The sequence below is a fragment of the Mesorhizobium sp. WSM2561 genome, from assembly GCF_000513915.1.
Taxonomy (GTDB): Bacteria; Pseudomonadota; Alphaproteobacteria; order Rhizobiales; family Rhizobiaceae; genus Mesorhizobium; species Mesorhizobium muleiense.
On sequence record NZ_AZUX01000013.1, the window covers coordinates 111294 to 168964 of the forward strand.

49 protein-coding genes and 1 riboswitch (2 of these 50 cut by a window edge) are annotated in these 57671 nt (G+C 63.3%); of the genes, 32 read left to right on the forward strand and 17 right to left on the reverse strand.

The genetic code is table 11. The features are described 5' to 3' along the window. Positions 1-417 carry the beginning of a cellulase family glycosylhydrolase gene (locus M727_RS0112095; RefSeq protein ID WP_027152905.1) on the reverse strand. Its footprint begins 834 nt before the window's first position, so 417 of the gene's 1251 nt are visible here — the first part of the coding sequence; the start codon lies at positions 415-417; its stop codon lies off the left edge, out of view. A gap of 132 nt (positions 418-549) precedes the next feature. Between M727_RS0112095 and ybgC the strand changes: the two genes are divergently transcribed. From ybgC to ftsH, 9 genes are all read left to right on the forward strand, one after another. After that, entirely contained in the window at positions 550-1023 is a 474-nt protein-coding gene (ybgC, locus tag M727_RS0112100; RefSeq protein WP_027152906.1) for a tol-pal system-associated acyl-CoA thioesterase, read from the forward strand. A 291-nt stretch (positions 1024-1314) separates the two neighbouring features. Further along, entirely contained in the window at positions 1315-2025 is a 711-nt protein-coding gene (tolQ, locus tag M727_RS0112105; RefSeq protein ID WP_027152907.1) for a protein TolQ, read from the forward strand. Between the two features lie 9 nt (positions 2026-2034). Further along, positions 2035-2493, forward strand: a complete 459-nt coding sequence (tolR, locus tag M727_RS0112110; protein ID WP_027152908.1) for a protein TolR — start codon at positions 2035-2037, stop codon at positions 2491-2493. Between the two features lie 7 nt (positions 2494-2500). Then, positions 2501-3658, forward strand: coding sequence for a TonB family protein (locus M727_RS0112115; RefSeq protein WP_027152909.1), 1158 nt, complete (start codon positions 2501-2503; stop codon positions 3656-3658). Between the two features lie 68 nt (positions 3659-3726). Beyond that, positions 3727-5010, forward strand: coding sequence for a Tol-Pal system beta propeller repeat protein TolB (tolB, locus tag M727_RS0112120; protein ID WP_245268562.1), 1284 nt, complete (start codon positions 3727-3729; stop codon positions 5008-5010). A gap of 268 nt (positions 5011-5278) precedes the next feature. After that, positions 5279-5785: a peptidoglycan-associated lipoprotein Pal gene (pal, locus tag M727_RS0112125; protein ID WP_027152911.1), complete on the forward strand. Its 507-nt coding sequence runs from the start codon at positions 5279-5281 to the stop codon at positions 5783-5785. A gap of 202 nt (positions 5786-5987) precedes the next feature. After that, positions 5988-7055 carry a tol-pal system protein YbgF gene (gene ybgF / locus M727_RS0112130; RefSeq protein ID WP_027152912.1) on the forward strand — a complete coding sequence of 356 codons (1068 nt, stop codon included), beginning with the start codon at positions 5988-5990 and terminating at the stop codon, positions 7053-7055. A 70-nt stretch (positions 7056-7125) separates the two neighbouring features. Next, positions 7126-8505 carry a tRNA lysidine(34) synthetase TilS gene (tilS, locus tag M727_RS0112135; protein WP_027152913.1) on the forward strand — a complete coding sequence of 460 codons (1380 nt, stop codon included), beginning with the start codon at positions 7126-7128 and terminating at the stop codon, positions 8503-8505. A 123-nt stretch (positions 8506-8628) separates the two neighbouring features. Next, positions 8629-10557 (forward strand): ATP-dependent zinc metalloprotease FtsH, encoded by a 1929-nt coding sequence (gene ftsH, locus M727_RS0112140; RefSeq protein ID WP_023799979.1) that lies wholly within the window; start codon positions 8629-8631, stop codon positions 10555-10557. A 347-nt stretch (positions 10558-10904) separates the two neighbouring features. Here the strand turns inward: ftsH and M727_RS0112145 are convergent, their stop codons facing one another. Then, the gene (locus tag M727_RS0112145) at positions 10905-11567 is read right to left on the reverse strand and encodes a hypothetical protein (RefSeq protein ID WP_027152914.1); all 663 of its coding nucleotides are present in this window, start codon (positions 11565-11567) and stop codon (positions 10905-10907) included. A gap of 515 nt (positions 11568-12082) precedes the next feature. Between M727_RS0112145 and glmM the strand changes: the two genes are divergently transcribed. The 5 genes from glmM to serA all read left to right on the forward strand — a co-directional run bounded on the left by glmM (position 12083) and on the right by serA (position 18587). Next, the gene (gene glmM, locus M727_RS0112150) at positions 12083-13435 is read left to right on the forward strand and encodes a phosphoglucosamine mutase (RefSeq protein WP_027152915.1); all 1353 of its coding nucleotides are present in this window, start codon (positions 12083-12085) and stop codon (positions 13433-13435) included. Between the two features lie 228 nt (positions 13436-13663). Further along, complete coding sequence (locus M727_RS0112155) at positions 13664-14503, forward strand: outer membrane protein (protein ID WP_027152916.1); 840 nt, start codon at positions 13664-13666, stop codon at positions 14501-14503. A 191-nt stretch (positions 14504-14694) separates the two neighbouring features. Beyond that, entirely contained in the window at positions 14695-15444 is a 750-nt protein-coding gene (locus tag M727_RS0112160; protein WP_027152917.1) for an outer membrane protein, read from the forward strand. Positions 15445-15632: 188 nt separating this feature from the next. Then, entirely contained in the window at positions 15633-16808 is a 1176-nt protein-coding gene (locus tag M727_RS0112165) for a phosphoserine transaminase (protein WP_027152918.1), read from the forward strand. A gap of 180 nt (positions 16809-16988) precedes the next feature. After that, complete coding sequence (gene serA / locus M727_RS0112170) at positions 16989-18587, forward strand: phosphoglycerate dehydrogenase (protein ID WP_027152919.1); 1599 nt, start codon at positions 16989-16991, stop codon at positions 18585-18587. Between the two features lie 105 nt (positions 18588-18692). On the opposite strand, the gene M727_RS0112175 is transcribed toward serA, so the two are convergent. After that, positions 18693-19583: a DMT family transporter gene (locus tag M727_RS0112175; protein WP_027152920.1), complete on the reverse strand. Its 891-nt coding sequence runs from the start codon at positions 19581-19583 to the stop codon at positions 18693-18695. Positions 19584-19896: 313 nt separating this feature from the next. Here M727_RS0112175 and M727_RS0112180 point away from each other — a divergent pair, with 313 nt between their 5' ends. Continuing rightward, the gene (locus tag M727_RS0112180; protein WP_027152921.1) at positions 19897-21195 is read left to right on the forward strand and encodes an adenylosuccinate synthase; all 1299 of its coding nucleotides are present in this window, start codon (positions 19897-19899) and stop codon (positions 21193-21195) included. A 74-nt stretch (positions 21196-21269) separates the two neighbouring features. Beyond that, positions 21270-22907, forward strand: coding sequence for a hypothetical protein (locus M727_RS0112185; protein ID WP_027152922.1), 1638 nt, complete (start codon positions 21270-21272; stop codon positions 22905-22907). Positions 22908-22933: 26 nt separating this feature from the next. Here the strand turns inward: M727_RS0112185 and M727_RS0112190 are convergent, their stop codons facing one another. From M727_RS0112190 to M727_RS0112205, 4 genes are all read right to left on the reverse strand, one after another. After that, entirely contained in the window at positions 22934-23233 is a 300-nt protein-coding gene (locus M727_RS0112190) for a CcdB family protein (RefSeq protein ID WP_023803907.1), read from the reverse strand. Next, positions 23233-23475: a type II toxin-antitoxin system CcdA family antitoxin gene (locus M727_RS0112195; RefSeq protein ID WP_036262191.1), complete on the reverse strand. Its 243-nt coding sequence runs from the start codon at positions 23473-23475 to the stop codon at positions 23233-23235. The genes M727_RS0112190 and M727_RS0112195 overlap by 1 nt, the downstream gene beginning before the upstream one ends. A gap of 63 nt (positions 23476-23538) precedes the next feature. Beyond that, a complete protein-coding gene (locus M727_RS0112200) occupies positions 23539-25359 on the reverse strand; it encodes an ABC-F family ATP-binding cassette domain-containing protein (RefSeq protein WP_027152924.1) in 1821 nt (606 codons plus the stop codon). A gap of 1 nt (position 25360) precedes the next feature. Continuing rightward, complete coding sequence (locus tag M727_RS0112205) at positions 25361-26005, reverse strand: thiamine diphosphokinase (protein WP_027152925.1); 645 nt, start codon at positions 26003-26005, stop codon at positions 25361-25363. A gap of 102 nt (positions 26006-26107) precedes the next feature. Then, a riboswitch (TPP riboswitch) is annotated at positions 26108-26221 on the forward strand. A gap of 43 nt (positions 26222-26264) precedes the next feature. Here M727_RS0112205 and thiB point away from each other — a divergent pair. The 4 genes from thiB to M727_RS0112235 all read left to right on the forward strand — a co-directional run bounded on the left by thiB (position 26265) and on the right by M727_RS0112235 (position 31477). Further along, a complete protein-coding gene (thiB, locus tag M727_RS0112215) occupies positions 26265-27278 on the forward strand; it encodes a thiamine ABC transporter substrate binding subunit (RefSeq protein ID WP_027152926.1) in 1014 nt (337 codons plus the stop codon). A gap of 93 nt (positions 27279-27371) precedes the next feature. Then, a complete protein-coding gene (gene thiP, locus M727_RS0112220) occupies positions 27372-28991 on the forward strand; it encodes a thiamine/thiamine pyrophosphate ABC transporter permease (RefSeq protein WP_027152927.1) in 1620 nt (539 codons plus the stop codon). Continuing rightward, complete coding sequence (thiQ, locus tag M727_RS0112225; RefSeq protein WP_084646709.1) at positions 28988-29758, forward strand: thiamine ABC transporter ATP-binding protein; 771 nt, start codon at positions 28988-28990, stop codon at positions 29756-29758. Before thiP ends, thiQ begins: the two co-directional genes overlap by 4 nt. 291 nt (positions 29759-30049) lie before the next feature. Further along, positions 30050-31477, forward strand: coding sequence for a M48 family metalloprotease (locus M727_RS0112235; RefSeq protein ID WP_051505606.1), 1428 nt, complete (start codon positions 30050-30052; stop codon positions 31475-31477). A 231-nt stretch (positions 31478-31708) separates the two neighbouring features. On the opposite strand, the gene M727_RS0112240 is transcribed toward M727_RS0112235, so the two are convergent. Next, on the reverse strand, positions 31709-32572 hold the full coding sequence (locus tag M727_RS0112240) for an RNA polymerase factor sigma-32 (RefSeq protein WP_027152930.1): 864 nt from the start codon (positions 32570-32572) through the stop codon (positions 31709-31711). Between the two features lie 346 nt (positions 32573-32918). Between M727_RS0112240 and M727_RS0112245 the strand changes: the two genes are divergently transcribed. The 3 genes from M727_RS0112245 to M727_RS0112255 all read left to right on the forward strand — a co-directional run bounded on the left by M727_RS0112245 (position 32919) and on the right by M727_RS0112255 (position 35304). Then, on the forward strand, positions 32919-33692 hold the full coding sequence (locus M727_RS0112245; protein ID WP_027152931.1) for an amino acid ABC transporter substrate-binding protein: 774 nt from the start codon (positions 32919-32921) through the stop codon (positions 33690-33692). Between the two features lie 161 nt (positions 33693-33853). Continuing rightward, a complete protein-coding gene (locus tag M727_RS0112250; RefSeq protein WP_027152932.1) occupies positions 33854-34534 on the forward strand; it encodes an amino acid ABC transporter permease in 681 nt (226 codons plus the stop codon). Continuing rightward, a complete protein-coding gene (locus M727_RS0112255) occupies positions 34531-35304 on the forward strand; it encodes an amino acid ABC transporter ATP-binding protein (RefSeq protein WP_027152933.1) in 774 nt (257 codons plus the stop codon). The genes M727_RS0112250 and M727_RS0112255 overlap by 4 nt, the downstream gene beginning before the upstream one ends. Positions 35305-35408: 104 nt before the next feature. Here the strand turns inward: M727_RS0112255 and M727_RS0112260 are convergent, their stop codons facing one another. The 5 genes from M727_RS0112260 to M727_RS0112280 all read right to left on the reverse strand — a co-directional run bounded on the left by M727_RS0112260 (position 35409) and on the right by M727_RS0112280 (position 42284). Then, positions 35409-35990, reverse strand: a complete 582-nt coding sequence (locus tag M727_RS0112260; protein WP_027152934.1) for a CarD family transcriptional regulator — start codon at positions 35988-35990, stop codon at positions 35409-35411. A 467-nt stretch (positions 35991-36457) separates the two neighbouring features. Further along, positions 36458-36796 (reverse strand): ferredoxin FdxA, encoded by a 339-nt coding sequence (gene fdxA / locus M727_RS0112265; RefSeq protein WP_023803892.1) that lies wholly within the window; start codon positions 36794-36796, stop codon positions 36458-36460. Positions 36797-37048: 252 nt separating this feature from the next. Continuing rightward, positions 37049-37435, reverse strand: a complete 387-nt coding sequence (locus tag M727_RS0112270; protein ID WP_027152935.1) for an RNA-binding S4 domain-containing protein — start codon at positions 37433-37435, stop codon at positions 37049-37051. Between the two features lie 14 nt (positions 37436-37449). Beyond that, positions 37450-40836 carry a helicase-related protein gene (locus tag M727_RS0112275; RefSeq protein WP_027152936.1) on the reverse strand — a complete coding sequence of 1129 codons (3387 nt, stop codon included), beginning with the start codon at positions 40834-40836 and terminating at the stop codon, positions 37450-37452. Between the two features lie 689 nt (positions 40837-41525). Next, positions 41526-42284 (reverse strand): TetR family transcriptional regulator, encoded by a 759-nt coding sequence (locus tag M727_RS0112280; protein WP_245268530.1) that lies wholly within the window; start codon positions 42282-42284, stop codon positions 41526-41528. On the opposite strand from M727_RS0112280, the gene M727_RS36305 reads away from it, so the two are divergent. Continuing rightward, positions 42243-43442 carry an NAD(P)/FAD-dependent oxidoreductase gene (locus M727_RS36305; protein ID WP_245268531.1) on the forward strand — a complete coding sequence of 400 codons (1200 nt, stop codon included), beginning with the start codon at positions 42243-42245 and terminating at the stop codon, positions 43440-43442. The genes M727_RS0112280 and M727_RS36305 overlap by 42 nt on opposite strands. A gap of 108 nt (positions 43443-43550) precedes the next feature. Here M727_RS36305 and phbB read toward each other — a convergent pair whose 3' ends face one another. Beyond that, positions 43551-44276, reverse strand: a complete 726-nt coding sequence (gene phbB, locus M727_RS0112290; RefSeq protein ID WP_027152938.1) for an acetoacetyl-CoA reductase — start codon at positions 44274-44276, stop codon at positions 43551-43553. A 121-nt stretch (positions 44277-44397) separates the two neighbouring features. After that, positions 44398-45576 carry an acetyl-CoA C-acetyltransferase gene (locus tag M727_RS0112295; protein ID WP_027152939.1) on the reverse strand — a complete coding sequence of 393 codons (1179 nt, stop codon included), beginning with the start codon at positions 45574-45576 and terminating at the stop codon, positions 44398-44400. Between the two features lie 312 nt (positions 45577-45888). Between M727_RS0112295 and phaR the strand changes: the two genes are divergently transcribed. Continuing rightward, on the forward strand, positions 45889-46500 hold the full coding sequence (gene phaR / locus M727_RS0112305) for a polyhydroxyalkanoate synthesis repressor PhaR (protein ID WP_027152940.1): 612 nt from the start codon (positions 45889-45891) through the stop codon (positions 46498-46500). Between the two features lie 93 nt (positions 46501-46593). Here phaR and M727_RS0112310 read toward each other — a convergent pair whose 3' ends face one another. Beyond that, positions 46594-47040, reverse strand: coding sequence for a hypothetical protein (locus M727_RS0112310; protein WP_051505607.1), 447 nt, complete (start codon positions 47038-47040; stop codon positions 46594-46596). Between the two features lie 100 nt (positions 47041-47140). On the opposite strand from M727_RS0112310, the gene M727_RS36310 reads away from it, so the two are divergent. The 3 genes from M727_RS36310 (at position 47141) to M727_RS0112325 (ending at position 49963) form a co-directional block, all read left to right on the forward strand. After that, the gene (locus M727_RS36310; RefSeq protein ID WP_051505596.1) at positions 47141-47830 is read left to right on the forward strand and encodes a TetR/AcrR family transcriptional regulator; all 690 of its coding nucleotides are present in this window, start codon (positions 47141-47143) and stop codon (positions 47828-47830) included. Positions 47831-47997: 167 nt separating this feature from the next. Then, positions 47998-48795 (forward strand): 3-hydroxybutyrate dehydrogenase, encoded by a 798-nt coding sequence (locus M727_RS0112320; protein WP_027152942.1) that lies wholly within the window; start codon positions 47998-48000, stop codon positions 48793-48795. A 37-nt stretch (positions 48796-48832) separates the two neighbouring features. Continuing rightward, entirely contained in the window at positions 48833-49963 is a 1131-nt protein-coding gene (locus tag M727_RS0112325; protein ID WP_027152943.1) for a patatin-like phospholipase family protein, read from the forward strand. A 12-nt stretch (positions 49964-49975) separates the two neighbouring features. On the opposite strand, the gene M727_RS0112330 is transcribed toward M727_RS0112325, so the two are convergent. Continuing rightward, on the reverse strand, positions 49976-50572 hold the full coding sequence (locus M727_RS0112330; RefSeq protein ID WP_027152944.1) for a TetR/AcrR family transcriptional regulator: 597 nt from the start codon (positions 50570-50572) through the stop codon (positions 49976-49978). 121 nt (positions 50573-50693) lie between these two features. Between M727_RS0112330 and M727_RS0112335 the strand changes: the two genes are divergently transcribed. The 4 genes from M727_RS0112335 to M727_RS0112350 all read left to right on the forward strand — a co-directional run. After that, entirely contained in the window at positions 50694-51155 is a 462-nt protein-coding gene (locus M727_RS0112335; protein ID WP_027152945.1) for a (2Fe-2S)-binding protein, read from the forward strand. 2 nt (positions 51156-51157) lie between these two features. After that, entirely contained in the window at positions 51158-53431 is a 2274-nt protein-coding gene (locus M727_RS0112340; protein ID WP_027152946.1) for a molybdopterin cofactor-binding domain-containing protein, read from the forward strand. A 394-nt stretch (positions 53432-53825) separates the two neighbouring features. Then, on the forward strand, positions 53826-55007 hold the full coding sequence (locus tag M727_RS0112345) for an efflux RND transporter periplasmic adaptor subunit (protein WP_027152947.1): 1182 nt from the start codon (positions 53826-53828) through the stop codon (positions 55005-55007). A gap of 2 nt (positions 55008-55009) precedes the next feature. Next, positions 55010-57671: the 5' portion of an efflux RND transporter permease subunit gene (locus M727_RS0112350; protein ID WP_027152948.1), read on the forward strand. It continues 515 nt past the right edge of the window; only the first 2662 of its 3177 coding nucleotides appear in the window; the start codon lies at positions 55010-55012; its stop codon lies beyond the right edge, outside the window.

Consider the following 57671-nt stretch of genomic DNA (forward strand, 5'->3'; position numbering starts at 1 on the left):
GCCCATGCCGATCTTGCGGCTGCTGCCGCTGGGGATCAGATGCATGTCGACGATCACCTTCAAGCCGGCGCGATTGATCATGCGCACCGAGGCCAGAACGCTGGCATAGAGCTCGTCGCGCAGCGCCAGCGTCTCGCCGGACAGAAACGGCGACGGATCGACCGGCATGCGCAGGAAATCGAAGCCGGCGCCCTTCAGCGCCTTGAGATCGTCGTCGTCGAGGAATTTGCGCCATTCCGGATAGGGCAGGATTGCCCGCCGGTCGCCCCATTTGTCCTCGCCCGGCCATGTCGTCCATTGGTCGAGATTGAGGCCGCGCTTCATCATAAAGCTCGCCGCCTGGCCCGGCGGCACCAGCGCGGCCAGCACAAGCAGCGCCGCCATCAAGGTCTTGATCATCGCCGTCAACAGTGCCATCGGGTTCATGCGCCAAGTTAATGCGTGTCGCCCAAAACTGTGTAGCGGCTTTGGGACAACGACGCGCCCGGAAACACCACCTGAAGCGCGTCGCGCTTTAGGTGCCCGGTCAGGCCAAAAAAGGAAAGCGCGATGGACGATCATGGTGAATCGGCGGCGCTCTGCGCCGGGCTTTCCGGCGCGCTGACCGAATTCGGCCACCGGCTGATGGCGCGGGTCTATTATGCCGACACCGATTTCTCCGGTGTCGTCTATCACGCGCGCTATCTCGAATTCTTCGAGCGCGGCCGTTCCGATTATCTCAGGCTTGCCGGCGTCCACCACACCGAGCTTGCCGACGGCAAGCATGGCGAAAGAATAGTCTGGGTGGTGCGGCGCATGGAGATCGACTTTCGCGGCTCCGCCCGCATGGACGATGTCTTGACCATCGAGACGCGCACCGAGGACATTTCGGGCGCCCGCATCTTCATGGCGCAGCAGCTGAAGCGCGGCAGCGAGGTGCTGGTCGAGGCGCGCGTCGAGGCGGCGATCATTGGCGAGAACGGCCGGCCACGGCGCTTTCCGAAGGAATGGATCGCAATCTTCATGCCCAAGACAAACCTGTAGTTCAAATCGGTAACTTACCGATCCCAATGATCAGCTGACGATGCCACACAACTCGCAAGGCGCGGCAATGCGCCGCGCTGTGCGTCCTAACCCATCCTTAACCATAACGGTTCATGAAGAGAGTGGTGAAGATTGGAGGAATCCAGCGCCTTCCTTTCACCAAGATTTGCCCTGAAAAGGCCGCCTACGGTGCATTTTGGGGTTATTCCGCAAGCTTTGCGCGAACGGATTACAAGGGATGCCTATGGGCCAGCCGCCAACCGTGCCCGGAAAATTCTTAAGGACGTAACCATGGAAAATATCGCACTCGCCGAACCGGGCGCGCATTTGTCGATTTGGGCGCTGTTCACGCAGGCCGGCTGGGTGGTCAAGCTGGTCATGATCGGGCTGCTCGGCGCCTCGATCTGGACCTGGGCGATCATCGTCGACAAACTCGTCGCCTATGGCCGCATGCGGCTCGCGCTCAATCGCTTCGAACAGGTGTTCTGGTCGGGGCAGTCGCTGGAAGAGCTCTACCGCACGCTCGCCGACCGCAAGACGTCAGGCATGGGCGCGATCTTTGTCGCCGCCATGCGCGAATGGAAGAAGAGCTTCGAGAAGGGGGCGAAATCGCCGCTTGGCCTGCAGACCCGCATCGACAAGGCGATGGACTTGGCGCTGACCCGCGAAATGGAAAAACTGGAAGGGCGGCTTGGCTTTCTCGCCACCACTGGCTCGGCAGCGCCGTTCATCGGCCTGTTCGGCACGGTGATCGGCATCATGACCTCGTTCCAGGCGATCGCCGCATCCAAGAATACCAGCCTGTCGGTGGTCGCACCCGGCATTGCCGAGGCGCTGCTGGCCACGGCAATAGGTCTGCTGGCGGCTATTCCCGCCGTCATCGCCTACAACAAGCTGTCGTCGGACGCGAGCAAGATCGCCGTGCGCATGGAAGGGTTCGCGGACGAGTTCTCCGCCATACTCTCGCGCCAAATCGATGAAAAAGTCGCGCAGAAGGCCTGAGGAACAATCATGGGAATGTCTGTAGGCGCGGGTGGCGGGGGACGCGGTGGTCGCGGCCACAGGCGGCGCGGCCGCCATCACGCCATGATATCGGAAATCAACGTCACGCCGATGGTCGACGTGATGCTGGTGCTGTTGATCATCTTCATGGTCGCCGCGCCCTTGCTGACCGTCGGCGTGCCGATCGACCTGCCGGACACGCAGGCCAAGGCGATGAATGTCGACACGCAGCCGATCACCGTCTCCATCAACTCCGCCGGCCAGATCTACCTCCAGGAGACTGAAATCCCGGCTGAGGAACTGGTCGCCAAGCTGCAGGCGATTTCGAAGACTGGCTATGACGAGCGCATCTTCATCCGCGGCGACAAGTCCACCGACTATGGCACGGCAATGAAGGTGATGGCCCGTATCTCGGCCGCCGGATACAAGAATATCGGCCTCGTTTCACTGCAGGAACAGGATCAATAGACGCAAGATGAGGACCGGCCTCACCACATCGGTGATCTTGCATGCGGTCGCGATCGGCTTCGGCCTGTTCACGCTGTCGGCGCCGGCGGCGTTGCCGGCGTCCGATGCCGAGTCTCTGGCAGTCGAGATCGTGCCGATGGAAGCGATCGCGCAGATACAGAAAGGCGACAAGAAGGCTGCGGTGAGTGAAAAGCCGGCGCCATTGCCGACCCAGCGCCCGGACATCGTGGCCGACGCGAAGACGGTCGGCGACAACAGCGTCGATACCGACAAGCCGCCGACGCCGGAACCCAAGCCCCAGCCAGTCGATAAGGCTGAGGCGCCGCCGCCCGCGCCGACGCCGAAAGAAAAGCCGAAGCCCGAGGACGTGCCGAAACCGAAGGAGCAGCCGAAGCCCGTCCCGGCGACTGAGGTCGCACCGGTGCCGCAGCCGAAGGAAGAGGTCAAGCCCGAGCCGGTCAAGCAGGCGGAGCCAAAACCGACACCGGCCAAGGAACCGGCGCCGACGCCGCCGCAGGACAAGACCGCCGCCATAGACCCGAAGCCTGAGGTCAAGCCGGACGCCGTCGCGGAAGCGATTGCCAAGGAACCACCAACCGAGGAGACGCAGCTTCCGGACTCGGCGCCCGCCCCGCAGGCGCGGCCGAAGCCACAGCCGGCCCAGGCCGAAAGCGCCAAGGCGCCCGAGCGCAAGGATGCCGACAAGCCGGTCAAGGAAGCCTCGTCCAAGCCGAAATCGGAAGACAAGCAGTTCAACGCCGACGAGATTTCGGCGCTGCTCGACAAGCGCAAGCCGTCGGGCGGCGGCGCCAAGCGCTCGACCCAGCAAGCGTCGCTCGGCGGGGACAAGGATCAGGGCCAGAAGCTTTCGAGATCGGAACAGGGGGCGTTGGAGGCCCAGCTTGGTGGCTGCTGGACCCTGCCGGTAGGGCTCGAAGGCTCCGAGAACTTTGTCGTCGTAATCCGGTTCAACCTCGACGCCTCCGGCAAGCTGGACGGACGGCCATCCGTCGAAAAGTCGAGCGGCAACCGCCCGTTCGACGAAAGTGCCGTGCGCGCGGTTCAGAAATGCGATGTGGCCGGGCTGCAGGTTCCCGCCGGCAAACAAGACATCTGGGCCGACGTCCGGGTCACGTTCGATCCGAGGGAGATGCTGGGCCTGTAGGCTTGGCGCCCCGTAGAATCATTGAAGAGAAGCGAGAAGACATGAAATCCATCCTCAAGCCGCTCCTGATGATCGTAGCGATGGCGCTGGGCATGACTGCCGCCGCCACCTTGCCGGCGCGGGCGCTCGTTGAGCTCAACGTCAACAAAGGCAATGTCGAGCCGCTGCCGATCGCCATCACCGATTTCCAGGGCGGCGATGCGTTGGGCGCGGAGATTTCCGGCATCGTCAGCGCAGACCTGAAACGCTCCGGCCTGTTCGCGCCGATCGACAAGAGCGCCTTCATCGAAAAGATCTCGAACCCGGATGCCACGCCTCGCTTCGAGGACTGGAAGGTGATCAATGCCCAGGCGCTGGTCACCGGCAGCGTCAGCAAGGAGGCCGATGGCCGCGTCCGCGCCCAGTACCGGCTGTGGGACACCTTTGCCGGCCAGCAGATGTCGGGCGAGCAGTTCTTCGCCAACGACGCCAACACGAGGCGCGTCGCCCACATCATCGCCGACGCCATCTATGAGCGGCTGACCGGCGAGAAGGGCTATTTCGACACGCGCGTCGTCTTCATCGACGAATCGGGTGCAAAGAACGCGCGCAAGAAGCGCCTCGCCATCATGGACCAGGACGGCGCCAATATCCGCTACCTGTCGGACGGCAGGTCGATCGTGCTGACCCCGCGTTTCTCGCCAAACCGGCAGGAAATCACTTACATGTCCTATGAAAGCGGCCAGCCGAAGGTCTATCTGCTGCAGATCGAGACCGGGCAGCGCGAACTGGTCGGCGATTTTCCCGGCATGACCTTTGCGCCGCGCTTCTCGCCCGACGGCCAGAAGGTGATCATGAGCCTGCTGCGCGACGACGGTAATTCCAATATCTTCGCCATGGATTTGAGAAGCCGCTCGACGACCAGGCTCACCAATTCGACGGCCATCGACACCTCGCCGTCCTATTCGCCGGATGGCAGCAAGGTGGTGTTCACCTCCGACCGCGGCGGCCGCGCGCAGATCTATGTGATGGGCGCCGACGGTTCTGGCCAGACCCGCATCTCCTTCGGCGACGGCGTCTATTCGACGCCGGTATGGTCGCCGCGCGGCGACCTCATCGCCTTCACCAAGCAGACCGCCGGCGAGTTCCAGATCGGCGTCATGCGCGTCGACGGTTCGGGTGAGCGCATCCTTTCAACCGGCTTCCAGCAGGAGGGGCCGACCTGGGCGCCCAACGGCCGGGTGCTGATGTTTTTCCGCGATTCGGCCGGCGGCCCGAAACTCGTTTCGGTCGATCTCACCGGCCGCAACGAACAGTCGATCCCGACCTCGAATTTCGCTTCGGACCCGGCCTGGTCGCCGCTGCTCGAGTGAGAGGGATTGGAGAAATGAAGAATTGAAGAGATGAAGAGAACGGGATTCCTCAATTCTTCAATTCCCTTTTTCCACGGCTTGGTCGCGTTTCAGCCGCATTTCTGCCTACGGTCCGCGCGCATTGTTGCCTCCTCGGATTCCCCTTGGGCAAAACGGCTGTGGACGGCAGCCGAAACCAAATTTTAACCGTGTTTCTTGAACGCCGGTTAACCCAAACGTGGTTACTGGACGATCAACGAAATCACTCGAATTGCGAAGGAGAGGCGGCATGGGCCGTATCGCAGCACTTACCAGAAACCCGGCGATGATCGCGCTGGTGGCATTGCTCGCCATCGCCGGCTGCGCCTCGAAGAAGAACCTGAACAGCGCCGCCGATCTCGGTCTCAGCGGCGCCGGGGCGGCAACGCCCGGATCGGCCCAGGATTTTACCGTCAACATCGGCGACCGCATCTTTTTCGATACGGATTCGTCCTCGATCCGCGCCGACGCGCAGACGACGCTTTCGCGCCAGGCGCAGTGGCTGAACCAGTACAGGCAGTATGCCATCGTCATCGAAGGCCATGCCGACGAGCGCGGCACGCGCGAATACAATCTGGCGCTCGGCGCCCGCCGCGCCGCCGCCACCCGCGACTTCCTCGTCGCCAGGGGTGTTTCCGCCCAGCGCCTGAAGACCATTTCCTACGGCAAGGAGCGTCCGGTCGCGGTTTGCGACGACATCTCCTGCTGGTCGCAGAACCGCCGCGCCGTCACCACGATCAGCGGCGCCGGTTCCTGATCGGCAATTTTCCAATCGGCAGAAATGCAACACCTACGTGTGAAAGGCGGCTGCGGCCGCCTTTTTCATGTCCGGCGCCCGGATGTGGGACTTGAAACAAAATTTGGCCGAAGTCCTGCGTCCTTGGTAACAACCGAGGCGCCTGACGGTCCACTCCGATCGGCAGGCATGCAACAGGCAAACAATCCACGGCGAGAGGCACATGCATTTCAGATCGGTCTTGAGCGGCACGCTTGCGTTGCTGCTCGTATCAAGCGTCGCTGCCCCGGCAGTAGGCAATGAGCAAGGCACAGAAAAAAGCGGTTTTTCCTTCCGCCTGCCGACGCTCGGCATTTTCGGTGAAAAAAAGAAACCGGATCAGGTGCAATTTGCGCAGGATGGCACCGGCACTACGGGGCTGGAGGAACAGCTCCGGCAAATGAACGGCAAGATCGAGGAGCTCAACTTCCAGGTGCTGCAGATGCAGGAGCAGATCCGCAAGCAGCAGGAAGACAACGAGTTCCGTTTCCAGCAGCTGGAAGGCGGCTCACAAGGCGCGCAGCAGCCACGCGAGCAGAAGAAGTCGGACGCCACCACCAACACCGACAGCAGCGTCGCCGAGGCTCCGGCGACGCATGCGCCGGCCGATGCGGGCACACCGCCCGCCGGCGGCCAGGAGGTCATCGTCGAATCACCGACAGGCGAACCCGGCGCGGTGATCCCGGGCACGCCGCCGAAGACGTTCGGCACCATCACCGTCGACAAGAACGGCAATGTGATAGACGCAGACGGCAAGACGCAGGCACATGCACCGGCGCAGAACACCGCCCCTGTCCCCGGCGACCAGGCCGCTGGCACGCAGGCCGGCAAGTCCGACGATACGGTGGTTGCGGCGCTGCCCGCCACCGACGACCCGGAGGAGCTTTACCGCAATTCCTATCAGTTCATCCTGTCGGGCGACTACGGCACTGCCGAACAGGGTTTTCGCGACCACATCGCCCGCTTCCCCAAGGACGCCAAGACGGCGGACGCGCATTACTGGCTGGGTGAGTCGCTGCTCGGCCAGCAGAAGTATCGCGACGCGGCCGAGACTTTCCTCGCCGCCAGCAAGGACTATCCGAAGGCCAAGAAGGCTCCCGACATGCTGCTGAAGCTCGGTGTGTCGCTGGTCGGATTGAACCAGCGCGACGTGGCCTGCGCCACTTTCGGCGAGATCGGCAAGCGCTATCCGAACGTTTCCGGCGCGCTCAAGGAACGCGTCAAGCAGGAGAGGGCGCTCGCGGCGTGTTAGTTTTTCTCTTGCATGTCGTTGCCCCAAGACTTGTTGCCCCAGATCCGGGGCCACTTTTGGGCGACATGCATTGACGCCCGAAACCGAGCCTGACCGTTCGGTTTTTTCGCAGTTCGACTTTACCAGCGGCGCTGTTGCGGCCGTGTCCGGCGGCAGCGACTCGACCGCCCTTCTCCTTCTCCTCAAGGATCACCTCGACCGTACCGCGCCGGCAACGAAATTGCTGGCTGTGACGATCGATCACGCTCTGCGGCCGGGCTCGGCAGCGGAAGCGCAGGCCGTGGCCAGGCTTTGCGCCGGGCGCGGCATTGCTCACCGCATCCTGGTCTGGTCCGGACGCAAGCCTTCGACCGGCCTGCCGGCTGCCGCGCGAGAGGCACGCTACCGGCTGCTGGCCGAGGCGGCGCAGGCGGAAGGTATCGGCCTTATCCTGACCGGCCACACGGCCGACGACCAGGCCGAGACGGTGCTGATGCGGCAAGCTCGCCAGGAGGGGGAGCGAGAGCCAGGGCGAGGTCTAGCCGGCATGGCACCGGCCACGCTCTATGACTGGCGGATCTGGATCGCACGGCCGCTTCTCGGCACACGGCGTGCTGCGCTGCGCGAAGTCCTGCGGCGCGCGAATGTCGGCTGGTCCGAAGACCCGACCAATGAAGACGAGGCTTTCGAGAGGCCACGTATCCGCGCAGCGCTTGCCGACCGCAATGGTGCGCGGGAAGACGCGTTGACGCTGGCCGCGCGGGCTGCGGTGGAGCGCGAGCAGCTTGGCCATCGCGCCGCCGCGCTGATCCGTGGCTTTGCCAGCAGGCCCGCAGCCGGCCTTATCCGTCTCGATCCGGGCTTTGCGACAGCCGTCGACGAGGCGGCGGCCGTCTACGCGCTGCGCGTCCTGCTGGCGACTGTCGGCGGCGTTGCCTTTCTGCCCGAGCAGGCTCGCAGCGAGGCGCTGCTCAACCGGCTGAGGCCCGGACCACCTGGCACAACCTCATTTTTCGCTACCCCGTTTTGCGCCACATTGTCGCGGACGGTGGTCGATGCGCGGCGTGCCGGCATTTTTCTGCGTCGCGAAACCCGCAACCTGCCGCCCGCTGCGCCTGCCGTGAACAATGCCCTCTGGGACGGTCGCCGGAGGATCACATTGGCGGACAGACCGGGTGAATTTTTGATCGCGCCGCTCGGCGCGGCGCGTGCCGCAAGACAGGCAATTGCCGAAAATGGCACGCCGCCGAGCCTTGTCCGCGCGGCTCTGGCGGCCGAGCCGGTGCTGTGGCGCGCAAGCGAACATCCAGGCGACAGCCCGATGTTGCCGGGAATGGCGGTATGCCCGGTCGTCGCGCCCTTTGCCCGCTTCCTGCCGTCCTTCGACCTGGCGCCGGCCGGAACTGTCGCCGCGCTGATCGGCGCGCCGCGACTTCCTGCCCCGCCTTTCGGCGGCCACACTGCCGGTTGATCATGGGCGAAAGCTTAACCGCGACATGCTGTTCTGCTTGGCAATGAAGGGCGCCATCCCTATGTTAGACCCAAGTTTCCTCTCACGACGCGTGTCCGCTGGCGGACACCAACGGGACAATTGATGAATCCGAATTATCGCAATCTCGCGCTCTGGGCGATCATAGCGGTCCTGCTCATCGCTCTCTTCAATCTGTTCCAGACGCCGCAGACGCGCGGAGCAGCGAGTGACGTCCCCTATTCGCAGTTCCTGCAGGACGTCGCGGCCGGCCGGGTCAAGACGGTGACCATCGCGGGCGCCCGCATCTCGGGCACTTATACCGACACCTCTACCGGCTTCCAGACCTATTCGCCGGGTGATCCGTCGCTGGTTTCGAGACTCCAGGACAAGAACGTCACCATCAACGCGCGCCCCGAATCCGACGGTTCCAATTCGCTGTTCAGCTATCTCATCTCCTGGCTGCCGATGATCCTCATCCTTGGCGTCTGGATATTCTTCATGCGCCAGATGCAGTCCGGCTCCGGCCGCGCCATGGGCTTCGGCAAGTCCAAGGCCAAGCTTTTGACTGAAGCGCACGGCCGCGTCACCTTCCAGGATGTCGCCGGCGTCGACGAAGCCAAGCAGGATTTGGAAGAGATTGTCGAATTCCTGCGTGATCCGCAGAAGTTCCAGCGGCTTGGCGGCAAGATTCCGCGCGGCGTGCTGCTCGTCGGCCCTCCCGGGACCGGCAAGACGCTGCTTGCCCGTTCGGTCGCCGGTGAGGCCAACGTGCCGTTCTTCACCATTTCCGGCTCGGACTTTGTCGAGATGTTCGTCGGCGTAGGCGCCAGCCGCGTCCGCGACATGTTCGACCAGGCCAAGAAGAATGCGCCCTGCATCATCTTCATCGACGAAATCGACGCGGTCGGCCGCCATCGCGGCGCCGGCCTCGGCGGCGGCAACGACGAACGCGAGCAGACGCTGAACCAGTTGCTGGTCGAAATGGACGGCTTCGAATCCAACGAAAGCATCATCCTGATCGCTGCCACCAACCGTCCAGACGTGCTCGATCCGGCGCTGCTCAGGCCCGGCCGTTTCGACCGCCAGGTGGTGGTGCCGAACCCCGACATCGTCGGCCGCGAGAAGATCCTGAAGGTGCATGTGCGCAACGTGCCGCTGGCCCCCAATGTCGACCTAAAGGTGATCGCACGCGGCACGCCGGGGTTTTCCGGCGCCGACCTGATGAACCTCGTCAACGAATCCGCCCTGATGGCGGCGCGGCGCAACAAGCGCCTTGTCACCATGGCCGAGTTCGAGGACGCCAAGGACAAGATCATGATGGGCGCCGAGCGCCGCTCGTCGGCGATGACCCAGGCCGAGAAGGAACTCACCGCCTATCACGAGGCTGGCCACGCCATCCTGGCGCTGAACGTGCCGTCGGCCGATCCGCTGCACAAGGCGACCATCATTCCGCGCGGCCGGGCGCTTGGCATGGTCATGCAGTTGCCGGAAGGCGACCGCTATTCGATGAGCTACAAATACATGATCTCGCGTCTTGCCATCATGATGGGTGGCCGCGTCGCCGAGGAGTTCAAGTTCGGCAAGGAGAACATCACCTCGGGTGCCTCCTCGGACATCGAGCAGGCAACCAAGCTGGCGCGCGCCATGGTCACACGCTGGGGTTTTTCCGACAAGCTTGGCCACGTCGCCTATGGCGACAACCAGGAGGAAGTGTTCCTCGGCCATTCGGTGGCGCGCACGCAGAACGTCTCGGAAGAGACGGCGCAGATCATCGACGCCGAAGTGCGCCGGCTGATCGACGAGGCCTATTCGACGGCCAAATCCATCCTGACCAAAAAGAAGAAGGAATGGATTGCGCTGGCGCAGGGGCTTTTGGAATATGAGACGCTGTCCGGCGACGAGATCAAGCAGCTGATCGCCGGCCACAAGCCGGCACGCGATCTCGGCGACGACACGCCGCCGAGCCGCGGCTCGGCCGTGCCGAAGTCCGGCAGCCGCCGCAAGAAGGGCCCGGAGCCCGAAGGCGGCATGGAGCCTCAGCCGTCAAGCTAGGGTCCGGCTCAGGAGACTGATTTCGAAAACGCCGCGGCTTGGACGCGGCGTTTTTGTTAGGAGGTGCCGACAGCGACAGCCGATCGCGGCCTGAAAAACTCCATCACTTCACCCAGTGCCGGGGATTTCTCCACATGGGAAATAGACGTTGAAGGTTTGCGGATGCCGTGATGAGGGCTGATCTCCCCGCAAGGGCCCGCAAGGGGGGAGATTGGCAGCGGCGCCGACAGCGCCTCGCTTGCAGCGCAGATACGGCATATCCTGGCCCTGCCTGCCACCGCCGGCAAAAAAAGCCCGCGAACCTTTGCGGTTCGCGGGCCTTGCTATCTTCGAATGTGAATGCCCGATCAGCTCTTCAGCGCGGCATTGCACAGGCTGTAGAAGCCGCCGCCCTTCTGGATCCACTTGAGGCCACCCAGCGCATCGGCCTCCTTGTTGGCGTGATATTGGTCGCGGCAGGTGTACATGCGGGCCTTGGCCGGGGTTTCGCTGCTATACTTGTCGGAGATCGCCTTCGGAAACGTCACACCCTGTGGCGCGATGAGGGTCGGCTTTTCCGGCTGGCTGGTCAGGCTTGCCTGGTCGGCTGCCGGCACGGCGTTGTCGGAAGCACTGGCACCGCACTGGCTCATGCGGAAGTCGTTCCACTTCATGCCGTTCAGTGTGTTGGCGGTCTTGGCCGCCCGATATTTGGCGCCGCACTCCGCCCTGCTGAGGCCGTTGCCTGCATTGGCAGTTGCCGCTGCCTTGGTCGTCGCTGCGGCGGCCGCATCGGTAGTTGCAGCGCTGGTGCTGTCCGCCTTGGCTGGCGTGGCATCGGTTGCGGCGGCAACGGTGCCGCATTCTGCCTTGCGGAACTGGTTCCAGTTCTGCCCGCCAAGTGTTCCCGCGTCCTTTGCCGCGTTATACTTGGTGCTGCATTCGGCCATGGTCAGCGCTTTGGCGGGTGCCGCCAGGGATAAAGTCACGACGGCAAGACCCGTCAAAGTGGCAAGTCGATGGATGAGCATGTGTCTTCTCCCTCTGGATGTTCATGTTATGTCCCAAGCAAGCAATAACACTCAACGAATGGTTGCGCCAGAGGCTAAATGGCGTGAAAGCTGTCGGAAAGTGCATTATTTTTATGAAATGGGTGCCAGCCTCCGTTCGCCGGGCGATTTACCCGCGCGCATTTGCACGGAAAACTTGTATAGGGCGGACCAGTATCAGGAACTGCCTCACATGGCGGGCCGATCGGGTCGGCCAGTGCGGCGGACCTGAATGCCCGGTCCAAAGCAACACGACGCGCGGATTCCGAATTCAATGCCTATCGACGGGCACATGAAACAATCCAGATGCGGTCAGAAGTTCCTGAACGCTGTGCTGCAACCACGGCAGGCGAAATCAAAGCACTGACGTGACACAAAACACACAAGACAACGGTTTTCTAAGGAATGGTGCCCTATAATCATGAATTGTGATGATAGGGCTCGGGCCAATGTGTGGCATGACGTGCCGGCAATGAACCATCGGGAAGCTGACTAGCATGGCAGGAAGTTATTTCGGAACGGACGGCATTCGCGGGCGCGCCAATAGATTTCCAATGACGGCGGAGATCGCCATGAGGGTCGGCATGGCCGCCGGCCTTTCGTTCCAGCGCGGCAACCATCGTCACCGCGTCGTGCTCGGCAAGGACACCAGACTTTCCGGCTACATGATCGAGAATGCGATGGTGTCGGGCCTGTGCGCCGCCGGCATGGATGTGTTCCTGCTCGGCCCGATTCCGACGCCCGCGGTCGCCATGCTGGTGCGCTCATTGCGCGCCGACATCGGCGTGATGATCTCGGCCTCGCACAATCCTTACTACGACAACGGCATCAAGCTGTTCGGTCCCGATGGCTACAAGCTCTCCGACGAGATCGAGGAGCGCATCGAGGGCATGCTCGACAAGGATATCGACCTGGCGCTCGCCGATTCGGACGGGCTCGGCCGCGCCAAGCGCGTCGACGGCGTCCATGACCGCTACATCGAATTCGCCAAGCGCACGCTGCCACGGTCGATGTCGCTGTCGGGCCTCCGCATCGTCGTCGATTGCGCCAATGGCGCTGCCTACAAGGTGGCGCCCGAGGCGCTGTGGGAACTCGGCGCCGAGGTTGTCGCCATCAATGTCGAGCCCAACGGCTTCAACATCAACAAGGAGTGCGGCTCGACCCATCCGGCCGGCCTGCAGAAGAAGGTGCACGAAGTGCGCGCCGATATCGGCATCGCGCTCGACGGCGACGCCGACCGCGTCGTCATCGTCGACGAGAACGGCGCGATCGTCGATGGCGACCAGATCATGGCGCTGATCGCCGAGTCCTGGCATCAGAGCGGACGGCTGGCCGGCGGTGGCGTCGTCTCGACGGTGATGTCCAATCTCGGCCTCGAACGCTTCCTCGGCGACATGAACCTGCAGTTGCACCGCACCAAGGTCGGCGACCGCTATGTCGTCGAGCACATGCGTGCGCACGGCCTGAATGTCGGCGGCGAACAGTCGGGCCACATCGTGCTGTCCGATTTTTCCACCACCGGCGACGGCCTCGTCTCGGCGCTCCAGGTGCTCGCCTGCATCAAGCGGCAGAACCGACCGGTCAGCGAATTGTCGAAGAAGTTCGCGCCGGTGCCGCAATTGCTGAAGAACGTTCATATTTCCGGCGGCAAGCCGCTCGAGGAAGCTTTGGTCAAGGCGGCGATCGAAGATGGACGCCACCGCCTGGGCCAGGCTGGCCGCCTCGTCATCCGGCCGTCCGGCACGGAACCGCTCATCCGCGTCATGGCGGAAGGCGACGATCAGCAACTGGTCGAGGCCGTCGTCAACGACATCGTCGAGGTCATTTCGGAAACCCGCAGCGCCGCCTGATCCCCCAGCTTTTGCCAGGTTGAAAAGCCCGCCTTCCGGCGGGCTTTTTTTTCGCGTGTTCGCACGCCAAATCATTGGCGCAAAACGCGAAAATCCCGAAAGATTTAGAGATTCATGGTTAAGCGATAGGGTTAAATGGCTTTTAACTTTTCCAATTCATTATCCACGACTGAAGCCAATCAGATTCGGACGCGTTCGCTGTGCCGAGGGTTCTCAGGGGTGACAAGCATGTTCAATACAGCAAGAATGGCCGTCTTTGCCGCGCTGCTCGCGGGCGTGGCCGGACCAGTGTTCGCCGCCGACTTCGTCGAACCGCCCGTGGTCGAGCCGGCCCCGCCGCCGCCCGTCTACGAGCAGCCGGTCGAATATGGCGGCTGGTACATTCGCGGCGACATCGACTACCACTGGTCGAAGTTCCGCGGCGCCGACTACATCACCTACGGCGACCCACCCGGCACCGGCAGCTTTGACAGCGGCAAGCTGGACGGCGCCTTCTCGGCCGGCGCCGGCGTCGGTTACCAGATCAACCGGCACTTCCGCACCGACCTGACCGCGGACTGGATGAGCAAATCCGATTTCCGCGGCTCGACCAGCGGCTTCTGCGGCGTTAATCAGACGCCCTGCACTTCGACCGACCACTCATCCTATACGGCGCTGCTGCTCCTGGCCAATGCCTATGTCGATATCGGCACCTGGCACGGCATCACGCCTTATGTCGGCGCCGGTATCGGCGGCGCCTGGGTCAAGTGGGATACACTGCACAACAACGACATCGACGGCGAGTTCGAGCATCATGGCGGCAAGGGCTGGCGCTTTGCCTATGCGGCCATGGCGGGCGCCTCCTACTGCCTGACCGATCGCGTCAAGCTCGATCTCGGCTACCGCTTCAGCCATATCGAGGGCGGCAAGATGTTCGACTACGCTTCAGACAGCAATGTCGGTCCTGGCCGTGACAAGGGCATCAATGTGCATGAAGTGCGCGGCGGCCTGCGCTACCAGTTCGGCAACTCGGACTGCGCGCAGCCGGCGCCGATCGCCTACGAACCCGAACCGGTTTACACCAAGTAATCGCTTCGAGAGCAGGTTTGCGGACCGCCCGGCAAAAGCCGGGCGGTTTTTTTCGTTGTGGCGGCAACGCGCATCAAAATCAATTCGCTAACGCCCTGTTATCCTTAACCGGCACTTAACCACTATGGTTAACAATGCCCTGAAACGGCGCTCGCGATCGCGAATGGCGCCACCTTCGGGAGCCGGGGATCATGACAGTCAAATCGCGCATAGCACTGGCGCTTGCAGCAATCGCCCTGACGCCGTTGTCGCAGGCGCTTGGCGCCGACTACGATCCGCCGATCTATGTCGACCAGGCGCCGGACTATGTGCCGGTCGAAGTCGGTTCGGGATGGTATCTGCGCGGCGATGTCTCCTATCTGGTGCAGAAGAGCTTCGACAATGAGGACTTCGCCTTCGCGCCAGCGAACTTCGACGAAGAAGAGGATCACATCTTCGCCAGCATCGGCTTCGGCTACCATTTTACCGATTATCTGCGCGCCGATCTCAATCTCGGCTATCTGCCCGGCAACGAGATCAGCGTCAGCTATGACAACGGAACGACCGTGGCATCGGCGGACCTGGAGAACTACGCGTTCTCGGGCATGCTCAACGGCTATGTCGATCTTGGCACCTATGTCGGGATCACACCCTATCTCGGCGCCGGTATCGGTATTGTCCAGACCAGGCGGCGCCTCTCGGCGGACTACTTCACAGACAACGCCAACCCCGCCGACGATTTCGTCCGCGATGACAACGAGACCCATTACTCTTTCGCCTATACGCTGAACGCCGGCCTTGCCTACCAGGTGTCCAAGAACCTTTCAGTCGATCTGGGCTATCAATATTTTTCCGCACCCGACGCCGAATATACCACCGCACAGGATTTGGATTCCTATCCGATCGACAAAGGGATCAGCAATCATCAGGTCAAGGTCGGGCTGCGCTACGATCTCTGGTAGGCACGGCGAAAGCCTCGGGGATGCCAGCGGCGGACTTCGGTCCGCCGTTCTGTTTTTGGTCTAGGATGCGACCAGTATCCCGTCAGCGACAAAAACTTTCCTCTTGACGCCGGAAGCCTGAACGCATATCGCCGTCCGTGGGCCACCCCTCCCCAACGAGGGGCCACTATCTGGAAGGATAGACCACGATGACGATCCATACGAAGCCCGGACTGCGCCCGGCAAATCCCAATTTTTCCTCAGGTCCCTGTGCAAAACGCCCCGGCTGGTCAGTCGAGGCGCTGGCCAATGCCGCGCTCGGACGCTCGCACCGCGCCAAGATCGGCAAGACCAAGCTCGAACAGGCGATCGAGCTGACGCGGGAAATTCTCCAGGTGCCGGCGGATTATCGCATCGGCATCGTGCCGGCGTCGGACACCGGCGCGGTCGAGATGGCGCTGTGGTCGCTGCTCGGCGAACGCGGCGTCGACATGGTCGCCTGGGAGAGTTTCGGTTCCGGCTGGGTCACCGACGTGGTCAAGCAGCTGAAGCTCGCCGACGTCCGCAGGATCGAAGCCGGCTACGGCGCACTGCCGGATGTGACAAAAATCGACTTCGACCGCGACGTGGTCTTCACCTGGAACGGCACGACGTCAGGCGTGCGCGTGCCGAACGGCGATTTCATCCCGGCCTCGCGCAAGGGCCTGACCATCTGCGACGCCACGTCGGCGGCCTTTGCGCAAGAGCTCGATTTTGGCAAGCTCGACGTCGTCACCTTCTCCTGGCAGAAGGTGCTGGGCGGCGAAGGTGCGCATGGCATGCTGATGCTCAGCCCGCGCGCCGTCGAGCGGCTGGAAAGCTACAAGCCGGCCTGGCCGCTGCCGAAAATCTTTCGCCTCACCTCGGGCGGCAAGCTCATCGAAGGCATTTTTAAGGGCGAAACCATCAACACGCCGTCGATGCTGTGCGTCGAGGATTATCTCGACGCACTGCGTTGGGCGAAGTCGATCGGCGGCCTCGACGCATTGATTGCCCGCGCCGACGCCAATGCCGCCATTATCGATGGTTTCGTCGGTAAATCCGCATGGCTCGGCCATCTGGCCACCGACCCGGCGACGCGATCGAACACGTCCGTCTGTTTTTCCTTCACCGACCCGGACGTCGCCGCGCTCGATGCCGACGGACAAGCGGCGTTCGCCAAGGGCATCGTCTCGGCGCTCGACAAGGAAGGCGTCGCCTACGATATCGGCGCCTATCGCGATGCGCCGCCGGGCCTGCGCATTTGGTGCGGCGCGACCGTCGAGACTTCCGACCTCGAAGCGCTGCTGCCGTGGCTCGACTGGGCCTTTGCCGCGCAAAAGGCGTCGCTCAAGGCGGCCGCCTGATCCCTCCCCTTCGAGGGGAGGGTGGCCCGAAGGGCCGGGTGGGGTCGCCTCCACCCAACTCAACGGTCCGCCGTCCAGAAGAAAAAGATTTCGGCCACGCCCGGCCGCAGCCACCCCACCCCGGCACTTCGCGCCGACCTCCCGTCAGGGGAGGGGCGCCAATCGCAAAGGATGAAGCCCATGCCCCGCGTTCTCGTCTCAGACAAACTCTCCACCACCGCCGTGCAGATCTTCAGGGATCGCGGCATCGAGGTCGACTACCTGCCCGATCTCGGCAAGGACAAGGAAAAGCTGCTCGAAGTGATCGGCCAGTATGACGGCCTCGCCATCCGTTCGGCGACCAAAGTCACCGAAAAGCTGATCGACGCCGCCACAAGGCTCAAGGTGGTCGGCCGCGCCGGCATCGGCGTCGACAATGTCGACATCCCGGCTGCGAGCCGCAAGGGCATCATCGTGATGAACACGCCCTTCGGCAATTCGATCACCACCGCCGAGCATGCCGTCGCCATGATCTTCGCGCTGGCCCGCCAGATACCGGAAGCCAATGCCTCGACCCATGCCGGCAAGTGGGAAAAGAACCGCTTCATGGGCACCGAGATCACCGGCAAGACGCTGGGCATCATCGGCTGCGGCAATATCGGCTCGATCGTCGCTACGCGCGGCGTTGGCCTGAAGATGCACGTCATCGCCTTCGATCCGTTCCTGTCGGACAGCCGCGCCGAGGAGCTCGGCGTCGAGAAGGTGGAACTCGACGAGCTGTTCGCCCGCGCCGATTTCATCACCCTGCACACGCCCTTGACCGACAAGACGCGCAACATCATCGACGCTGCGGCGATCGCCAAAATGAAGACCGGCGTGCGCATCATCAACTGCGCCCGTGGCGGGCTGATCGTCGAGGCCGACCTGATCGCGGCGTTGAAAAGCGGCAAGGTGGCAGGCGCCGGCATCGACGTGTTCGAGGTCGAGCCGGCGGAGAAAAGCGAGCTGTTCGGCATGGAGAATGTGGTGGCGACGCCGCATCTCGGCGCATCGACGATGGAGGCGCAGGAGAATGTCGCTCTGCAGGTCGCCGAGCAGATGGCCGACTACCTGATCAAGGGCGCCGTTTCCAACGCCATCAACATGCCGTCGATCACCGCCGAGGAAGCGCCGCGCCTAAAACCTTTCGTCAAGCTGGCCGAAGTGCTCGGCGCCTTTGTCGGCCAGGTCACCGAGGATCCGATCAAGGAGGTCGAGATCCTGTTCGACGGCTCGACCGCGACGATGAACACGCGCGCGCTGATCAGCGCCACACTTGCCGGGCTGATCCGGCCGCAGGTCTCCGACGTCAACATGGTTTCGGCCCCGATCATGGTTAAGGAGCGCGGCATCATCGTCGCCGAGGTCAAGCGCGACAAATCGGGCGTGTTCGACGGCTATATCAAGCTGACGGTCAAGACCGAGCACAAGACGCGTGCGATCGCCGGCACCTGCTTCTCGGACGGCAAGCCGCGCTTCATCCAGATCAAGGGCATCAACCTCGACGCCGAGGTCGGTCAGCACATGCTGTACACGACGAATGCCGACGCGCCCGGCATCATCGGCCTGCTCGGCACGGTCTGCGGCGAGAACGGCGTCAACATCGCCAACTTCCAGCTCGGCCGCAACCGGCCTGGCGGCGATGCCATCGCGCTGCTCTATCTCGATGCGCCGTTCCCGGAGAAGGTGCTGGAACAGGTGCGGGCGCACAAGTCGATCGACTCCGCCAAGCGGCTGCATTTCGACGTCGGCGTCGCCTGAATCATGCGCGAGCGCCCCGCGGGCTTTGTAAGCCCACGGGGCGTTTCGACAATGGCGTCGAAATATCGACAGAGTTCTTTCACGGCCCGTCACAGGTTCCGGCTGTCAAATCGCCATTTTACGTCCGCTGTATTCGGCCAGGCTGATGCCGCCGAGCACCAGCACGAGAGCCACGCCCTGATAGAGCTGGAATGTCTCACCGACGATCAGCACCGACAGCAGCGTGCCGAAGATCGGCACCAGGTTGATGAACAGGCCGGCCCGGTTGGCGCCGATCAGTTCGATGCCCCTGATATAAAAAATCTGTGAGACGACCGAAGCGCCGATCGCAGTGTAGAACGCTATCGCCCAGCCGCGCGCATCGGGGATGATGACCTTGCCGGCAGCCACCTCCCAGAGGAAGAAAGGCAGCGAGGTCACCAGTGCGGCAATCGACAGCGCCAGCATCAGGCTTTGCCAGCGTATGGCCGGCTTCAGCCGCAACCCGACCGAGTAGAAGCTGTAGCAAAGCACCGCGATCAGCATGATGGCGTCGCCGAAGTTGAGATCCAGCTTGAGGAGCTGGCGCAGATCGCCGTGGCTGGCGGTCAGGGCGACGCCGATGATCGTCAGCACGACACCGGCGATCTGCACCCGGTTCACACGCAGGCGAAACAGCACGAAATTGGCGAGGATGATGACGACCGGGATTGCCGCCTGCTCGATCGAGACGTTGATCGCCGTCGTGTAGTTGAGCGCCGTGTAGAAGATCGCGTTGAAAAAGGTGAAGCCGCAAGCGCCGAGCCCGCCAAGCAGTAACCAATGCCTGCACACCACCGGCCAGTCCTCGCGCAGCGTTCGCCAGCCGATCGGCAGCATGATCAGAACGGCCAGGACCCAGCGCAGGAAGACCAGCGTCATCGGCGAAATATGGTCGACTGCCAGCTTGCCGGCCACGGAGTTGCCGCCCCACAGCAAGGTGGTGAACAGCAGGAACAGATAGGCGGTTCGATGCATCGCGAAATTCCAGCCGGGGTGGGCAGGGTCATTGCCGACCTATTGTGGTAGTTCGCCCAAGTAAATGATGTCAAACGCGAAAATTGTTGTGCCTGAGGGCGCTTTCGGCGGCAAAGAATGGTCGCGCTCGCCGGGTGTTGACGTTATAGAACGACGTACGTCCACTTGGACGCACAAAGTACGCGTCTCGAGGCTTTGAACGTTCGCGTCGTGCTATCCGAAAATCGATTCCGATTTTCTGGCCGATGCGATAGAAGCCTGTCGTTTCGAACCATTCAAGCCGCTCCGAGCGGCGCCTCAAGGGAAAAGAAACATGGCCAATGTGGTGGTCGTCGGCTCGCAATGGGGCGACGAGGGCAAAGGCAAGATCGTTGACTGGCTGTCGGAACGCGCTGACGTCGTCGTGCGCTTCCAGGGCGGCCACAATGCCGGCCATACGCTGGTCGTCGACGGCAAGGTCTACAAGCTGTCGCTGCTGCCGTCCGGCGTGGTGCGACAAGGCAAGCTGTCCATCATCGGCAATGGCGTCGTCTTCGACCCGCATGCCTTCGTCGCGGAAGTGGCGAAATTGAAGGCGCAAGGCGTCGAGGTGACGCCGGAGCGCCTGAAAATAGCCGAAAACACCGCGCTTATCCTGTCCTTGCACCGGGAGCTGGACGGATTCCGCGAAGACGCCGCCTCCAATTCGGGAACGAAAATCGGCACGACCCGTCGCGGCATCGGCCCCGCTTATGAGGATAAGGTGGGCCGGCGCGCAGTCAGGGTGATGGATTTGGCGGATTTGGAAACGCTGCCCTTGAAGGTCGACAGGCTGCTGACGCATCACAATGCGCTGCGCCGCGGGCTCGGCCACGCCGAAGTCACGCATGACGCAATCATGAGCGAGTTGATTTCGGTCGCCGACGAGATACTGCCCTATATGGACCGCGTCTGGAAGATCCTCGACGACAAGCGCCGCGCCGGCGAACGCATCCTGTTCGAGGGTGCGCAGGGCACGCTGCTCGACATCGACCACGGCACCTATCCGTTCGTCACCTCGTCCAACACGGTGGCCGGTCAAGCGGCCGCTGGATCCGGCGTCGGCCCGGGTGCCATCGGTTATGTGCTCGGCATCACCAAGGCCTATACGACGCGTGTCGGCGAAGGTCCGTTCCCGACCGAACAGAAGAACGAGATCGGCGAGTTCCTGGGCACGCGCGGCCACGAGTTCGGCGTCGTCACCGGCCGCAAGCGCCGCTGCGGCTGGTTCGATGCCGTGCTGGTTCGCCAAGCCGTTGCCGTAAACGGCATCAAGGGCATCGCCCTGACCAAGCTCGACGTGCTCGACGGGCTGGACGAGATCAAGGTCTGCACTGGGTACCGCCTCGATGGCGAGGCGATCGACTATCTGCCGGCCAGCCAGGGTGCGCAGGCGCGCGTCGAACCGGTCTACGAGACGCTGGAGGGCTGGAAAGGCACCAGCGCCGGCGCCAGAAGCTGGAACGATCTGCCGGCCCAGGCAGTCAAATATGTCCGTCACATCGAGGAACTGATCGGCGCGCCGGTCGCACTCCTTTCCACCAGCCCTGAACGGGACGACACAATACTTGTGACCGATCCGTTTCAAGACTAGATTCCAAGCTGTTCCGGGCATCGCGGCCGTTTTGCGGGGGCCGGCCCAGAAACGAAATGCAGGTCGACTGAAGCATGGCAGATTTTGTTGGTGCTCTGAAAAAGACACTCGACGGCCTTGGCAATCCGACGCCGGAGATACGCGCCAGGGTCTATGACAAGGCCCGTTCGACAATCGCGGACAAGCTTGCGAAGAACATACCGCCGCTGGCGCCGTCGGTCGTTGCCCAGCATAAGCGCACTCTGGAAGATGCCATCGCCATCGTCGAGCGGGGCTACGCCAAGCCTGCGCCGGTATCCGATCCGCTGTCGGAGCTGGAGGACATCTTCTCCTCCATCGACCGCAACAAGAACCAACCCAGCCATGTCCGACAGCCGGCAAAGGCCGAGCCGGCATGGCAGCCGGCCAAGACCGAGCCGGAATGGCAGCCGGCACCTGCCGCCAAAGCCTCGCTGAATTGGCAAAAACCGCCTCCAGAGGGCACCGATGCGGAGCCTTCGGACGCGGATCTTCCAGCGGCGTACGAGAACAGCGATAGCTTTAGAGACGATGTCTTCCCCAACGACGAGGAGCCGGCGCCGGACACTTTTCAGCGTCAGCATCCTGCCGAGCGCAGGCGCAGCTATGGCGGGCTGATCGCCGCTGTCATCGCTTTGCTCGTCATCGCGGGCGGCGGCTACGGCATCTGGCTGAACAAGGACGCGTTCAGCAACATGCTGGGTCTCAACAGCACGACGGTCGCAACCGTAGAACCGCTGGTGAAGCCGAGCCCGGCCGAGCGGCCGGCTGCCGATGCTGCGGCAAGGGCCCCGGCCGCAGCGGCTCCAGCCGATGCCGAGGGCACAAAGTTCACCCAGCGGCTGACACCGGAGGGCGGTGAGGTCGATCCCGGCCCCGCTTCAGGACAAGGCGGCATCGGAGAGGGCGAATCCGTCGCAGCACTGACCACGCCGCCGCCGGCCGCACCTGCGCCTGCAGCGCCGGCCGGTGATCCGCCAGCCACGACTGTGCCCGCAACGCCGGGTGCGGCCCCCGCAACACCGCCTGCCGACGGCGCGCCGCCGGCGCCGGCGGCGCCGACCGATAGCGCAGCCGCGCCGGCCCTGGGTGCCGCGCCGGGTGCTGCACCGACAGCCGCGCCTGCGGAAACCGCGCTGGCGGTCGGCCAGAAGGCGATCTTCTACGAGGAGCGCACCAGCACCGCGCAAGGCTCGGCCGAGCCCGGCAGCATCGTCTGGTCGCTGGTGCAGGAATCGCCCGGCGGCAATCTGCCGCCCGAGCCGGCAATCCGCGCCGAGGCGAGCATTCCGGGTAAGGACGTGCAGTTGCGCATGACCATCCGCCGCAACACCGACCAGACGCTGCCGGCCAGCCACATCATCGAGATGATTTTCCTGACGCCCGATGGTTTCGACGGCGGCGGTGTCGACAACATCCTGCGCGTCGCCATGAAGGGCTCTGAACAGGATGCCGGCAGTCCGCTGATCGGCATCCCGGCCAAGATCGCCGACGGCTTCTTCCTGGTCGCTCTCAACGACACAAAGGCGGACGAAGACGCCAATCTGACCCTGCTCCGGGGCCAGAAATGGATCGACGTGCCGGTCGTCTACAAGACCGGTCGGCGGGCGCTGCTCACCATGGAAAAGGGCATTCCCGGCGAGAAGGTGTTCGATGAGGCGCTGAAGGCCTGGCAAACAAAAGAGGCGGGCTGAGGCCGACTCACCGGCCTCCCTTCGGCTCAGAAGCCCTGGAACAGCATGTCGAGCGCGGCCACGATGTCGTCGTGATGCCTGGAGATATTCAGTCGACTTTCGCCCAATTCCTTGGCCGGAACCGTGGCGATCAGATGGGTGGCCACAACCAATTTTCGCCCATTGATCTCGACGAGGGGATGTAGCTTTCGCATCGGCGGCGGCGTCATTGTTGTCGGAAGCAGCGGGATCACCACCCGTGTTTTAAAATCGTCGAGCAGGTCGGATTGGACGTCCAGCAAATAGCTGCCTTCGACCCGACCCGCGAAGACATCATAGCGCGCCATCAGAACTGCCGATGTTCTTCCAACGGAATACCGTGCTTTTCGACGTATTCGTTCCACGCTTCCATTGTGGCGCGATTCTCAAGTTTCCATAGTCGGGCTTTTTCTGCAGCCACCGCCTCTGCGATACCGGCTTCGGCGGCGCGCGAGACATTCACATCGAGTCCCTTGGCTTCCTTCATGAGCTTTGAGTCGATCGACAGATTTGCCGGCTGACGAACCGCATTCATAGCTATCTTTCGCATGATGACCTCCGCAGAATGCGCATAATGTATGCGCATTGTCGTGTTGGAGCAACGGCGAAGCGTCTACCCCTCCATCTCCTCGCGCAGCATTTCAAGTTCCAGCCATTCCTCCTCGAGCGCTGCCAGCGTGGCGCGCTCCTTGTCGAGCGCGGCGATGGTCTTCTGGAATGAGGCCGGGTCGCGCTCGTAATAGGCCGGGTCGGCGATATTGTCCTCCAGCCGTGATATCGAGGCGGTCACCGCGTCGATCTTCTTGGGCAGCGATTCCAGCGCGAATTTCTGCTTGAACGACAGTTTTTTCGCCGGGCCCTTCGGCGCAGTTGCCTCGGTCCTGGCTGCCGCCGCCACTTCACTCGTCTCGGCCTTCGGCCGTGCCTTGCGGTCGTCCAGCCTGGTGCCGCCGCGCTGCGCCAGCATGTCTGAATAGCCGCCGGCATATTCGATCCAGCGGCCACCGCCTTCCGGCGCGATCAGGCTGGTCACCGTGCGGTCGAGGAAATCGCGGTCGTGGCTGACCAGGATGACGGTGCCGGCAAAACCGGCGACCAGTTCCTGCAGCAGTTCCAGCGTCTCCATGTCGAGATCGTTGGTCGGCTCGTCGAGCACCAAAAGATTTGCCGGCCGCGCCAGCACACGGGCGAGTAGCAGCCGCGCCCGCTCGCCGCCCGAAAGCTCGCGCACCGGCGTGCGCGCCTGTTCCGGCTTGAACAGGAAGTCCTTCATGTAGGAGACGACGTGGCGCTGCTCGCCGTTGATGACAAGGTTCTCGCCGCGGCCGTCGGTGAGATACTGCGCCAGCGTCTCTTGCGGGTCGACCGCCTCGCGTTTCTGGTCGAGCGTGGCGATCTCCAGATTGGTGCCGAGTCGCACCGTGCCTGAGTCCGGCTTCAATTCGCCGGTCAGCATCTTCAGCAGCGTCGTCTTGCCGGCGCCGTTCGGGCCGACCAGGCCAACGCGGTCACCGCGCTGGATGCGGGTTGAGAAACCCCTGACCACAGTGAGGTCGCCAAAGCTCTTCTCGATGTTCCTGGCTTCGATCACCAGCTTGCCGGATTCGGCGGCGTCGCTGGCCACCATGGTCGCCGCACCCTCGGCGCCGCGATGGCCGCGAAAGCGCTGGCGCATGGTCTGCAATTCGCCGAGCCGGCGCATGTTGCGCTTGCGCCTTGCCGTCACGCCATAGCGCAACCAGTGCTCCTCGCGCACGATCTGGCGGCCAAGCTTGTGCTGCTCGCGCTCTTCCTCTTCCAGAACGGTGTCGCGCCATTCCTCGAAATGGCCAAAGCCCTTGTCCAGCCTGCGGGTCTGGCCGCGATCGAGCCAGACGGTGGCGCGCGACACGCGCTCGAGGAAGCGGCGGTCGTGCGAGATGACGATCAGCGCCGAAGAGGTGCGGGCAAGCTCCTCCTCCAGCCATTCGATGACCGACAGGTCGAGATGGTTGGTCGGCTCATCGAGGAGGAGAATGTCGGGCTCCGGCGCCATGACGCGGGCCAGGGCAGCACGGCGGGCTTCGCCGCCGGAGAGATCGTTCGGCCGTTCCTCGCCGGACAGGCCGAGATGCTCCATCAGATAGGTGGCGCGGTAGGGATCGTCGGCGGGTCCGAGCCCCGCCTCGACATAGGCGCGGACGCTGGCGAAACCATCCATGTCGGGCATTTGCGGCAGGTAGCGCACTGTTGCCGAAGGCTGGCGGAACACCTCGCCATCCTGCGGCTCGATCAATCCCGCAGCGATCTTCAGCAACGTCGACTTGCCCGAGCCGTTGCGGCCGACCAGAGCGATCTTGTCGCCCGCCGACGCCGTCAGTTCCGTCCCGTCGAGCAGCGGCGTGCCACCGAAGGTCAGTTTTATCCCGTCGAGATTGAGAAGCGGCGGCGCCATGTCAGCTTTCAGGTAGAGGAAATGGATGGGCGAGCAACAGCGCGCGGCCGCTGCCCAGCGCGACTTCGAGCCGGCCCTTGACCTCGTTGGAAATGGTCAACGACGAGCCGAACGCCACCTCGACATGGTTCAGCGGCCATTTGGCGCCGGTCACGGTCAGACCGGCAAGGTCGGAGAAGCCGAGAATCGAAAACAGCGTGCCGTCGGCGTAGTCGAAGCCGGCCTTTCCGGGAAGCAAGGGCACGCCTTCCTGTGCGCCACTGGTCAAAAGCACCTTTGTCCCTGCCTCGGCCAGCCGGACGCCGAGCGCCAGATGCAGGAAGGCGTGGTCGGTGCGCTTGCCGCCGAACGCGCCGGCGAGCACGAGGCTGGTCGCGCCGCGTTCGAGCGCGGCGGCGATAGCCAGTTCGCCGTCGGTCTTGTCCTTTTCTTCCGGAAACACTTGGCGCGGCACGGCGGCGAGCTCGTTCGGCAAATCCGCCGGCACCGAATCGAAGTCGCCGACCCAGAGTTCCGGGGTCAGGCGCAGAGTCCGGGCATGGCTGATGCCGGCGTCGGCGGCGATGACACGCGTGCCTTCGACCTGGCGGTCGAGCAGCGGCGTGCGGATAAGGTCGCCGCCAAGCAGGATGGTGAATTTGCTCATATGCGTGGCCCTTACCAGCCCTGCTTGCGAAACGGAAGGCCGCGGTCTGGATGCCCGGCAAACTTCCGCTTGCGCCGCAGATGGGCCGGGCCTATGTGTCGAAGCGCTCTAACGGGGTGCTGGACGCGATCTTCGCGGACCGGCTGAGAGGCAACCTGCCAACCCGCTGAACCTGATCCGGTTTGTACCGGCGGAGGGATTAGACGTTTCGGACAACCCGACGCCTCAATTCCCTTCAACGCCAACGAAGGAGGCGCCGATGCGCACGTTTTTATACACACTTGTTTCGGCAGTGCTGCTCGCGGCGACCGTTCTCGCCGGCACCGGGCCGGCATCCGCGCAGGAAAAACTCACCGTCTATACCTATGAGAGCTTCACCGCCGAATGGGGTCCAGGCCCGGCGGTCAAGAAGGCGTTCGAGGCCGAATGCGGCTGTATTCTCGAATTCGTCGCGGTCGCCGACGGCGTCGCCCTGCTCAACCGCGTCAGGCTGGAAGGGGCCGCGACCAAAGCCGACATCGTGCTCGGCCTCGACACCAATCTGACGGCGGAAGCCAAGGCCACCGGCCTGTTTTCGCCGCATGGTGCCGTCATCGACGTCAAGGTGCCGGGCGGCTGGAGCGACGATATTTTCGTGCCGTTCGACTATGGTTATTTCGCCGTCGTCTACGACACCGAAAAGCTGAAGACGCCGCCGAAGAGCCTGAAGGAATTGGTCGAGGGCAATGCCGATGAAAAGATCGTCATTCAGGATCCGCGCACCTCGACGCCCGGTCTCGGCCTGCTGTTGTGGGTGAAGTCGGTTTATGGCGACAAGGCGCCCGAAGCCTGGGCCAAGCTTAAGGCAAAGGTGCTCACCGTGACGCCGGGCTGGAGCGAGGCCTACGGCCTGTTCACCAAGGGCGAGGCGCCGATGGTGCTGTCCTATACCACGTCGCCGGCCTATCACATGGTCGCCGAAAACACCCAACGCTATCAGGCAGCGTCCTTCGACGAGGGCGCGTATCTGCAGATCGAGGTTGCCGGCATCACCAAATCAGGTGCGAAGAACCCGTTGGCGAAACAGTTCCTGACTTTCATGACCGGGCCGAAATTCCAGGATGTCATTCCCGAGACCAACTGGATGTTCCCTGCCGGCAAGACCGAGAAGCCGCTCAATCCGGCTTTCGACAAGCTCGTCAAGCCGACCAAGACGTTGCTGTTAAGCCCCGAAGAGGTCGCCGCCAACCGCAAGGCCTGGGTCGACGAATGGCTGTCGGTGATGAGCAAGTAGCTTGTGATTGAGAGATGATCACTCTACGGCGCCCGGGAACTCGGCCTCAGCCATATTTTCTGCTTCGACGATCGTTGAACTAGGCAGGGCGGCATGCGTACCGGATATCCTGCCGACCCCCGCGTCACCGCCGGCACAATTGCGCTTGCCGCTGTTGCGCTGCTGATCGGCGGCGCGTTCGCCGGGCTCATCGTCGAAGGCGCACGCGATCCGTCTGGCGCCGCGTCGGCCTTCGATTCCTACCTCTTCCGCGTCGCCCGATTCACGCTGTGGCAGGCATTGCTGTCGACGCTGCTCTCCGTCGTGCCGGCGCTGTTCGTGGCGCGGGCGCTGTCGCGGCATCCGCGCTTCTTCGGTCGCGGCCTGATCCTGCAGCTCTTCGCTGTGCCGCTCGCGCTGCCGGCCATCGTCGCAGCACTCGGGATTCTGGCACTCTATGGCCGTGCCGGCTATTTCGCCGGCGTGCTCAGCGCGATCGGCGGTCAGGGCTGGCCGGGCATATACGGCCTGTCCGGCATACTCGTCGCCCATGTCTTCTTCAATCTGCCGCTGGCCGCGCGGCTGTTCCTCGAAGCGCTTGCGACAGTGCCGGCCGACCAGTGGCGGCTGGCGAGCCAGCTCGGCATCGGCGCCAGGCCCGCCTTCCGGCTGATCGAATGGCCGACGCTGCGCGCGGCGCTGCCGGGCGTCGCCGGGCTTGTCTTCATGCTCTGCATCACATCCTTTACTATCGTGCTCACGCTGGGCGGCGGGCCGCGTGCGACGACGCTGGAGGTCGCCATCTACCAGGCGCTGCGTTTCGATTTCGATCCTGCCCGCGCGGTGACGCTGACACTGCTGCAGATCGCGCTGACCTTCGTCGTCGTGCTGGCATTGATGCGGCTCGGCTTCAACACCGTCGGCGACGCCAACCTGCCGGTGGCTTCGCGCCGCTATCTTTCGGCCGGCGCCGCTGAGACCGTGCTGAACGCAGCATTGATCATTCTCGCTTTGCTGTTTGTCGCCGGGCCGATGGCGGCCACGGTCACGTCAGGCCTTGGCGCCGATCTCGGCCGGCTGGCCGGCGAGAGCGCGGTGCGGCAAGCGGCGCTGACCAGCGCCGTGCTCGCCTTGCTGGCGGCGCTGCTTTCAGTGGCGCTGTCGCTGTCGCTGGTCATGGCACGACGGGCGCTGGCCTTGAGGCGTCGCGTCGGCGCCAGGACGCTGCTCGAATACGCCACCGATACCGGCGCCGGCTTCGTCCTCGTCGTGCCGCCCGTCGTCATCGGCGCCGGCTGGTTCCTGCTGCTGCGTTCCGTCAGCGACGTCTTTGCCATTGCCCCTGTCATGGTCGTCGCCGTCAATGCGGTGATGGCGATGCCGTTTGCCATCCGCGCCATTCGCCCCGGCTATGATGCGGCGAGTGAACGTCACGAACGGCTCTGTCTGCTGCTTGGCATTTCGGGCTGGAGCCGTTTCCGGCTGGTCGACTGGCCGTCGCTGCGGCGGCCGCTCGCCACCGGCTTCGCGTTCGCGATGGCTTTGTCGCTCGGCGATCTCGGCGTCATTGCCCTGTTTGGCAGCGACTCCCTGCAGACGCTGCCTTATCTCTTGCTGGCCCGCATGGGCAGCTACCGCACGATGGACGCGGCCGGCCTGGCATTGCTGCTCGGCCTGGTCTGTCTCGCGCTTGTCCTGGCCGCGGACTGGCTGGGACGGGGAGAAAGATCATGATGCTCAACAGCGAAAACGGTACGGCTGTGCGGCTGGAAAAGGCCTCGTTCAGCTATGGCGAAGCGCCGTTTTTATTCGATGTCGAGTTCGCCGCCTCGAAGATCACCGCCATCATGGGGCCGAGCGGCTCGGGAAAATCGACGCTGCTCAACCTGGTGGCCGGCTTCGAGACGCCGCAATCGGGCCGCGTGCTGATCGGTGGCGGCGACGTCGGCGGCAAACCACCTTCGGCGCGGCCAGTGTCGATGGTGTTCCAGGAAAACAATCTCTTCGCCCATCTTTCGGTCGAACGAAATGTCGGCCTTGGCCGCTCGCCGTCGCTCAAGCTGACCGAGGCCGACCACGCTGCAATCGCCGGGGCGTTCAAGCGCGTCGGCCTTGCCGGCAAGCAGCAGCGCCTGCCGCGCGAACTCTCCGGCGGCGAGCGGCAGCGCGTCGCGCTCGCCCGCGTCCTGGTGCGCGACCGGCCGGTGCTCTTGCTCGACGAACCGTTCGCCTCGCTCGGACCGGCCTTGCGCGACGACATGCTCAATCTGGTAGCCGACCTCCAAGCGGAGCGGCGCATGACGGTGCTGTTCGTCACCCATCAGCCGGAGGACGCCCACCGTATCGGCCAGGACATGGTGTTCCTGGACAATGGCACGGTTGCCGCAACCGGGACTGTCGCCGATTTTTTTACCAAGGCTGGACCGGAAGCCTTCCGGCGCTATATCGGTGCAGGTCCGTTTGGCGCAGGATCACGAGATGTTGCCCGGAAGCGGACATAATTTACGGCCAAACCGGCTTCAGGCGATGTGGCGTTTGCTTGCCATGGTCAAAGTAGTGTGGCTAGGTCCTCCGATACTGGTCCGGCATAGGTTGTGATTTGCCACTACGGTGCCATCCGCGCTCGTGGGCTCGAAGGACGCTGTGGCAGTTGATTTTGCGCATGATCTGAAAATCGATGCCCGATTTTCGGGCCATGTGCTGAGAGCCGAAAGGAAGCTGTTCTGCCGACCGGCACAGACAAAGTGAGAAGGAAACCGCTGGCGCGCTTCCTGGCGCTGGCCGGCTTTGCCATGGCGTTGGCAAGCTGCCAGATGTTCACGCCTCCGGACGTTCAGGAATCCGGCTTCCAGCCTTCCAGCAAACCGGTCACCGTCGACAATGTTGCCGCCAACAGCAAGGTCGCCGAAATGGCCAAGGCGCAGCATCCGCGCATCCTCGCGACCTATGGCGGCGAATATTCCGATCCCAAGCTCGAGCGCATGGTCGCCAAAGTCGTCGGCAGCCTGACGGTGGTTTCGGCCAACCCGAGCCAGACCTACCGCATCACGATCCTCAATTCGCCCAACGTCAACGCTTTCGCATTGCCTGGCGGCTATCTCTACATCACGCGCGGCCTGTTGGCGCTGGCCAACGATTCGGCCGAGCTCGCCGCGGTCATCGCGCATGAGATGGGCCATGTCACTGCAAACCACGGCTTGCAGCGCCAGCAGCTCGAGGCCGAGGAAGGCTTTGCGACAAAAGTCGTCTCGGATGTGCTCGGCGACAGCCCGACCGCCAAGGCGGCACTGATCCGCGGCAAGCTGCGGCTTGCCCAGTTCTCGCGCAATCAGGAGCTGGAGGCCGACGGCATCGGCATCAAGTCGATCGGCGAGGCGGGCTTCGATCCGTTTGCCGCCGGCCGCTTCCTGCAGTCCATGTCGGCCTACACCGATTTCCGCTCGATCAGCGGCGCCACCGATGCCAGCCTCGACTTCCTGGCAACGCACCCGAACACGCCGCAACGCATCGATCTGGCGCAGCGCCATGCCCGCCAGTTCGGCGCGCCCGGCGTCGGCACGCGCGACCGCGACGCCTTCCTCGCCGGCATAGACGGGCTGCTCTACGGCGATACGCCGGAGGAAGGCTATGTGCGTGGCGAAACCTTCCTGCATCCGGGGCTCGGCGTGTCGTTCTCGGTGCCCGACGGCTTCATCATCGACAACTCGGCCGCGGCGGTGACGGCAACCGGGCCGGGCGACATAGCGATCCGCTTCGACGGCGTCTCGATCGACAGGAACCGATCGCTGACCGACTACCTCCGCAGCGGCTGGGTGGCCGGTCTCGACGAAAGCAGCGTGCGCCAGGAAACAATCAACGGCAACGAGGCGGCGACGGCGCATGCCAGCGCCGAGGGCTGGCAGTTCGGCATCGCGGTGATCCGCGCCGGCGGCCAGGTCTACCGGCTGCTGACGGCAGCCCCCTCCGCCAGCACCTCGCTGGACGCGGTGGCGCGCTCGGTCAGCGGCTCGTTCCGGATCTTGAGCGCGGCCGAAAAAGCAGAGCTGAAGCCGCTGCATATCCGCGTCGTCACGGTCCGTCCCGGACAGACCATGGGTTCGCTCGCGGCGCAGATGGTCGGCGTCGACCGCAAGCTCGACCTGTTCAGGGTGCTCAATGCAATGTCGCCCGGCGCAGCCGTTTCGGCCGGCGACAAGGTCAAGATCATCACCGACAGATAGGGTGTGTCGATATTCAGGTGATGCCGGCCCGCAAACGGCAATTTCCTGCGCTTCCGACCTTCGCCGGCCGGAGCACTCATGAGCGGTCGCGGCAGTTAAGGCTCCGGCCGGCGTAGGCCGGTGCTCACGTACTTTATGTACGCTCCGCTCCGGTTCTCGGAAACCACCTGGTTTGGTCGCTTCGCGCCCGTCTTCGACTCCGACTCGTCCTGACTTGAATCTCAACACACCCTAGGCGGCGGTCGCCAGAAACTCGGGGTTTTGCTTCACCAGCGCTATCTTGAGCTTTTCCATGGCGCGTGCCTCGATCTGGCGGACGCGTTCCTTGGAGATGCCAAGCGCCTCGCCGAGGGCTTCGAGCGTCGCGCCCTCGTCGCTCAGCCGGCGTTCCTCGATGATCCTGAGCTCGCGGGCATTGAGCGCGCCGAGCGCGGTTTTCAGCCAGATAGAGCGGCGTTCGACATCGATCGTGTCGCCCACGACTTCGTCCGGCAAAGGATCGTCCGAAACCAGGAAATCCATTCGCTCGGTGGCGCCCGCATCGTCGGCGAGCGGCTGGTTGAGCGAACTGTCCGGGGCCGAAAGGCGCGAGTCCATCATCGCCACATCCGCCTCGGAGACGCCGAGCGCCACCGACACCTCGCGGTAGAGCGAGGTGTTCGAGATCGGCTCGGCACCGTTCGCCAAGCGGGCGCGCAGGCGCCGCAAATTGAAGAACAGCGCCTTTTGCGCCGAACTGGTGCCGCCGCGCACGATCGACCAGTTGCGCAGGATATAGTCCTGCATCGAGGCACGGATCCACCATGTCGCATAGGTCGAAAACCGCACCTCGCGCTCCGGTTCGAAACGGGCCGCTGCCTCCAGCAGGCCGACATGGCCTTCCTGCACCAGGTCGCCCAGGGGCAGGCCATAGTGGCGGAACTTCGAGGCCATGGAAATAACCAGCCGCATATGCGCCATGGCGATTTGGTGCAGTGCCTGCTGGTCGTTGTTTTCCTTCCAGCGCAGCGCGAGAACATGCTCCTCGTCGCGCTCGAGATAGGGGGCTTTCATCGCCGCGCGGACCATGGTTCGCCCTGCCGTATCTTCCATCATGCCACGCTCCCTGTTCCGGGCGTTGCGGTGCGATCGCTCGCCCCTGAGCTGGCATCGTGGTTGAATTGGCGACGCCGCGCCCTACAACAGCCAACAAACGTGCCACCCGCGCGAATGGTTCCGCCGCTGATGTCGCGTGGATTGCACTGTTCGAAAGCTCGATGCGGCGGTCGCTCCTCGGCCGGTTGGCGTGAGTCGATGTGGTTTTGAGAATTGGATTTCGAAAGTGTCTCATTTTTGAAATCTGGTTCCTTATTTCGCCAGGCTGCATCTGTCAGGTTTCCGGCGCTCACAAATGCGCCGGACGCCGGCCCCGGACGCCGGCCAATGACGGGATCACAGAAAAATGAAATGGCTCAAATCGCTTATCGTCGCCGCAACACTGCAGGTACTGGCAGGCACATCAGGCCATGCCGGCGCCAATCTCGATCAGATCAAGCAGGCCGGTGTCTTCAAGGTCGGCACGGAAGGTACCTATGCCCCCTTCACCTATCATGATGCCTCGGGCGCACTGGTCGGCTTCGACGTCGAGATTGCCAAGGCGATCGCCGAGCGACTCGGCGTCAAGGCCGAATTCCTCGAAGGCAAATGGGATGGGCTGATCGCCGGCCTCGACGCCGAGCGCTATGACGCTGTTATCAACCAGGTCGGCATCACCGAGGAGCGCAAGGCCAAGTATGATTTCTCCGATCCCTATATTGCTTCCAAGGCGGTGCTGATCGTGCGCGGCGACAATACCGACATCAAGAGCTTTGCCGACCTGAAGGGCAAGAAGGCGGCGCAGTCGCTGACCTCGAATTTCGGCAAGCTCGCCGAAGCGAACGGCGCCGAACTCGTCGGTACCGATGGTTTCGACCAATCGATCCAGCTGCTTCTTACCGGCCGCGCCGATGCCACCATCAACGACAGCCTGTCCTTCCTCGATTTCAAGAAGCACAAGCCCGACGCCAACGTGAAGATCGCCGCGCAGGAAGAAAATGCCGACTATTCCGGCGTCCTCGTGCGCAAGGGCGATCCGGAACTGGTCGCCGCCATCAATCGGGCGCTGGCCGATATCAAGTCCGACGGCACCTACCAGAAGATCGCCGACACTTACTTCGGCCAGGACGTTTCGAAGTAAGCGCATTTCACGGAGCGGGCCGGTTGCCGGCCCGCATGGCAAAGTATCGCGGCGAGCCGTCTTTGACGGCCGCCGCTTTTGGCGTGATATGACGACACTATGGTCGCGCCTCGATGCTGCCGGGCCGATTTTTGGGCGGCAATCTCGCAAGGAGAGTTTTCGTGCCGCACTGGCTGCAATTGATGCTGGATTCGTTGCCCACGCTGCTATGGGCCGCGCTGATCTTCACCGTGCCGCTAACGCTGCTGTCGTTCGCATTCGGTCTCTTCGTAGGACTGGTCGCAGCGCTCGTCCGGCTGTTCGGCCCGAAGCCGCTGGTCGCCGTGGTCCGCTTCTATGTCTGGATCTTCCGTGGCACGCCGCTTCTGGTGCAGCTCTTCCTGATCTTCTACGGCCTGCCCTCGGTCGGCATCCTGCTCGACGCCTTTTCAGCCGCGTTGATCGGCTTCACACTCAATATCGGCGCCTATACGTCGGAGATCATCCGCGCCGTCATAGGCTCGGTGCCGAAGGGGCAGTGGGAGGCGGCCTATTCGATCGGCATGACCTGGGGCCAGGCGATGCGACGCACTATCCTTCCACAAGCGGGCCGCGTCGCGGTGCCGCCGCTGTCCAACACCTTCATCTCGCTGGTCAAGGATACATCGCTGGCCGCCGCCATCACGGTGCCGGAGATGTTCCAGGCGGCGCAGCGCATCGTTGCCACCACCTACGAGCCGCTGATCCTCTATGTCGAGGCGGCGGCTCTCTACCTGGCGCTGAGCTCGGTGCTGTCGGCGTTGCAGACGCGCCTGGAAAAGCGGCTCAACCGCTATGGCGGCTTCCTCGAGGCGCGCCCATGATCGGCCTCACCGACATCGAGAAGCGCTTTGGTGACAATCTCGTGCTGAAGGGCGTGACCGTCACCATCGAGGAAGGCAGCGTCACCGCCCTTGTCGGCCCCTCGGGCGGTGGGAAAAGCACGCTTCTGCGCTGCATCAACCTGCTCGAGATCCCGACCTCGGGCACGGTGCGCATCGGCGACGACGTGCTCGAATTCCATCCCGGCCGCAAGGTTCCCGGCAGGGCCATCCAGCGCCTGCGGCTTCAGACCGGCATGGTGTTCCAGAATTTCCAGCTGTTTCCGCACCGCACGGCGATCGAAAACGTCATGGAGGGGCTGGTGACGGTGTTGAAATGGCCGGCCGGGCGAGCGCGCGAGCGGGCGCTCGCCCTGCTCGAAAAGGTTGGAATGGCGCACAAGGCCGACGCCTGGCCGGCGACGTTGTCAGGCGGCCAGCAGCAACGCGTGGCGATCGCCCGGGCGCTGGCGCCATCGCCGAAAGTGCTGCTGTGCGACGAGCCGACTTCGGCGCTCGATCCGGAACTGGCGCAGGAGGTGGTCGACGTGCTCGGCCAGCTCGCCAGCGAGGGCACCACCATGGTGATGGCGACGCATGATTTGCGCCTCGCCTCCAAAATCGCGCAGGAGGTGGTGTTCCTCGACGCCGGCAGCGTCGTCGAGAAAGGCCCCGCCGCGGTTTTGTTCAGCAATCCGGAGCGCCAGCGAACCAAGCGGTTCATCGCGACGCTGAAGCAGGAGGCGGAGAAGGAAGGCGGCGGCGAGGGTTAATGCATGTCGCCCAAAACGGCGTAGCGGTTTTGGGGTGACCATCACAAACAACAAAAAAACCCGGCGCGAGGCCGGGTTTTTCCAAATTCGAAGGCGAGAAGCGCTCAGGCTGCTTCTTCCTGCTCGGCTTCTTCGTTGTCGGCCTTGGCGCCGCGCTTCGGACCCTTGTTGAGGTTCACCTCGATGAGGCGCACCGCTTCGGTTTCCGACATGCGGTTGACGGCCGCGATCTCGCGCGCCATGCGGTCGAGTGCCGCCTCATAAAGCTGGCGTTCGGAATAGGACTGCTCCGGCTGATTGTCGGCGCGGTAGAGGTCGCGCACAACTTCCGAGATCGAGATCAGGTCGCCGGAATTGATCTTCGCATCATATTCCTGGGCGCGGCGCGACCACATGGTGCGCTTGACGCGGGCGCGGCCCTGCACGACCTTCAGCGCGCGATCGACGTAATCCTCTTCCGACAGCTTGCGCATGCCGATGGAGGTCGCCTTGGCGACCGGGACCTTCAGACGCATCTTGTCCTTCTGGAAGTCGATGACGAACAGTTCCAGCTTGTGGCCCGCAACTTCCTGCTCGTCGATCGAGACGATCTGGCCAACGCCATGCGCCGGATAGACGATGTACTCGCCGGTCTTAAAACCGTGACGCGCTGCGCTGGACTTCTTCTGCGGGGTGATTGTTGCCATTACGCCATGAACTCCTTGGTGTGGAACCGGCATTCTGCCGGTCGAACTCGCGCGATCGGGTACCGATCGTTAGCCGCACAACTACAAACCCACCGGAAAAGCCGAGGGCGGCAAATCGCATAGTCGCGACTGCCTGCCCCAGATCACTCTGGTCCGGATTGAAAAATTCACCTTTCAGTGATTTGGGGCGTTTGCGCCATAAATCGACGTTGTGTCACCGGCATGTCTGGTTCGTGTAGCACAAAAAGTCGGAAGAATCAAGGTTTTGCTGCACGCGCGAAGGTCAAGCGCGATCTCCGCCTGTCAAGGCAGTTAACGTGCGGTGCCTGTCAGCACGCGTGACGCCGATCAAACCGGCGTCGCCATTACGGTGCCACGCGCCCGTTTTGGACGCGCAAGGACGCTGTGACACTTTGATCTGGCGCATAGTCCTTCCGAAAATCGATTTCGATTTTCGCGGTCGAGCGCTAGTCACCCTGGCCGGGCTCGGGGGAAAAATATTTTTCGAACTTGCCGGCCTCGCCATCGAAGGACTTGGCGTCGGCCGGAGGCTCCTTCTTGGCGGTGATATTGGGCCATTTATCGGCGTATTCGGTGTTGATCTGCAGCCATTTGTCGAGCCCTGGCTCGGTGTCCGGCTTGATCGCGTCGGCCGGGCATTCCGGTTCACAGACGCCACAGTCGATGCACTCGTCGGGATGAATGACGAGCATGTTCTCGCCCTCATAAAAACAGTCGACCGGACAGACCTCGATGCAGTCCATGTATTTGCATTTTATGCAATTATCGGTCACGACATAGGTCATCGGTCGGCTCCGGGACGTCCCGTTTTTATCAGGGCGACGTGGCGTCCAATCGGACGCATAAGGTACGCTCTAACACTTTGAATCCACGCATCGTGCTCTTGGAAAATCGATATCGATTTGTGGGCCGATGCGGTAGGCTTTCTTGGTGAGGTAACGTCTTTGCCTGCCGCTTGCAAGGGCAGCCATTGCGCGTGATGCCGGTGTTTCCGGAATGGATTTCCTGCCGGGGATGCGACGAAAGCCGGTTATGCGTCAGTCGTCGCCGAACAACCGGTCGGTCTCCCGGCGTTCCTTCTTGGTCGGGCGGCCGCTGCCGGCATCACGCAGCGCGGGGATCGCATCGCGAACGGCCTCGCCCTTTGGTGCCGGCGGCGGCGAGATATCCTCGTAGAGCAAGCGCGCTTCCTCGGCGGGACCGCGCCGGCTGCCGGTGCCGAGCACCTTCCAGACGAAGATGCGCCGCTCGAGAGTGATGGTCAGGACGTCGCCGAGGCGGACCAGATCGGAGGCCTGCGCTGCTTTGTCGCGATTGATGCGAACGCGTCCGGCCACCACCAGCTTCGCCGCCAGCGAGCGCGATTTCACCGCACGCGAAAAGAACAGCCATTTGTCGATGCGCTGGCGGGCATCAGTGACCATCGGAGCGAACGAACTTACTTCTTCAGCTGGTCGCGCAACGCGGCGAGCTTGGCGAAGGGGGAATCCGGGTCGAAGCGCACCGGACGCTCCTCGCGAGGCTTCGGCTGGAACGCGGACTTTCCACCAGGCGCGCCGCCCTTGCCGTCCGGCCTGCCGCCTTTCCAGTCGGGCCGGCTTTCGCGACGATCGGGGCGCTCGCCCTGCGGCTTGCCGTCGCGCCGTTCGCCTGGCTCGCCCTGGGGCTTGGGCTTGAACTTGCTGCGGTCGAAGCGCGGCTTGCCGGCGCCGTCGCCGTCGCGGCGTCCTTCACGGGCGGGCCGGCCGCCCGGTGCGCCGGCCTGCTGCCCGGCCTCTGCCGGCGCGTTGCTGCGGCCATCGCGCGCGGCTTGTGGGCTGCGCGGGCGATTGTCCCTGTCACGGGGCCGGTTGTCGTGGTGGCGGTGGCGTGGGCGCTGGTCGAAGCGGCCCTGCCGCCACAACAGGATGGGTTTTGGTTCCTCTGCCTCTTTCTCGGCCTCTGGAGCAGCCTCGCCGGTGGCGGCTTCCGCCGCCGCGGCAGGTTCGGCCGAGACTGCTGCCGTTGCGGGCGAGGCTTCGGAAGCCGGCTCCGCCGGTGCGACCTCAAGCACGGCGGTTTCGGGTGCTGCCTCTCGAGCTGCGGCTTCAGCTGCAGGCAGTCCCTCTACCGTGACCTCAGGCGGACTTTGCAGCTGAGCTTCTGCGACAGGTTCCGCTTCGGCAGCGGGTTCCGCGAGAGCCTCCGCCGTGGCTTCTGCCACTGCATCCGGCTCTGCACTGTCGGCCGGCGCCTCGGCGGCTGCGTCGGCAATCGCGGTTTCCGCTGCCTTGGCCTGCTCGGCTTGTGCCTCCGCCGCCTGCTTGGCCGCGGCGGCTTCGCGCGCGGCATTGTCCTGTGCCTCGAGCCGTGCCTTCACCTCGACAGCCGGCTTCGGCTCGGCCCGGTAGCCGAGGCCTTTCAGAATCTCTTCCATGTCGTCGGCCGTGGCGCCGAGAATCGACATCATCGGCGGCGTCACCATGAAGGACTGACCGTCATAGGCGCCGTCGGGGCGCTGGCCAAGGCCCGGCTTCCAGTTGGTTGCGGGCCGGATCAGGTCGGCCAGCCGTTCGAGGATGTCGACGCGCACCGCACGACGGCCGAGATTGCGGTAGCCGGCCAGCTTGTAGAAGGTCTTGTCGAAGGTGGGATCGATGACCACCGAGGTGCGGCCGGAGGCCAGCGCGTGAACCACGTCGCCAAAGCCAGGCTTGTCCTTGCCGTCGTTCTGCAGCGCCCACAACAGCGTCACCAGTCCGGCCGGGGCCGGCTTGATCAGCGCGGGCACGAAGACATGGTAGGCGCCGAAGCGCACGCCGAGCCGGCGCAGGGCGGCGCGGCCTTCCTGGTCGAGCGACTTCATCTCCTCGGCGATGTCGCGGCGGTTGATGAGGCCGAAATTCTCGACGAGCTGGAAGGCGATGCCGCGGCCGATGCCGGTGATCTGCTCGGCGTTCTTGAGGTCGACCAGCGGCTTCAGCAGCGACTCGATCTGGAAATTGACGAAGCGCTCGGCGCGCGCCGCGACCTTGTCGCGGGCGGGACCGGTGAGCTGCTCGTCGGCCAGCAGCACCAGGCGTGGCTTCAACGGCTCGTCGCCTGCGATCAGCGTGCCGATCGGCGCGCCGATCCAGCGCAGCGTGCCGTCGGAGCCGAGCGCGATGTCGCCATTGGCCGAGGCGCCGAAGCGTTCGGCCCGCGCCTCGAATTCGGCTGCAAGCGCCTTCTGGGCCGCTGTGCGCACCGCCTTGGCGTCCTCGCCGCCGGCGCTCTGGTCGGCGGTGAAGCGGAACCCCTGCAACTCGCCGACATGGTGGCCTTCGACGAGGACGGTTCCGGTTGGGCTGATTTCGGCTTCAGGCATGGTATTTTCTCTAAGGCGCCGCATGAGGACGGAAGTCCTGCGGTCTACGAAGCGTTTCGTCAACCGCTCATGCAGCGCATCCGACAATCTGTCTTCGATTTCGCGCGTCTTTTCCTGCCAGTGTGCCTGATCGGCCAGCCAGCCGGGCCGGTTGGAAACGAAAGTCCAAGTGCGGATCTGGGCGATCCGGTGCGACAGCGTGTCGATGTCGCCCTCGGTGGTGTCGGCGCGGCGCACCTGCTCGGCCATGTAATTCTCGTCGACATGGCCATGCCTGGCAAGGTCCATGTAGATCGAGGCGATCAGGTCGGCATGCTGAGCCGGGGCGATCTTCCTGTAATCGGGAAGGGCGCAGGCCTCCCACAACAGCGCCACGCGCCTGGCGTCGGTGGCAAGCGCCCGGATGTCCTCGTCGCGGGACAGATGTTCGAGCGCCTGCGCATCGACCGCCGGCAGCGCGCGCGTCAGGCCTTCAACCGGCGCGTTGGTCTCGATCGAGCGCTTCAGAGCGTCGAGGTTGGCGAAATCGAAACGCGCGGTGCGCCATTGCAGCACCTTCACGGGGTCGAAATCATGCGCTTCGATCTTCTTGACCAGTTCCTCGTCCAGTGGATCGACCTGGCCGGTGACGCCAAAAGTTCCGTCGCGCAAGTGCCGGCCGGCGCGGCCGGCGATCTGGCCGAGCTCGGCCGCCGTCAGGTTGCGATACTGGTAGCCGTCGAACTTGCGGTTCTGGGCGAAGGCGACATGATCGAGATCGAGGTTGAGGCCCATGCCGATCGCATCGGTGGCAATCAGATAATCGACATCACCCGACTGGAACAGCTCCACCTGCGCGTTGCGGGTGCGCGGCGATAGCGCGCCAAGCACGACTGCCGCACCGCCCTGCTGGCGGCGGATCAGTTCGGCGATGGCATAGACCTCGTCGGCGGAGAAGGCGACGATCGCCGTACGTCGCGGCAGGCGGGTCAGCTTCTTCGAGCCGGCATAGGCGAGATGCGACAGCCGCGGCCGCGTCACCACCGACACCCCCTTCAGCAGACGCTGGAGGATGCCGTGCATGGTCGCTGCGCCGAGCAGCAGCGTCTCCTGGCGGCCGCGCAGATGCAGGATGCGGTCGGTGAAGATGTGGCCGCGCTCGAGATCGCCGGCCAGCTGGACCTCGTCGACGGCGACGAAGGCGGCGTCGGTCTCGCGCGGCATGGCTTCCACGGTGCAGACCGAATATCTGGCGCCGTCGGGCTGGATCTTCTCCTCACCGGTGATGAGCGCCACCTTGTGAGCGCCGACCTTCTCGCAGACGCGTGAATAGACCTCGCGGGCGAGCAGCCTGAGCGGCAGGCCGATAATGCCGCTTTCATGCGCCACCATGCGCTCGATGGCGAGATGGGTCTTGCCGGTGTTGGTCGGCCCGAGCACAGCGGTCACGTCGCGGCCTGACAGGATCAGTGGCTCAGTGTGTTTCGGCTGGATGTTCATCGACCTGGAAATTAAGGCTCTCTGCCTCGCGTTGTCGGGAGCGCGCCCCGTGGTGGCGCGGGTGACAGCCGACACATAGGGATTTCGGGCGCGAAGCGAAAGCAGAATATTCCGATGGCACCTCGAAGCCTTCCGTCGGCGTCGACAATCCGTTTCGCCGTTTCGATTTAACAGTTGGAACGAGTCTGGAACGAATCGGCTACGAATCGCTGACTCGCGCAGATTCAGGTTTTGTTCACGGCTACATCTGGATTTTTCGCCGACGAGTCTCACCACATGCTGAATCGCCGAACTGGCCCGTTTCATGCAGGGCTGACGTCGCCGTTAACCTTTGCGGCTGAACGATCGACGCAGGTCGGCGGGCGTCATCCAACATTCTGAAATTATTAATTCTTTCCTAACGCGCCTTAACGATTTGGGGATGTTTTCAGCCTTTGTCGTTAACGGTGCGCTCAAAGCCGGAACGAAACGGCTACGAATCGGCGCTGGCGCATGTTTCCCGGTTTGTTCACCCCAATATGTTGTGTCGTGAACAGGTTTTCCACCGAGTATCCACACGCCGTGAACAGGGTTTTGCACAGGCTGCACGGCCGCCGCTAATTTTTGCGTGCCGCTTCGGCACAAATCGGCGTCACGTCCATCGGTCGGCGCAGTCGCTGCACGAGGACCAGACTGCCAGCCCGGCTTATTCAAGGCGCATCTTCTCCCACGGCATAGCGCTGCAAAGTAGGGCCGACGTCCTGGATAATTTCGTCGTGCGACAGGGCGACGACGGGCGGAAGCCGCAGCAGGTATCGGCACATCGCCAGACCCAGCAACTGGCTCGAAACGAGCCCGGCCCGTCGACCCGCATCGGCGGGGTCAGCGACCGCCGCAATCACCGGCCTCACCTGGTTGCCAAATACGTCGCGCAATTTTTCCGCGGCGAATTCGTTCGACGTCGCCGAACGCAGCAGAATTGCCATGCCAGGGCCGCTGGCCGGGCCCTCCCAGACTTCAAGAAAACGCCTGATCAGCGTTTCGCCGATGGCGTTTCGGTCGATCACCCGCAGTGCCGGCAATTGCAGGTCGACGACCGCCGCCCTGGCGAACAGCTCGTCCTTGCTGCGGAAATAGCGGATCACCATGGCCGGATCGATCGAGGCATGCGCCGCGACGTCACGGATCGAGGCGCCCTCATAGCCGTGCTCGGCGAACAGGAGCTTCGCGGCCTCCAGGATTTTGGCGCGCGTGCGGTCCGACTTGCCGGGTTTTTTCGGCTGATTCTCGGTCATGAAATGCTTATGCCAACAGCCGTTGACAAATGCAATGGCTTCGACTATAAAGTCAACGATCGTTGATAAATGGAGAGAGAAATGTTGCCCGAAACCACCGAAGTCCTGATCGTTGGCGCCGGTCCGACCGGCATGGCGCTGTCCATCGTGCTGCACCAGGCCGGTGTCGATCATGTCCTGATCGATAGACTGGCGCAGGGCCTCCAGACCTCGCGGGCTGGCGTCATCCACGCGCAGACGTTGGAAACGCTGGAGCCTCTCGGCGTCGCGCAGCGGCTGAGCGAACTTGCCCTGAAGCTGCAGAATTTCACCATCCGCGACCGCAACCGGGGGCTGCTCAAGCTCGATTTCAGCAAGCTTCCTTCGAGGCATCCCTATCTGATGATGCTGCCTCAAAACCTGACCGAGCAGGTGTTCGCCGAACGGATCGCAGCCCTGGGCGGCGTGATTCATCGCTCGGTCGAGGCCAAGGCAGTCGTTCAGGACGCTGACGGCGCACACGTGACGGTGATCGAGAACGGCCGCGAGAAACTGATATCGGCACGCTACGTCGTTGGTGCCGACGGCATGCACAGCCTGGTGCGCAGGTCGACCGGCATCGAGTTCGACGGCGCGGCCTATGACGCTTCGTTCGTACTCGCCGATGTTCGTCTCGACTGGCCGGTTGGGCCGACGGAAGTGTCGCTGTTCTTTGCACCGGCCGGGCTGGTGGTGGTGGCGCCGCTCCCGGACGGTTCGTACCGGGTCGTCGCGACAATGGATGACGCACCGGAAAACCCCGCGGTCACCGACATCCAGGCGCTGCTCGACAGCCGTGGTCCGACCAAGAAAAGAACCCGGGTGCTCGACCTGGCGTGGAGCTCGCGTTTTCGCGTGCATCACCGCCTGGTCCGCTCGTACCGCAAGGACCGGCTGTTCCTTATCGGCGATGCCGCGCACGTGCACAGCCCGGCGGGAGGGCAAGGCATGAACACCGGCATCATCGACGCGGTCGTGCTTGGCCAGTTGCTTGGCGACGTGGTGAACGGCGTGCGCCCGGAAACCGCGCTCGACCTCTACGAAACGCTGCGCCGCCCGGCGGCCCAGGAGGTGCTTGAACTGGCGGGCATGATGACGGAGATGGCGCTTTCCCGCAATTCGGTGAAGCGGTTCGTCCGCAATCTCGTGCTTTCGGCGCTGAATCTCACTCCATTTCTGAAGCGTCGCATCGCCTTGAAACTGTCGGGCCTCAGCCGGGCGTCGCTTGCCCGCCTGCCGGCACCTTCGCGCCAGCCGGGTCCAGTCGCCCAGACCAAGCCGGCAGCCGAACCAGGGCTGAAGCGTGTCGCCTGACAGCCGGAGTAATCCGGATCCCGGCCTCGAACTCGGCCGTGTGGGCGGTTAGATCGACCCGTGCAACAGTCACCGGCAACAGGCCGACGCCTCAGGTGACATGACGCCTCAGGTGATATACTGGCCGCCATTGGCTGATATGGTCGAGCCGGTGATGAAACCGGCATCGTCGGAAGCCAGGAAGACGACGCAGCGTGCGATCTCTTCCGGCTCGCCGAGGCGGCCGACCGGGATCTGCGGGATGACGCGCTCATTGAGCACCTTCTCGTCCATCGCCTTGACCATTTCGGTGGCGATGTAGCCGGGGCAGATGACATTGACGGTGATGCCGACCCGCGCCCCTTCTTGGGCGAGCGCCTTGGTGAAGCCGATATCGCCGGCCTTCGACGCCGAATAATTGACCTGGCCGGTCTGGCCCTTCTGGCCATTGATCGAGGAGATGGTGATGACGCGGCCGAACTTGCGGTCGCGCATGCCGACCCACAGCGGGTGCGTCATGTTGAATGCGCCGGAAAGATTGGTGTCGACGACCTCTTTCCATTGTTCGCGCGTCATCTTGTGGAACATGGCGTCGCGGGTGATGCCGGCATTGTTGACCAGAACGGAAACCGGGCCGAGATCGGCCTCGACCTGCTTGATGCCGGCGGCGCAGGCATCGTAGTCGGCGACCGACCATTTGTAGACCGGAATGCCGGTCATCGCGTTGAATTTCTGCGCCGCTTCGTCATTGCCGGCGTAGTTCGCGGCGACATGATAGCCGGCGTTTTTCAGGCCGATCGAAATCGCGGCGCCAATACCGCGCGACCCACCGGTGACGAGTGCTACCTTTGTCATAATATCCTCCCTTTATCTCGATCGGCGGGGGCGAACGGGAACGCTCTAACGGCGGAGCTTGTTCGCCGCCGACTGTTTCACGGCTTGCTCGCGCCGTCTTCACGGCGCTTTGCAGATGACTTCACAGCGCTTCCACGCACATGGCGACCCCCATGCCGCCGCCGATGCACAGCGTGGCGAGACCTTTCCTGGCACTTCTGCGGCGCATCTCGTAAACCAGCGTGTTGAAGATGCGGGCGCCGGAGGCGCCGATCGGATGGCCGATGGCGATGGCGCCGCCATTGACATTGACGATCGACGGATCCCAGCCCATGTCCTTGTTGACGGCGCAGGCCTGGGCGGCGAAGGCTTCGTTGGCCTCGACCAGGTCGAGGTCGCCGACCGACCAGCCGGCCTTGGCCAGCGCCTTGCGCGAGGCGGGAATGGGCCCGGTGCCCATGATCTGCGGATCGACACCCGCGGTCGCCCAGGACACGATGCGCGCCAGCGGCGTGATGCCGCGCTTTGCGGCTTCCGCTTCGGTCATCAGCAGCACGGCGGCGGCGCCGTCATTGATGCCGGAGGCATTGGCGGCGGTCACCGTGCCGTCCTTGTCGAAGGCCGGTCTCAGCTTGGTCATCGCCTCGATCGTGGCGCCGTGGCGGATATATTCGTCCTGGTCGACAATGGTGTCGCCCTTCTTGCCCTTGACGGTGAAGGCCACGATCTCGTCCTTGAATTTGCCGGCCTTCTGCGCGGCCTCTGCCTTGTTCTGGGAGGCCAATGCGAGCTGGTCCTGGTCCTCGCGGGTAATCTGGAACTGGCGAGCGACGTTTTCGGCCGTGTTGCCCATGTGGTAGCCATTGAAGGCATCCCACAGCCCATCCTTGATCATGATGTCGATCATCTTGTAGTCGCCCATCTTGACGCCGGCACGCAGGTGTTGAGCGTGCGGGGCCAGCGACATCGATTCCTGCCCGCCGGCGACGATCACCTTGGCATCGCCTGTCGCGATCTGCTGCATACCGAGAGCAATAGCGCGCAGACCTGAGCCGCAAACCTGGTTGAGGCCCCAGGCGGTGGTTTCCTTCGGCAGGCCGGCTTCGATAGATGCCTGGCGGGCGGGGTTCTGGCCCTGAGCCGCGGTCAGCACCTGGCCGAGGATGACCTCGTCGACTTCCGCCGGCTCGACACCGGTACGGGACAGCAACTCCTTGATGACGACGGCACCAAGCTCATGCGCCGGCGTGGCGGCGAAGGCGCCGTTGAAGGAACCGACGGGCGTGCGCGCCACACTGGCGACAACGATGGCAGCGGACATGTTCTTCTCCACACTTCGAGGTATCGAGGTTTTGGTATCGCAGTTTGTATCGTCAGGGCTTTTCTTGCCCTTTCAATGATCCAAGTCAAACCGGAAATGGGCATACCGGCCATGCGCCGCAAGCAGGTTGCGCATCGTGGTGGATACAGCCGGCCCATTGCTGCGCAGCATTTTTAGCCCGCCGTGCAGCATTATTTGATGCCGCACTGCACAAACCGCTTGGAATTGTGACGCTTTTGCGCATATCCTTGAAAAGGCGCAATCGTTACCGGCAGCTTACCTCAAGTGCGCCGGTGTCCCGGGAGGATGCTGATGGCCGCGAAAGACGAACCGATTATCATCAAGAAATATGCCAATCGCCGCCTCTACAACACCGGCACCAGCACCTATGTGACGCTCGAGGACCTTGCCGAAATGGTCAAGAAGGGCGTGGAGTTCACCGTCCAGGACGCCAAGACCGGCGACGACATCACCCATCCGGTGCTGACCCAGATCATCTTTGAACTGGAGAACAAGGAAGGGCAGAACATGCTGCCGATTCCGTTCCTGCGCCAGTTGATCGCTTTTTACGGCGACCAGATGCAGATGATCGTGCCGAGCTTCCTCGAACAGTCGATGATCGCCTTCTCAAAGGAGCAGGAACGCTTCCGCGAGCAGATGAAGGGTGCGTTGGGCAAGTCGCCGCTGGACATGATGAAGATCGCCACGCCGATCAAGGCGCTGGAAGAGCAGACGCGCCGCAATATGGAGATGTTCCAGAACGCCATGCGCCTGTTCACGCCCTTCCCACCCGCAGGCTCGAATGGCACTTCCGCAGCGCCGGCGGAGCCGGCCAGGAAAGAGACGTCGGAAAAGCCCGACGACCTTCAGGAACTGAAGGAACAGATCGCCGCCATGCAGCGCAAGCTCGACACGATGTCGTGATCGCCGGCCGGACCAAGCCCGGCCGAAATCTCTCATCAGCAGGCCGTATCAGAAATCTCCGCCCGAATGAGGCTGAGTCCCGCCCGACCCGCGTTATTTCGTCGTCACCGTCACCAGAGCCGTAACGGGTTTGCCGTCGACGAGAATGGGCTTGTGATGATCATCGGCAAGTAGGACGCCGATCACATGCTTGCCGGCGGCATCCGGGCAATGGCCGAAACGAGCCTTGACAAGATCGCCGCCAAAGTCGCTGTTCATGCTGTTGTACGGCTTGCCGGGGATGTTGCAGGTATCTCCGGCGGGATCGATCTTCATATGCAAATGGCCGCATTGGCTGACGCCGTCGCATTCACCCGCTGGCAGAAGCGTGAAGTTGCTGCTGACGACGACGCCTATCGCCTTCTCTGGGTCATTGCCGAGTTCGATGACCGAACCGGCCGCCGGCCAGGCGATTTGCAGGGTTGGCCGATCTTCGGCCTGGGCAGACCCGAGCGACAGTAAAGAGAAAGCAAGGGCAGTCGTTGCGATGATGCGAAGCATGGTAACCTCCATTGATGTTGTAATCACTGATTACATATGAAACGCCTGGACGCAAGAAAATAATCAGTGATTACATGTCGGCGTCGTGCTATTAGCAGGCATGACCAGCCCCACGGATTCCGGCGAAGCCGCCAACCCCAAGCGCTATCATCACGGCAATCTGGTCGAGGCCTTGATCGCTGCCACCGTAGAGATCATCGAAGAGCGCGGAGCAGAGCATGTCTCGGTGCGCGAGGCGGCAAAACGTGCCGGCGTTTCGCCCGGCGCGCCATTCCGGCATTTCCGCTCGAAATCAGCACTGCTGACCGCCGTCGCCGAACAGGCGATGAACCGGCTGACCGAGGCCGTTGCCGATGCACAGTCCAAAGTCGACAGCGCAGATCCCATTGTGGCCTTCGAAGCGATCGGGCAAGGCTATCTGGAGTGGGCGATCAGCAATCCCACGCATTTCCAGATCATCAGTTCTCGGACGCTGATCGATTTCGACGCGTCGGACAGTCTTCGTGATCAGAATGAAGCCGTTCGCCGGAAAATGATCGCCCTGCTGACCCAAGCGCAACAACAAGGTCGGCTTGCCCCGGACACCGACTTCGATCATCTGGTGCTTGCCGCCCGCGCATTCGTCTACGGCCTGGCACGCATGGCGATCGATGGTCATTTCCCGGAATGGCATCCGTCCGAGCCGCCATCGCTCGCCGTACGGAAAGCTCTGCGTCTTTTCATCAGCCAGATGACAAATCCCGAAACGCAATCTCACGAGCGCCCTGAAGTGGCTTCCGGGGATCGCTGACAAAACTGTCTTCGCACTGCAAAACCTGTCTTCGCACTGGTGTCAGGCGCACAGCTTCGAGTGAGTCTTTCATGACAAAAATTTCATGTCATCGCCACTGAGTGCCGCTGTTTTTGCGCCACACGAGACATATATGCTGCACTGCAATATGGTCCGTTAGCGCCGTAATGAAGGATTTCGCCTTGTCCAGCAGAAAAACCGCCATCGTCACCGGTTCCACCTCGGGCATCGGCCTGGCAATCGCCCATGCCCTCGCGGCCGATGGCTGCAACATTGTCGTCAATTCCTTTTCAGACACGGCCGACGACCAGGCCGTCACCGATGCGATCGCCAAGCATCACGGCGTGAAGACTGTCTACATCAAGGCAGATATGTCGAAGCCGGCCGAATGCCGGGCGCTGGTCGCAAAGGCAGCCGAGAGCTTCGGCTCGGTCGACATCCTGGTCAACAATGCCGGCATCCAGCATGTCGCGCCGGTGGAAGAATTTCCCGTCGAGAAGTGGGACGCCATCATCGCCATCAATTTGTCGTCGGCCTTTCACACCATCGCCGCCGCCATCCCGCTGATGAGAGAAGCCGGCGGCGGCAGGATCGTCAACATCGCCTCGGCCCATGGGCTGGTCGCCTCGCCGTTCAAATCGGCCTATGTCGCGGCCAAGCACGGCATCATGGGACTGACCAAGACGGTCGCTTTGGAACTGGCGCGCGACAAGATCACCTGCAACGCCATCTGTCCCGGCTATGTGCTGACGCCGCTGGTCGAGGCGCAGATCCCCGACCAGATGAAGGCGAACAAGATGGACCGCGACACGGTGATCCGCGAGGTCATGCTCGACAGGCAGCCGACCAAGGAATTCGTCACGGTCGAGCAAGTTGCCGCTGCCGCGGTGTTCCTGTGCTCGGATGCGGCAGCGCAGATCAACGGCACGCAAATCTCGGTCGACGGCGGCTGGACCGCGCAGTGATCCATCCAATGGCTCTCTACAGATCAAGGACAACGCCATGACGACAAACGGCAAGGCGGAGGAGCCCAAGAAGATCAACGTCGCGCTGCAGGGCGGCGGCTCGCACGGCGCCTTTTCCTGGGGCGTGCTCGACCAGCTGCTGGAGGACGGACGGCTCGACATCGCGGCGGTTTCGGGCACCAGCGCCGGCGCCATGAACGCGGTGGCGCTGGCCGACGGCTTCGTCCGCGGCGGCGTCGAGGGCGCGCGGCAGAAGCTCGACGATTTCTGGCGCGCGGTGGCGCGGAAGGGCCGGTTCAGCCCGGTGCAGCGCATGCCGTGGGACGTCGCCTGGGGCAACTGGTCGATCGAGAACACGCCGGGCTATCTGTTTTTCGACACGATGTCGCGGGTGTTTTCGCCCTATGTCGCCAACCCGCTCGGCCTCAACCCGCTGCGCGACGTGATCGAACAGGAGATCGATTTCGGCAATGTGCGCGCCTGCAAGTCGATGGAGCTGTTCATCTCCGCGACCAATGTCGAGACCGGGCAGTTACGCGTCTTTTCCGATGGCGAGATCGATCTCGACACGGTGATGGCGTCGGCTTGCCTGCCGCAGCTGTTCCGCGCCGTCGAGATCAAGGGCGTGCCCTACTGGGATGGCGGCTATGGCGGCAATCCGGCGCTGTTCCCGTTCTTCAAGACGACTGCCACCGAGGACGTGCTTTTGGTGCAGATCAATCCGGTGGTCCGCGAGGGGACGCCGAAGAGCGCCAACGAAATCCAGAATCGCATCGACGAGATCACCTTCAACGCCGGACTCTTGCGCGAATTCCGCTCGATCGCCTTCATCAAGGAACTGATTGCAGCCGGCCGGCTGCCGCATGGCGAATACCGCGACATCCGCATGCACCGCATCGATGCCGACGAGGCATTCAAAGACCTGTCGGCATCGTCCAAGGTCAATGCCGAATGGGCGTTCCTGACCTATCTGCGCGACCTTGGCCGCACCGCCGCCAGCGATTGGCTGGAGGAGAATTACGACGCCGTCGGCAAGCGGCCGACGCTTGATCTCTCAGGCGAGCTCGACGACGGCTTCAAGCCGATGCGTGGTCCGGCACCGGGGCGGCGGGTCAAGGAGTTCCTCGCAGCACGCAAGAAGCCCGAGGCAGCGCGTCGCCGAGCCTGAGGCGTTTTGTTGTCAGTTTTTTTGCAAGGCTAGATCAATCACCTTGATCAGCGCGGCCGCAGCCTGCCGCTGCTCGTCCGGATCGCTGATGCGCATCTTCATGCCTTCCAGCCCGTCGAGCAGCATGTCGGCCAGCAATTTTGCCGACAAGCCCTTGGCGGTGAGATCGACGCCATTGCGTCCGGCTTCGCTCTGGATCGCTGCGGCGATATGCTCGGCAAACCGGCTGCGCCAGCAGCCGATCAGGTCGGCGAGACTCGACTTCATGTCAAGGAGTTCGGCGCCATGCGGCGAGGCGTGGACGGTGCGCGTCATCGAGATCAGCGCTTCGTCGATGGCCCGCATCGTGCGCTCGGCAAATGGTTCTTTGCCGGCGAGTGCCGTTTTCGCCTGCTCGAGCGAGCGGGAGAGCAGCATCAAGGCAATGGCGCGATAAATATCGGTCTTGTTCTTGAACTGGAGATAAAGCGCCGGCCGCGACATGTCGGCGGCACGCGCGATGTCGTCCATGGTGGTGCGGGCGAAACCATAGGCCAGAAACACCTTCATCGCGCTGTCCAGAATGCGGGCGCGCTTGGGGTCGGTGGCGATGTCCTCGATCTCGATCATGGCGCGACTTTATCCTGCAAAAGCTCTATTGACAAAATGACGTAATTTGTCAAGATGTATACGGGCGAAATGGCCGACCGGCCTTTTGCCCGGGCTGTGGACGACAACAAAAGGTATCCCCATGCGCCTCACCGTCGACGGGCAGGCATTCGACGTCAATGCCGATCCCGAAATGCCGCTGCTGTGGGCGCTGCGCGATCTCATGGGCAAGACCGGGCCGAAGTTTGGCTGCGGCATCGCCGCCTGCGGCGCCTGCACGGTGCATGTCGACGGCCAGCCGGTGCGCTCCTGTTCATTGCCGGTCGGTGAGGTCACCGGCGCGGTCACCACGATCGAAGGCATCGGCACCGAAGGCGGACTGCATCCGGTACAGCAGGCATGGCTGGAAGAGCAGGTCGCCCAGTGCGGCTACTGCCAGGCCGGCCAGATCATGAGCGCGGTGGCGCTGCTCGACCAGGTTGACGACCCGACCGATGCCGATATCGACGATGCCATGGGCGGCAATCTCTGCCGCTGCGGCACCTACCCGAAGATCCGTGCGGCGATCAGACGAGCGGTCGTCCTCAAGACGGCGGGGATCTGACCATGGCCAGTGTCGGAAAGATCGCTCGCCGCACGTTTCTCATCGGCACCGCTGCCATCGCGGGCGGCGTCGCCGTCGGTTATTATTACTACCGCAAGCCCTACCCGAATCCGCTGGAAGGCGACCTCGCGGCCGATGAAGCGACCTTCAACCCCTATGTGAAGATCGGCGCCGACAACACCATCACCATCGTCGCGCCGCGCGCCGAGATGGGCCAAGGCATCTCGACGACGCTTGCTGCCATGGTTGCCGAAGAGCTCGATGTCGGGCTCGACCAGATCAAGGTCGAGCACGGCCCGGCCTCCTACGCCTATTTCAATGCGGCGATCCTGGAAGAGGGCGGTCCGTTCGCCTTCTTCGACGAAAGCATGACCGCGGAAATAGTGCGCGCCGGCATGGGCGTGGTCGGAAAATTCCTCGCCCTGCAAGGCACCGGCGGTTCGACATCGACGCTCGATGGTTTCGGCAAGATGCGGCAGGCAGGCGCCGCCGCGCGGCAGGTGCTAATTGCAGCGGCCGCGCAAAAGCTCGGTATAGCTGCCGCCGATCTGGAAACGGCCAACGGCTCGATCCTGCACAAGGCATCGGGCAAGTCGCTGACCTATGGCGCGGTCGCCGCGACCGCTGCGACGATGGCGCCGCCCGCGGAAACCAGGCTCAAAGACAAAGCCGACTGGAAGCTGCTCGGCAAACCGCAAAAACGCATCGACATGCTGGCCAAGGTCACCGGTGCGCCGATCTTCGGCATCGACGTGACGCTGCCGGAGATGCTGTACGGCACGGTCAAGATGAGCCCGCGCTTCTGGGCCAAGCCGGTCAAGGCGGATTTCTCCAACGCCGAGAAAATGCCTGGCGTGATCAAGATCGTGCCGATCGACACGAATTACGGCCACGGCTTCGGCATCATCGCCGAAAACACCTGGGCGGCGTTCAAGGCGGCGGAGGCGATCGATGCCGAATGGGCCGATCCCGAATATCCGCTGGACAGCGCCGGCATTTCCGAGGTGCTGAAGCAGGCGCTCGGCACAAAAGGGTCGGTGATGCGCGACGATGGTGATGTCGATACCGCCTTCGCCGACGCGCCGCGCGAAAGGATCGTCGAGGCCGACTATGCCGTGCCTTATCTGGCACATGCGACGATGGAGCCGATGAACGCCACGGCGCGGCTGAAGGACGGCGTCCTCGACGTCTGGTGCGGCAACCAGGCGCCGACCTTGGTGAGGCAGCTTTGCGCGAATGCTGTCGGCATTGAGAAGGACAAGGTCAGCGTCCACACCACCTTCATGGGCGGCGGCTTCGGCCGACGTATCGAGATGGATTATGCGCTCTGTGCCGCGCTGATGGCGAAAGAAACGGCAGGCCGGCCAATCAAGGTGATTTGGACGCGCGAGGAGGACATGCGCCACGACGCCTACCGGCCGGCTTCGGTCGGCAAATTCCAGGCGCGGCTTGGCAACGACGGCATACCGGTCGCCGTCGACATGACAATCGCCTCGCCATCGGTGATAGCCAGCACCTTGCGCCGGCTGTTTCCCTCGATCTCGCCGCTTGGCCCCGACAAGTCCATTGTCGATGGGGCCTACGACCAGCCCTACACCATCCCGAATTACCGGGTCAGCGGCATTGCTGCGCCCGCCTCCATCCCGGTCGGCTTCTGGCGATCGGTCGGCTGCTCGATCAACGGCTTCTTTCATGAGGGCTTCATGGACGAGATCGCCACCGCCGGGAAAACCGATCCGGTCGAACTGCGCAAGACGCTGATGGCAGCCTATCCGGCAGCGGTGAAGGTGGTCGAGAAGGTCGCCGAAATGGCGAAGTGGGGCGAGGCGCTGTCCGCCGGCAAGGCCAAGGGCATGGCGTTCACGCTGTCCTTCGGCAGTTGGGTCGGCGAGATCGTCCAGGTCGCCGACACGCCGTCCGGGATCCGCATCGAGAAGATGTGGATCGCCGCCGATGTCGGCACCGCGCTCGATCCTGATATCATCGAGGCGCAACTCATCTCCGCCGCCATCTACGGCCTGTCGGCAGCGATGGGTCAGGAGATTACTTTCGCCGCCGGCATGGTCGAGCAGTCGAATTTTCATGACTACGACGCCATGCGCATCTCCCAGTGTCCGGCGTTCGAAGTCGCCATCCTGGAGAATTTTCACAAGATGGGCGGCGTTGGCGAAGTCGGCACGCCGCCGGCGGCACCGGCACTCGCCAACGCCATCTTCGCACTGACCGGCAAGCGCATCCGGACACTGCCATTGTCGAAGGAGGTGACCTTTGCATGAAATATTCCCATCATGCTGACAGCTGCTGCCATGCTGTTTTGCTGGCGCCTTTACCAACGGCACTGGCAAGCCGGGCACGGCACCGATGATGGTCGATGCAGCCAAGACTTGCCCGAGGGACGCGGTCTGGCGGTTGCTTTCGCATCCGCGCTGCGCCGAGTGTTATGTCGCAGATAAAAGGCCGCGCTGGTCCGGCGCGCTTCACGGCGGCCGCACCCTGCCCAGCGAAGTATTACCCATCAACATTTCTGACTATATTGCGGTGCAACTTTGATGTAGAAGCTCGTTCGCCGATCACGGCAAGTTGAACACGGCCTTGCGCGCACCCATATCGGCGACGCGCCCGAGTTAGAAGACGCGGCCTGGCCGAATCCCGCGCACTGGAAAAATGACGATGCCGAAGTACAGGTTTCACAAGCTTGCAGCCATTGTTGTGCTTGTCGGTTTCGCTGCCTGGATGGTGACGGGCGAGTTCTCGTCCGTCGGCAGCGCGGCCGCCGACAACGAGCCCAAGGCGGGGGAGGTCGAGCAGCCAAAGGCGGCTGACGCCGGCAAGGCCAAGCCCGGTGAGGCAGAACAGCCCAAGGCGACCTTGCGCACCGTCGCGACCATAACCCCGCCCAGGCGTACCTATGCGCGCGCCATCCGGATTTCCGGACTGACCGAAGCCGACAAGCGCGCGGTCCTGGCGACGCGCGTCGCCGGCGTCATCGACAAGCTGCCGGTCAAGCAGGGACAGCGCGTCAAGACCGGCGACCTCGTGCTGATGTTGGCAGCCGAGGAAAAGCTTTCGGCGGTCAGCAACGCCAAGCAGCTTCTGGTTCAGCGTCAGGCCGAACTCGATGCAGCATTGCGGCTGATGAAAACCGGCAATCTGCCCAAGCTGCAGCTCGATACGGCCCGATCCAACCTGACGCTAGCCCAGTCGCACCTGGAAGCCGCGCAGGCCGAACTCGACCGCAACGAGGTGAAGGCGCCGTTCGACGGCGTGATCGACCGGGTGCCGGTGGAGCTTGGCAGTTCCGTGATGCAGGGCGGCGAGGTGGCGACCATTCTGAGCCTCGATCCGGTGATCGCCCGCGGCGAGGTCAGCGAACGTGATCTCGGCTATCTGAAGATCGGCGACAAGGCTAAGGTGCGATTGGTCAGCGGCCAGAATGTCGAGGGCACCGTGCGCTATATCAGCCGCGACGCCTCGTCCGCCACCCGCACCTTCCGCGTCGAGATCGCAATCCCCAACCCCGAGGGCACCATTCCGGCCGGGATGACCGCCGAGATCGCGCTGAGCGCGCAGCCGACAGACGCAGTTATGCTGCCGCGCTCCGTGGTGACGCTGGGCGACAAGGGCGATCTCGGCATCCGCGCCGTCGACAAGGATAACAAGGTCGTGTTCTTCCCGATCGATCTGGTCGACGATACGCCAACCGGCCTGGTGCTCGGCGGCATCCCTGCCGATGCGCGCATCATCGTCGCCGGCCAGGAACTGGTGAAGGAAGGCGAAGTGGTCAAGCCCGTCGAGGCCGACCAGGCGACCATCCAGAAGCTGCTGGGCGAAGCGACGGCCGGGACGCAGTAATCATGGATATCGTCAAACTCGCAATCAGCAATGCCAGGCTGACCATTTCGGTGCTGGTGTTCCTCATCCTTGCCGGTGCGGTCGCCTATCAGTCGACACCGAAGGAAGCGGAACCCGATGTTCCGATTCCGATGATGTATGTCAGCCTGATCTATCAGGGCATCTCGCCCGAGGATTCGGAACGCCTTCTGCTGCGGCCGATGGAAGCCAAGCTGAAGAGCCTCAAGGGGCTCAAGGAGATGCGTTCGGCTGCCTTCCAGGGCGGCGGTTATGTGCTGGTCGAATTCCACCCGCAGACGGATCTGGCGACGGCGCTGCAGGACACGCGCAGCAAGGTCCAGGACGGCAAGGCCGACCTGCCGCAGGCAGCCGAGGAGCCTGTAGTCTCCGAAGTCAACGTCTCCGAATTCCCCGTCCTTGTCGTGACGCTGTCGGGCGAAGTGCCCGAGCGCGTTCTGACGACGGCGGCGCGCGAGTTGCGCGACCGCATCGAGGAAGTGCCGGGCGTGCTGGAGGGTTCGCTGCAGGGCGCCCGCGACGATCTCGTCGAAGTCGTCATCGATCCGATGAAACTGTCTTCCTACGGGCTGCAGCTAGAGCAGCTGATCGGTGCGGTCGGCGATTCCAACAGTCTTGTCGCCGCCGGCAACATCGAAGGGTCCGAGGGCAAATACGCGGTCAAGGTGCCGTCGCTGATCGAAACGCCACAGGACGTGGCGGCGCTTCCGATCGTCGCCGGCCCCAATGCCGTGGTGCAGGCCCAGGATATCGCCACCGTCCGCTCCACCTTCAAGGACGCCGAGACGGTGACCCGTCTCGACGGCAAGCCGGCGATCGCCATCGAGGTGAAGAAGCGCATCGGCTCCAACCTGATCGACACGATCGCCCAGGTGAGGGCCGTGTCCGATGCCTTCATAAAGACCATGCCGGAAGGCATGCACGTCACCTACACGCAGGACAAATCGGTCTTCGTCAACCAGTTGCTCGGCGATCTGCAGAACCACGTCATGATCGCCGTGATCTTGGTGTTCATCGTCATTCTCTACGCGCTGTCGGGCCGCGCATCGCTGCTGATCGGCCTCGCCATTCCATCGTCCTTCCTGATCGGCATCCTGCTGTTGGCCATGATGGGCTACACGATCAACATGATCGTGCTGTTCAGCCTCATCCTGGCGGTCGGCATGCTGGTCGACGACGCCATCATCGTCACCGAATTCGCCGAGCGGCGGATGAGCGAAGGCATGCCTAAGGCAGAGGCGTTCGCGCTTGCCGCCAAGCGCATGGCCGGTCCGGTCATCGCCGCGACGATGACGCGCATCGCCGCCTTTTCGCCGCTGCTGTTCTGGCCGGGCATCATCGGCGACTTCATGAAATACATGCCGATCACGCTGATCGTCACGCTCTCGGCCTCGATGCTTTATGCACTGGTTTTTGCACCGGCGCTGGGCGCCTTGTTCGCCAAGGCGCCGCCGCATCACGAGAACGACAACCGCGACGGCTGGTACATGGCGGTGGTCAAGCAGGCGGTTCGCTTTCCCATCACCGTGCTTTTGCTCACCGTCGGCCTTTTGTTCGGTGTCGGCTTTGCCTATTCGAAATACGGCGCCGGCGTCGAGTTCTTCCCGAATGTCGAGCCCGACTACGGCCTGCTCTATGTGCACGCCCGCGGCAACCTTTCGCTCGCCGAAATGGATGCCGCCACGAAGACCGCGGAGAACCGGCTTCTTGGCTGGCCAGGCGTGAAATCGGTCTATACCCGAGTCGGCAAGACGCAAGGCGGCGGCCAGGACATTCCTGAAGACGTGGTCGGCGTGATCCAGTACGAATTCGTCGACTGGCGCGAGCGCAAATCGGCGAACGCCATCCTGGACGAACTGCGCGGCGTCATGGCCGGCATTCCCGGCGTCGACGTCGAGGTTCGCGTGCCCGAGGCCGGCCCGCCCACCGGCAAGCCGATCCAGATCAGGCTGTCAGCCGTCGATCCGAAGGGTCTCGACGACAAGGCGCGCGCCGTCGCCGCGCGCATTGCCAAGGTGCCCGGCGTCATCGACATTTCCGACGGCCTGCCGCCGCCCGGCGTCGACTGGGCGCTCGACGTCGACCGCGCCAAGGCGGCACAATACGGCATCAGCCCGACCTCGGTCGGCACGGTGGTGCAACTGGTGACGAACGGGCTGAAGCTCAGCGAATACCGGCCGGCCGGTGCGGACGACGCCGTCGACATCAGGCTGCGCCTGCCCGAGGACCGGCGCACGCTGTCGACCCTCGACGACCTCAGGGTGCAGACGTCGCAAGGGTCGGTGCCGATCTCGAATTTCGTCGTGCGCAAGCCCGAGCCGACCGTCGGCATCCTCAACCGAATCGACGGCGCGCGCACCGTGGTCGTCCAGGCCAATGTCGCCGCCGGCGAGCAGGTCGCTTCTGTCCAGCAGCAGGTCACCCAGGCTGTCGCCGACATGGATCTCGGCAGCGGCATACGCTGGAAGCTCGCCGGCTCGAACGAGGACAGCGCCGAGGCCAGCGCCTTCCTCAGCAAAGCCTTCGGCGCGGCGATCTTTCTGATCTTCCTGGTGCTTCTGATGCAGTTCAACAAGTTCACCAGCGTCTGGCTGGTGTTGTCCTGCGTGGTCATGGCGACGGTTGGCGTGTTCCTGGGATTGCTGT

What these genes read in the sequence shown, in the direction of transcription:
- M727_RS0112160 (WP_027152917.1), top strand. Translation starts at nt 14,695, where the DNA reads ATGACAGTCAAATCGCGCATAGCACTGGCGCTTGCAGCAATCGCCCTG.
- ybgC (WP_027152906.1), top strand. Translation starts at nt 550, where the DNA reads ATGGACGATCATGGTGAATCGGCGGCGCTCTGCGCCGGGCTTTCCGGC.
- M727_RS0112115 (WP_027152909.1), top strand. Translation starts at nt 2,501, where the DNA reads ATGAGGACCGGCCTCACCACATCGGTGATCTTGCATGCGGTCGCGATC.
- M727_RS0112155 (WP_027152916.1), top strand. Translation starts at nt 13,664, where the DNA reads ATGTTCAATACAGCAAGAATGGCCGTCTTTGCCGCGCTGCTCGCGGGC.
- phaR (WP_027152940.1), top strand. Translation starts at nt 45,889, where the DNA reads ATGGCCGCGAAAGACGAACCGATTATCATCAAGAAATATGCCAATCGC.
- glmM (WP_027152915.1), top strand. Translation starts at nt 12,083, where the DNA reads ATGGCAGGAAGTTATTTCGGAACGGACGGCATTCGCGGGCGCGCCAAT.
- pal (WP_027152911.1), top strand. Translation starts at nt 5,279, where the DNA reads ATGGGCCGTATCGCAGCACTTACCAGAAACCCGGCGATGATCGCGCTG.
- M727_RS0112275 (WP_027152936.1), bottom strand. Translation starts at nt 40,836, where the DNA reads ATGAACATCCAGCCGAAACACACTGAGCCACTGATCCTGTCAGGCCGC.
- M727_RS0112240 (WP_027152930.1), bottom strand. Translation starts at nt 32,572, where the DNA reads ATGATGGAAGATACGGCAGGGCGAACCATGGTCCGCGCGGCGATGAAA.
- M727_RS0112340 (WP_027152946.1), top strand. Translation starts at nt 51,158, where the DNA reads ATGGCCAGTGTCGGAAAGATCGCTCGCCGCACGTTTCTCATCGGCACC.
- M727_RS0112335 (WP_027152945.1), top strand. Translation starts at nt 50,694, where the DNA reads ATGCGCCTCACCGTCGACGGGCAGGCATTCGACGTCAATGCCGATCCC.
- M727_RS0112245 (WP_027152931.1), top strand. Translation starts at nt 32,919, where the DNA reads ATGAAATGGCTCAAATCGCTTATCGTCGCCGCAACACTGCAGGTACTG.
- M727_RS0112195 (WP_036262191.1), bottom strand. Translation starts at nt 23,475, where the DNA reads ATGCGAAAGATAGCTATGAATGCGGTTCGTCAGCCGGCAAATCTGTCG.
- phbB (WP_027152938.1), bottom strand. Translation starts at nt 44,276, where the DNA reads ATGACAAAGGTAGCACTCGTCACCGGTGGGTCGCGCGGTATTGGCGCC.
- M727_RS0112320 (WP_027152942.1), top strand. Translation starts at nt 47,998, where the DNA reads ATGAAGGATTTCGCCTTGTCCAGCAGAAAAACCGCCATCGTCACCGGT.
- M727_RS0112200 (WP_027152924.1), bottom strand. Translation starts at nt 25,359, where the DNA reads ATGGCGCCGCCGCTTCTCAATCTCGACGGGATAAAACTGACCTTCGGT.
- thiP (WP_027152927.1), top strand. Translation starts at nt 27,372, where the DNA reads ATGCGTACCGGATATCCTGCCGACCCCCGCGTCACCGCCGGCACAATT.
- M727_RS0112190 (WP_023803907.1), bottom strand. Translation starts at nt 23,233, where the DNA reads ATGGCGCGCTATGATGTCTTCGCGGGTCGGGTCGAAGGCAGCTATTTG.
- M727_RS0112295 (WP_027152939.1), bottom strand. Translation starts at nt 45,576, where the DNA reads ATGTCCGCTGCCATCGTTGTCGCCAGTGTGGCGCGCACGCCCGTCGGT.
- tolR (WP_027152908.1), top strand. Translation starts at nt 2,035, where the DNA reads ATGGGAATGTCTGTAGGCGCGGGTGGCGGGGGACGCGGTGGTCGCGGC.
- M727_RS0112260 (WP_027152934.1), bottom strand. Translation starts at nt 35,990, where the DNA reads ATGGCAACAATCACCCCGCAGAAGAAGTCCAGCGCAGCGCGTCACGGT.
- M727_RS0112280 (WP_245268530.1), bottom strand. Translation starts at nt 42,284, where the DNA reads ATGATCGACACCGGCCTGGTGCAGCACGATGGACAGCGCCATGCCGGT.
- thiQ (WP_084646709.1), top strand. Translation starts at nt 28,988, where the DNA reads ATGATGCTCAACAGCGAAAACGGTACGGCTGTGCGGCTGGAAAAGGCC.
- M727_RS0112255 (WP_027152933.1), top strand. Translation starts at nt 34,531, where the DNA reads ATGATCGGCCTCACCGACATCGAGAAGCGCTTTGGTGACAATCTCGTG.
- M727_RS0112175 (WP_027152920.1), bottom strand. Translation starts at nt 19,583, where the DNA reads ATGCATCGAACCGCCTATCTGTTCCTGCTGTTCACCACCTTGCTGTGG.
- M727_RS0112330 (WP_027152944.1), bottom strand. Translation starts at nt 50,572, where the DNA reads ATGATCGAGATCGAGGACATCGCCACCGACCCCAAGCGCGCCCGCATT.
- M727_RS0112180 (WP_027152921.1), top strand. Translation starts at nt 19,897, where the DNA reads ATGGCCAATGTGGTGGTCGTCGGCTCGCAATGGGGCGACGAGGGCAAA.
- M727_RS0112270 (WP_027152935.1), bottom strand. Translation starts at nt 37,435, where the DNA reads ATGGTCACTGATGCCCGCCAGCGCATCGACAAATGGCTGTTCTTTTCG.
- M727_RS0112185 (WP_027152922.1), top strand. Translation starts at nt 21,270, where the DNA reads ATGGCAGATTTTGTTGGTGCTCTGAAAAAGACACTCGACGGCCTTGGC.
- M727_RS0112145 (WP_027152914.1), bottom strand. Translation starts at nt 11,567, where the DNA reads ATGCTCATCCATCGACTTGCCACTTTGACGGGTCTTGCCGTCGTGACT.
- M727_RS0112235 (WP_051505606.1), top strand. Translation starts at nt 30,050, where the DNA reads ATGGCGTTGGCAAGCTGCCAGATGTTCACGCCTCCGGACGTTCAGGAA.
- tolB (WP_245268562.1), top strand. Translation starts at nt 3,727, where the DNA reads ATGATCGTAGCGATGGCGCTGGGCATGACTGCCGCCGCCACCTTGCCG.
- tolQ (WP_027152907.1), top strand. Translation starts at nt 1,315, where the DNA reads ATGGAAAATATCGCACTCGCCGAACCGGGCGCGCATTTGTCGATTTGG.
- M727_RS0112165 (WP_027152918.1), top strand. Translation starts at nt 15,633, where the DNA reads ATGACGATCCATACGAAGCCCGGACTGCGCCCGGCAAATCCCAATTTT.
- ybgF (WP_027152912.1), top strand. Translation starts at nt 5,988, where the DNA reads ATGCATTTCAGATCGGTCTTGAGCGGCACGCTTGCGTTGCTGCTCGTA.
- M727_RS36305 (WP_245268531.1), top strand. Translation starts at nt 42,243, where the DNA reads ATGGCGCTGTCCATCGTGCTGCACCAGGCCGGTGTCGATCATGTCCTG.
- M727_RS0112325 (WP_027152943.1), top strand. Translation starts at nt 48,833, where the DNA reads ATGACGACAAACGGCAAGGCGGAGGAGCCCAAGAAGATCAACGTCGCG.
- fdxA (WP_023803892.1), bottom strand. Translation starts at nt 36,796, where the DNA reads ATGACCTATGTCGTGACCGATAATTGCATAAAATGCAAATACATGGAC.
- M727_RS0112205 (WP_027152925.1), bottom strand. Translation starts at nt 26,005, where the DNA reads ATGAGCAAATTCACCATCCTGCTTGGCGGCGACCTTATCCGCACGCCG.
- serA (WP_027152919.1), top strand. Translation starts at nt 16,989, where the DNA reads ATGCCCCGCGTTCTCGTCTCAGACAAACTCTCCACCACCGCCGTGCAG.
- M727_RS36310 (WP_051505596.1), top strand. Translation starts at nt 47,141, where the DNA reads ATGACCAGCCCCACGGATTCCGGCGAAGCCGCCAACCCCAAGCGCTAT.
- ftsH (WP_023799979.1), top strand. Translation starts at nt 8,629, where the DNA reads ATGAATCCGAATTATCGCAATCTCGCGCTCTGGGCGATCATAGCGGTC.
- thiB (WP_027152926.1), top strand. Translation starts at nt 26,265, where the DNA reads ATGCGCACGTTTTTATACACACTTGTTTCGGCAGTGCTGCTCGCGGCG.
- M727_RS0112310 (WP_051505607.1), bottom strand. Translation starts at nt 47,040, where the DNA reads ATGCTTCGCATCATCGCAACGACTGCCCTTGCTTTCTCTTTACTGTCG.
- M727_RS0112345 (WP_027152947.1), top strand. Translation starts at nt 53,826, where the DNA reads ATGCCGAAGTACAGGTTTCACAAGCTTGCAGCCATTGTTGTGCTTGTC.